The sequence below is a fragment of the Campylobacter concisus genome (assembly GCF_003048575.1).
Taxonomy (GTDB): Bacteria; Campylobacterota; Campylobacteria; order Campylobacterales; family Campylobacteraceae; genus Campylobacter_A; species Campylobacter_A concisus_U.
The window spans coordinates 1-57,671 of the sequence record NZ_PIRZ01000005.1 but is presented as its reverse complement, the minus strand read 5'-3'; the positions used below and the strand labels follow the sequence as shown (position 1 = coordinate 57,671).

General features: G+C 38.7%; 59 protein-coding genes (1 of these 59 running past the window's edge). 40 read left to right on the top strand and 19 right to left on the bottom strand.

Features of this window, described 5'->3' with window-relative positions:
* Together hisD and CVS84_RS06955 are read left to right on the top strand one after the other, a co-directional pair.
* Positions 1–1,259, top strand: partial view of a histidinol dehydrogenase gene (hisD, locus tag CVS84_RS06960; RefSeq protein ID WP_107691693.1) — the 3' portion only. It extends 34 nt beyond the left edge of the window; only the last 1,259 of its 1,293 coding nucleotides appear in the window; the start codon falls outside the window, past its left edge; its stop codon occupies positions 1,257–1,259.
* Positions 1,260–1,343: 84 nt separating this feature from the next.
* Positions 1,344–2,099, top strand: a complete 756-nt coding sequence (locus tag CVS84_RS06955; protein ID WP_199906118.1) for a flagellin — start codon at positions 1,344–1,346, stop codon at positions 2,097–2,099.
* A gap of 242 nt (positions 2,100–2,341) precedes the next feature.
* Here CVS84_RS06955 and rpoD read toward each other — a convergent pair whose 3' ends face one another.
* A complete protein-coding gene (gene rpoD, locus CVS84_RS06950; protein ID WP_103604792.1) occupies positions 2,342–4,198 on the bottom strand; it encodes an RNA polymerase sigma factor RpoD in 1,857 nt (618 codons plus the stop codon).
* Between the two features lie 149 nt (positions 4,199–4,347).
* Between rpoD and CVS84_RS06945 the strand changes: the two genes are divergently transcribed.
* Both CVS84_RS06945 and flgG read left to right on the top strand, forming a co-directional pair.
* Positions 4,348–5,157, top strand: a complete 810-nt coding sequence (locus CVS84_RS06945; protein WP_107691692.1) for a flagellar hook-basal body protein — start codon at positions 4,348–4,350, stop codon at positions 5,155–5,157.
* 15 nt (positions 5,158–5,172) lie between these two features.
* Positions 5,173–5,961 (top strand): flagellar basal-body rod protein FlgG, encoded by a 789-nt coding sequence (gene flgG / locus CVS84_RS06940; protein WP_021091447.1) that lies wholly within the window; start codon positions 5,173–5,175, stop codon positions 5,959–5,961.
* Positions 5,962–6,246: 285 nt separating this feature from the next.
* Here the strand turns inward: flgG and CVS84_RS06930 are convergent, their stop codons facing one another.
* Positions 6,247–6,645 (bottom strand): tetratricopeptide repeat protein, encoded by a 399-nt coding sequence (locus tag CVS84_RS06930; RefSeq protein ID WP_107691691.1) that lies wholly within the window; start codon positions 6,643–6,645, stop codon positions 6,247–6,249.
* A 173-nt stretch (positions 6,646–6,818) separates the two neighbouring features.
* Between CVS84_RS06930 and CVS84_RS06925 the strand changes: the two genes are divergently transcribed.
* The 8 genes from CVS84_RS06925 to CVS84_RS06890 all read left to right on the top strand — a co-directional run bounded on the left by CVS84_RS06925 (position 6,819) and on the right by CVS84_RS06890 (position 12,924).
* Positions 6,819–7,613, top strand: a complete 795-nt coding sequence (locus CVS84_RS06925; protein WP_107691690.1) for an MBL fold metallo-hydrolase — start codon at positions 6,819–6,821, stop codon at positions 7,611–7,613.
* Positions 7,614–7,706: 93 nt separating this feature from the next.
* Positions 7,707–8,369 (top strand): AzlC family ABC transporter permease, encoded by a 663-nt coding sequence (locus CVS84_RS06920; RefSeq protein ID WP_107691689.1) that lies wholly within the window; start codon positions 7,707–7,709, stop codon positions 8,367–8,369.
* Positions 8,366–8,701, top strand: coding sequence for a branched-chain amino acid transporter permease (locus CVS84_RS06915; RefSeq protein WP_107691688.1), 336 nt, complete (start codon positions 8,366–8,368; stop codon positions 8,699–8,701). Before CVS84_RS06920 ends, CVS84_RS06915 begins: the two co-directional genes overlap by 4 nt.
* An 85-nt stretch (positions 8,702–8,786) precedes the next feature.
* On the top strand, positions 8,787–9,833 hold the full coding sequence (locus tag CVS84_RS06910; RefSeq protein WP_107691687.1) for a type II asparaginase: 1,047 nt from the start codon (positions 8,787–8,789) through the stop codon (positions 9,831–9,833).
* A gap of 108 nt (positions 9,834–9,941) precedes the next feature.
* Complete coding sequence (locus CVS84_RS06905) at positions 9,942–10,541, top strand: LysE family translocator (RefSeq protein WP_107691686.1); 600 nt, start codon at positions 9,942–9,944, stop codon at positions 10,539–10,541.
* A gap of 74 nt (positions 10,542–10,615) precedes the next feature.
* Positions 10,616–10,975: a DsrE/DsrF/TusD sulfur relay family protein gene (locus CVS84_RS06900; RefSeq protein WP_107691685.1), complete on the top strand. Its 360-nt coding sequence runs from the start codon at positions 10,616–10,618 to the stop codon at positions 10,973–10,975.
* 19 nt (positions 10,976–10,994) lie between these two features.
* A complete protein-coding gene (locus CVS84_RS06895; protein ID WP_107691684.1) occupies positions 10,995–11,891 on the top strand; it encodes a DUF4299 family protein in 897 nt (298 codons plus the stop codon).
* Positions 11,892–12,072: 181 nt separating this feature from the next.
* Complete coding sequence (locus CVS84_RS06890; RefSeq protein WP_107691683.1) at positions 12,073–12,924, top strand: hypothetical protein; 852 nt, start codon at positions 12,073–12,075, stop codon at positions 12,922–12,924.
* A 20-nt stretch (positions 12,925–12,944) separates the two neighbouring features.
* Here CVS84_RS06890 and CVS84_RS06885 read toward each other — a convergent pair whose 3' ends face one another.
* The gene (locus tag CVS84_RS06885; protein WP_107691682.1) at positions 12,945–13,904 is read right to left on the bottom strand and encodes an SLAC1 anion channel family protein; all 960 of its coding nucleotides are present in this window, start codon (positions 13,902–13,904) and stop codon (positions 12,945–12,947) included.
* A gap of 83 nt (positions 13,905–13,987) precedes the next feature.
* Between CVS84_RS06885 and CVS84_RS06880 the strand changes: the two genes are divergently transcribed.
* From CVS84_RS06880 to glyS, 12 genes are all read left to right on the top strand, one after another.
* The gene (locus tag CVS84_RS06880) at positions 13,988–14,632 is read left to right on the top strand and encodes a Crp/Fnr family transcriptional regulator (protein WP_107691681.1); all 645 of its coding nucleotides are present in this window, start codon (positions 13,988–13,990) and stop codon (positions 14,630–14,632) included.
* 84 nt (positions 14,633–14,716) lie between these two features.
* Positions 14,717–16,054, top strand: a complete 1,338-nt coding sequence (locus tag CVS84_RS06875; RefSeq protein ID WP_107691680.1) for an NAD(P)/FAD-dependent oxidoreductase — start codon at positions 14,717–14,719, stop codon at positions 16,052–16,054.
* Between the two features lie 10 nt (positions 16,055–16,064).
* Positions 16,065–16,226 (top strand): DUF2892 domain-containing protein, encoded by a 162-nt coding sequence (locus CVS84_RS06870; RefSeq protein WP_021091464.1) that lies wholly within the window; start codon positions 16,065–16,067, stop codon positions 16,224–16,226.
* A 4-nt stretch (positions 16,227–16,230) separates the two neighbouring features.
* Positions 16,231–16,413 carry a DUF2892 domain-containing protein gene (locus tag CVS84_RS06865; protein WP_107691679.1) on the top strand — a complete coding sequence of 61 codons (183 nt, stop codon included), beginning with the start codon at positions 16,231–16,233 and terminating at the stop codon, positions 16,411–16,413.
* Positions 16,414–16,536: 123 nt separating this feature from the next.
* A complete protein-coding gene (locus CVS84_RS06860; protein WP_107691751.1) occupies positions 16,537–17,016 on the top strand; it encodes a 3-isopropylmalate dehydratase small subunit in 480 nt (159 codons plus the stop codon).
* Positions 17,017–17,019: 3 nt separating this feature from the next.
* Positions 17,020–18,087: a 3-isopropylmalate dehydrogenase gene (gene leuB / locus CVS84_RS06855; protein ID WP_107691678.1), complete on the top strand. Its 1,068-nt coding sequence runs from the start codon at positions 17,020–17,022 to the stop codon at positions 18,085–18,087.
* The gene (locus CVS84_RS06850) at positions 18,084–18,329 is read left to right on the top strand and encodes a hypothetical protein (protein WP_087586446.1); all 246 of its coding nucleotides are present in this window, start codon (positions 18,084–18,086) and stop codon (positions 18,327–18,329) included. The genes leuB and CVS84_RS06850 overlap by 4 nt, the downstream gene beginning before the upstream one ends.
* Entirely contained in the window at positions 18,326–18,742 is a 417-nt protein-coding gene (locus tag CVS84_RS06845) for a CiaD-like domain-containing protein (RefSeq protein ID WP_107691677.1), read from the top strand. Before CVS84_RS06850 ends, CVS84_RS06845 begins: the two co-directional genes overlap by 4 nt.
* Positions 18,702–19,889, top strand: a complete 1,188-nt coding sequence (locus CVS84_RS06840) for a CCA tRNA nucleotidyltransferase (RefSeq protein ID WP_107691676.1) — start codon at positions 18,702–18,704, stop codon at positions 19,887–19,889. The genes CVS84_RS06845 and CVS84_RS06840 overlap by 41 nt, the downstream gene beginning before the upstream one ends.
* 74 nt (positions 19,890–19,963) lie before the next feature.
* Positions 19,964–20,443, top strand: coding sequence for a tRNA (cytidine(34)-2'-O)-methyltransferase (locus tag CVS84_RS06835; RefSeq protein ID WP_107691675.1), 480 nt, complete (start codon positions 19,964–19,966; stop codon positions 20,441–20,443).
* Positions 20,440–21,843, top strand: a complete 1,404-nt coding sequence (locus CVS84_RS06830; RefSeq protein WP_107691674.1) for an endonuclease/exonuclease/phosphatase family protein — start codon at positions 20,440–20,442, stop codon at positions 21,841–21,843. The genes CVS84_RS06835 and CVS84_RS06830 overlap by 4 nt, the downstream gene beginning before the upstream one ends.
* Positions 21,844–21,995: 152 nt before the next feature.
* On the top strand, positions 21,996–24,014 hold the full coding sequence (glyS, locus tag CVS84_RS06825; protein WP_107691673.1) for a glycine--tRNA ligase subunit beta: 2,019 nt from the start codon (positions 21,996–21,998) through the stop codon (positions 24,012–24,014).
* A 47-nt stretch (positions 24,015–24,061) separates the two neighbouring features.
* Here glyS and CVS84_RS06820 read toward each other — a convergent pair whose 3' ends face one another.
* From CVS84_RS06820 to alaS, 6 genes are all read right to left on the bottom strand, one after another.
* The gene (locus CVS84_RS06820) at positions 24,062–25,633 is read right to left on the bottom strand and encodes a phosphoethanolamine transferase (protein WP_107691672.1); all 1,572 of its coding nucleotides are present in this window, start codon (positions 25,631–25,633) and stop codon (positions 24,062–24,064) included.
* Between the two features lie 75 nt (positions 25,634–25,708).
* Positions 25,709–25,996, bottom strand: coding sequence for a ComEA family DNA-binding protein (locus CVS84_RS06815; RefSeq protein WP_107691671.1), 288 nt, complete (start codon positions 25,994–25,996; stop codon positions 25,709–25,711).
* Between the two features lie 9 nt (positions 25,997–26,005).
* Positions 26,006–27,934 (bottom strand): transglycosylase domain-containing protein, encoded by a 1,929-nt coding sequence (locus CVS84_RS06810; RefSeq protein WP_107691670.1) that lies wholly within the window; start codon positions 27,932–27,934, stop codon positions 26,006–26,008.
* On the bottom strand, positions 27,931–28,473 hold the full coding sequence (maf, locus tag CVS84_RS06805; RefSeq protein WP_107691669.1) for a septum formation inhibitor Maf: 543 nt from the start codon (positions 28,471–28,473) through the stop codon (positions 27,931–27,933). Before maf ends, CVS84_RS06810 begins: the two co-directional genes overlap by 4 nt.
* Complete coding sequence (locus CVS84_RS06800) at positions 28,470–28,970, bottom strand: 3-isopropylmalate dehydratase (RefSeq protein WP_107691668.1); 501 nt, start codon at positions 28,968–28,970, stop codon at positions 28,470–28,472. The genes maf and CVS84_RS06800 overlap by 4 nt, the downstream gene beginning before the upstream one ends.
* Positions 28,967–31,525, bottom strand: coding sequence for an alanine--tRNA ligase (gene alaS, locus CVS84_RS06795; RefSeq protein WP_107691667.1), 2,559 nt, complete (start codon positions 31,523–31,525; stop codon positions 28,967–28,969). The genes CVS84_RS06800 and alaS overlap by 4 nt, the downstream gene beginning before the upstream one ends.
* 167 nt (positions 31,526–31,692) lie before the next feature.
* On the opposite strand from alaS, the gene CVS84_RS06790 reads away from it, so the two are divergent.
* Genes CVS84_RS06790 through CVS84_RS06780 form a run of 3 tightly spaced genes read left to right on the top strand, consistent with a single transcriptional unit; the run spans position 31,693 to position 34,026 of the window.
* Positions 31,693–32,562 (top strand): Gfo/Idh/MocA family protein, encoded by an 870-nt coding sequence (locus CVS84_RS06790; RefSeq protein ID WP_084042049.1) that lies wholly within the window; start codon positions 31,693–31,695, stop codon positions 32,560–32,562.
* Complete coding sequence (hemH, locus tag CVS84_RS06785) at positions 32,562–33,515, top strand: ferrochelatase (protein WP_107691666.1); 954 nt, start codon at positions 32,562–32,564, stop codon at positions 33,513–33,515. Before CVS84_RS06790 ends, hemH begins: the two co-directional genes overlap by 1 nt.
* A gap of 49 nt (positions 33,516–33,564) precedes the next feature.
* Entirely contained in the window at positions 33,565–34,026 is a 462-nt protein-coding gene (locus CVS84_RS06780; protein ID WP_054196859.1) for a hypothetical protein, read from the top strand.
* Between the two features lie 53 nt (positions 34,027–34,079).
* On the opposite strand, the gene CVS84_RS06775 is transcribed toward CVS84_RS06780, so the two are convergent.
* Genes CVS84_RS06775 through CVS84_RS06760 form a run of 4 tightly spaced genes read right to left on the bottom strand, consistent with a single transcriptional unit; the run spans position 34,080 to position 37,720 of the window.
* The gene (locus CVS84_RS06775) at positions 34,080–34,547 is read right to left on the bottom strand and encodes a phosphatidylglycerophosphatase A (protein ID WP_103623901.1); all 468 of its coding nucleotides are present in this window, start codon (positions 34,545–34,547) and stop codon (positions 34,080–34,082) included.
* A gap of 8 nt (positions 34,548–34,555) precedes the next feature.
* On the bottom strand, positions 34,556–35,737 hold the full coding sequence (locus tag CVS84_RS06770; RefSeq protein WP_107691665.1) for a sulfate adenylyltransferase: 1,182 nt from the start codon (positions 35,735–35,737) through the stop codon (positions 34,556–34,558).
* Positions 35,715–36,605, bottom strand: coding sequence for a response regulator (locus CVS84_RS06765; RefSeq protein WP_072594670.1), 891 nt, complete (start codon positions 36,603–36,605; stop codon positions 35,715–35,717). The genes CVS84_RS06770 and CVS84_RS06765 overlap by 23 nt, the downstream gene beginning before the upstream one ends.
* Positions 36,602–37,720: a bifunctional 2-C-methyl-D-erythritol 4-phosphate cytidylyltransferase/2-C-methyl-D-erythritol 2,4-cyclodiphosphate synthase gene (locus tag CVS84_RS06760; RefSeq protein ID WP_107691664.1), complete on the bottom strand. Its 1,119-nt coding sequence runs from the start codon at positions 37,718–37,720 to the stop codon at positions 36,602–36,604. Before CVS84_RS06760 ends, CVS84_RS06765 begins: the two co-directional genes overlap by 4 nt.
* Before the next feature lie 150 nt (positions 37,721–37,870).
* Between CVS84_RS06760 and thiC the strand changes: the two genes are divergently transcribed.
* The 6 genes from thiC (at position 37,871) to CVS84_RS06730 (ending at position 43,439) form a co-directional block, all read left to right on the top strand.
* Entirely contained in the window at positions 37,871–39,169 is a 1,299-nt protein-coding gene (thiC, locus tag CVS84_RS06755) for a phosphomethylpyrimidine synthase ThiC (RefSeq protein WP_107691663.1), read from the top strand.
* Positions 39,163–40,263, top strand: coding sequence for an Mrp/NBP35 family ATP-binding protein (locus CVS84_RS06750; protein ID WP_087577746.1), 1,101 nt, complete (start codon positions 39,163–39,165; stop codon positions 40,261–40,263). The genes thiC and CVS84_RS06750 overlap by 7 nt, the downstream gene beginning before the upstream one ends.
* A gap of 138 nt (positions 40,264–40,401) precedes the next feature.
* On the top strand, positions 40,402–40,668 hold the full coding sequence (locus CVS84_RS06745) for an ACT domain-containing protein (protein WP_107691662.1): 267 nt from the start codon (positions 40,402–40,404) through the stop codon (positions 40,666–40,668).
* A 9-nt stretch (positions 40,669–40,677) separates the two neighbouring features.
* Complete coding sequence (locus tag CVS84_RS06740) at positions 40,678–42,015, top strand: PFL family protein (RefSeq protein WP_107691661.1); 1,338 nt, start codon at positions 40,678–40,680, stop codon at positions 42,013–42,015.
* 109 nt (positions 42,016–42,124) lie between these two features.
* Positions 42,125–42,814 carry a cytochrome-c oxidase gene (locus CVS84_RS06735; RefSeq protein WP_107691660.1) on the top strand — a complete coding sequence of 230 codons (690 nt, stop codon included), beginning with the start codon at positions 42,125–42,127 and terminating at the stop codon, positions 42,812–42,814.
* 172 nt (positions 42,815–42,986) lie between these two features.
* Positions 42,987–43,439, top strand: coding sequence for a hypothetical protein (locus CVS84_RS06730; protein WP_107691659.1), 453 nt, complete (start codon positions 42,987–42,989; stop codon positions 43,437–43,439).
* A gap of 84 nt (positions 43,440–43,523) precedes the next feature.
* Here the strand turns inward: CVS84_RS06730 and CVS84_RS06725 are convergent, their stop codons facing one another.
* Complete coding sequence (locus tag CVS84_RS06725) at positions 43,524–44,126, bottom strand: YagU family protein (protein ID WP_107691658.1); 603 nt, start codon at positions 44,124–44,126, stop codon at positions 43,524–43,526.
* A gap of 163 nt (positions 44,127–44,289) precedes the next feature.
* Here CVS84_RS06725 and CVS84_RS06720 point away from each other — a divergent pair, with 163 nt between their 5' ends.
* Both CVS84_RS06720 and CVS84_RS06715 read left to right on the top strand, forming a co-directional pair.
* Positions 44,290–45,489 (top strand): 2,3,4,5-tetrahydropyridine-2,6-carboxylate N-succinyltransferase, encoded by a 1,200-nt coding sequence (locus tag CVS84_RS06720; protein WP_107691657.1) that lies wholly within the window; start codon positions 44,290–44,292, stop codon positions 45,487–45,489.
* Between the two features lie 11 nt (positions 45,490–45,500).
* Entirely contained in the window at positions 45,501–45,995 is a 495-nt protein-coding gene (locus CVS84_RS06715) for a hypothetical protein (RefSeq protein ID WP_103618462.1), read from the top strand.
* A gap of 148 nt (positions 45,996–46,143) precedes the next feature.
* Here CVS84_RS06715 and CVS84_RS06710 read toward each other — a convergent pair whose 3' ends face one another.
* From CVS84_RS06710 to CVS84_RS06690, 5 genes are all read right to left on the bottom strand, one after another.
* Entirely contained in the window at positions 46,144–46,647 is a 504-nt protein-coding gene (locus CVS84_RS06710) for a Fic family protein (protein WP_107691656.1), read from the bottom strand.
* A 381-nt stretch (positions 46,648–47,028) separates the two neighbouring features.
* The gene (locus CVS84_RS06705; RefSeq protein WP_103604822.1) at positions 47,029–47,442 is read right to left on the bottom strand and encodes a gamma-glutamyl phosphate reductase; all 414 of its coding nucleotides are present in this window, start codon (positions 47,440–47,442) and stop codon (positions 47,029–47,031) included.
* Between the two features lies 1 nt (position 47,443).
* Positions 47,444–48,232 carry a peptidoglycan-binding protein gene (locus CVS84_RS06700; RefSeq protein WP_103604823.1) on the bottom strand — a complete coding sequence of 263 codons (789 nt, stop codon included), beginning with the start codon at positions 48,230–48,232 and terminating at the stop codon, positions 47,444–47,446.
* A gap of 147 nt (positions 48,233–48,379) precedes the next feature.
* Positions 48,380–50,191, bottom strand: a complete 1,812-nt coding sequence (gene glmS, locus CVS84_RS06695) for a glutamine--fructose-6-phosphate transaminase (isomerizing) (protein ID WP_107691655.1) — start codon at positions 50,189–50,191, stop codon at positions 48,380–48,382.
* 3 nt (positions 50,192–50,194) lie between these two features.
* Entirely contained in the window at positions 50,195–52,690 is a 2,496-nt protein-coding gene (locus CVS84_RS06690) for an HD domain-containing protein (RefSeq protein ID WP_107691654.1), read from the bottom strand.
* A 110-nt stretch (positions 52,691–52,800) separates the two neighbouring features.
* Here CVS84_RS06690 and mqnE point away from each other — a divergent pair, with 110 nt between their 5' ends.
* From mqnE to CVS84_RS06665, 5 genes are read left to right on the top strand one after another with little or no spacing between them, the layout of a single operon-like run.
* On the top strand, positions 52,801–53,865 hold the full coding sequence (gene mqnE, locus CVS84_RS06685) for an aminofutalosine synthase MqnE (protein ID WP_107691653.1): 1,065 nt from the start codon (positions 52,801–52,803) through the stop codon (positions 53,863–53,865).
* A gap of 11 nt (positions 53,866–53,876) precedes the next feature.
* Positions 53,877–55,169, top strand: coding sequence for an NCS2 family permease (locus CVS84_RS06680; RefSeq protein WP_107691652.1), 1,293 nt, complete (start codon positions 53,877–53,879; stop codon positions 55,167–55,169).
* A gap of 12 nt (positions 55,170–55,181) precedes the next feature.
* The gene (locus tag CVS84_RS06675) at positions 55,182–55,622 is read left to right on the top strand and encodes a phosphoribosyltransferase (RefSeq protein ID WP_054196841.1); all 441 of its coding nucleotides are present in this window, start codon (positions 55,182–55,184) and stop codon (positions 55,620–55,622) included.
* Between the two features lie 9 nt (positions 55,623–55,631).
* Positions 55,632–56,849: an ArnT family glycosyltransferase gene (locus CVS84_RS06670; protein WP_107691651.1), complete on the top strand. Its 1,218-nt coding sequence runs from the start codon at positions 55,632–55,634 to the stop codon at positions 56,847–56,849.
* Positions 56,850–57,551 (top strand): Tfp pilus assembly protein FimT/FimU, encoded by a 702-nt coding sequence (locus CVS84_RS06665; protein ID WP_107691650.1) that lies wholly within the window; start codon positions 56,850–56,852, stop codon positions 57,549–57,551.
* The last annotated feature ends 120 nt before the right edge of the window (positions 57,552–57,671 follow it).

The window sequence follows — 57,671 nt, the reverse complement described above, 5'->3', positions numbered from 1 at the left end:
AGAGTAAATTTTCGCAGCTTGTTAGACGAAGTGATAATGACATAAGTGCTGTAATGCCAGTGGTTGCTAGCGTAATAGACGAGATAAGAAAAGATGGCGATAGTGCACTTTTTGCCCAGATAACAAAATTTGATAAATTTAACGTCACAGGCAAAAACGACATAATAATTGACGTAAAAGAGATGGAAGCGGCCTACAACTCTCTAGATAACGCCCTAAGAGTAGCTTTAAATTTAGCCCACGATAGGATAAAAAGCTATCATGAGCGCACAAAGCCAAGTGACTGGACCTACAAAGATGAGCACGACATATTACTTGGGGCAAAATACACAGCGGTTGATCGTGCAGGCCTTTATATCCCAGGTGGCAAAGCGGCTTATCCTAGCTCGCTTCTTATGAATGCGATCCCAGCGATCGTAGCCGGCGTAAAAGAGATCGTAGTTTGCACCCCAGCACCAAATGGCAAGGTAAATACCTTGCTTCTTGCTGCAATGCACCTATGCGGCATCAAAACAGCCTTTAAAATAGGCGGTGCAAGTGCGATCGCAGCGATGGCATATGGAACTACAACGGTGCCAAAAGTTGATGTCATCACAGGACCTGGTAATATCTACGTGGCGACTGCCAAAAAGCTAGTTTATGGTGACGTAAATATCGATATGATTGCTGGTCCAAGTGAGATAGGAGTGATCGCTGATGATAGCGCTGATCCTCGCCATATAGCTATCGATATGCTCTCTCAAGCCGAGCACGACGAGATAGCAAGTGCCTTTTTGATAACACCAGTAGAGGCTTTTGCAAGAGCGGTACAAAGACACATCGAAGATGAGCTAAAGACGCTAAAACGTGAGCCAATCGCAAGTGCAAGCATAAGAAATAAAGCTGCAATAATAGTGGCAAAAGATTTAAAAGAGTGTTTTGTCCTCATGAATGAGCTTGCTGTTGAGCATCTAGAGATCGCTACAAACGATGCTTTAAGTTATATTGATGATGTGACTCATGCGGGCGCTATGTTTTTTGGACACTTTACGCCTGAAGCGATGGGGGATTATATCGCTGGACCAAATCACACATTGCCAACTGGCGGAAGCGCGAGATTTTACTCACCGCTTGGAGTTGAAAATTTCATGAAGAGAAGCTCTATCATTTCAGTGAGTAGAAAAGGTATCATGCATCTTGGCAAATCATGTATGCAGCTAGCCGAAGCCGAAGGGCTAACTGCTCATAAAAGATCAGTTGCAGTGAGACTAGAAGAGTAAAGAAAAATAGATTTTATAAAGATTTTGCAACTTTTTATAGAATTTATAGTAGAATCAATAGCGAATTATAAAAAAGGAGTTGTTATGAAGTTAGGAACTTATACTGCAAACCAGGCTTCAGGAAACTATTATTTAGATCAAGCAAAAAATAGCGAGAAGAAGGCACTAAATGCTATCTCTGCAAACAGTGAGATCAAAGCATCAGGTGCAAATTTGCAAATCGCAGAGAGTTTGCTTTCACAAACAAATGTCTTGAACGAAGGTTTAGTAAATGCAAACGATATGATTGGAATGCTTCAGATCGCTGACTCAACACTTTTAAATTTAAGTAAAAGTACAGATAAAATAGGTGAACTTTCAAGCAAACTCACAAATCCTACTCTCTCAGCAAATGAACAAAAAGGCATAAAGGGCGAAATCAACGCACTAAGAAATGCTATGAATGATAGCGTGAAAGAAGCTAAATTTAATGGCAAAAACGTATTTGATGCTGAGCTTGGATTTTTTACAGGCGAGAGTACAAAAAATATAAATTTGGGCACAAATGCTCTTTTAAATGTAAAAGATGACGGCTCAAATACAGGTGAAATTTTAAAAAATATAAATTCGCTTCGTTCAGAGATCGGATCAACACAAAATGCTGTATTTAGGGGCATAAACGCTCTAGCAGCAAGAAGTGTGGCAAATGCTAATAGTATAGAGAATCTTGATAGTAGCGATATAGCAAAGAGCTTGGAAGAAAATTTACAAGCAAATTTAAAGCTACATGCTGCATCTTTGGCTAAAGCTCACGATACTACGAGTTTGGTCGCAAAACTAGATAAACTTCTAGCTGAATAAATTTTTACCGGTCTTGCACCGGTAAATTCTTTTTATCTAACTTTATTCTTTAAAAAATATTAAGTTTTTTTGTGTTTCTATTTTTAAGTTGGTTTAATGGCTAAATAAAATTTAGATCTAGTCTTTCAATAATGAAATTAATGTAGTTTTGCTAGTAAAATTTATTGCTAAAAATTATCAAATTTAAATTTTATAAAGCTAAAGAGAAAGTCTTAAGGAAAATATCCAAAAGAAAAGGGCTTTTAGCCCTCAATGTAGTTTTTAAGTTTTCTACCGACTTTTGGGTGTTTTAGTTTTTTGATAGCTGAGCTTTCTATCTGGCGGACGCGCTCACGAGTGACATTTAGGGCCTTGCCGATCTCTTCAAGTGTGCGGTCGCTCTCATCTTCAAGCAAGCCAAATCTCATCGAAATAACCGCTTTTTCACGCTCATTTAGCTGTGAAAGTACGTCATCTATCTGCTCTCTAAGGTCACTTTTTAAAATTTGATCAATTGGAGAAAGTGAGCTTTTATCCTCTACAAAATCCCCAAATTTACCGTCTTCTTCGTTTGCGATCGGAGCTTCGAGACTGATCGGCTCTTTTGTGATCTTGATGACTTGCTTTACCTTATCAACGCTTAGCCCAACCTCTTTTGCGATAACGCTTACATCAGGCTCTTTTCCCTCTTCTTGGAGGTATTTGCGGTTTATTTTGTTGATACGATTTATCGTTTCTATCATATGGATAGGTATTCTAATCGTCCTTGCCTGATCGGCGATCGCACGCGAAATAGCCTGGCGGATCCACCATGTGGCGTAGGTTGAAAATTTATAACCTTTTCTGTATTCAAATTTATCAACCGCCTTCATAAGGCCGATGTTGCCCTCTTGGATGAGATCTAAAAATGGCAAGCCTCTATTTGTATAGCGTTTCGCGATACTTACAACTAGACGAAGATTTGACTTAGCCATTCTGGCTTTTGCCTCGTCAGAAATTTTCTTTCCACGTTTGATCTGCTCTAAAATTTCTTTTAGCCTTGTTGGCTCAAGATCAAAGCCTTGCTTGCTCGCCTCTTTTGTAGTAAATAGCTTTTTGATCTCGACATAAGTTGAGACCATTGTAGCTTCTGGCACGCGAGCTGCGATCTCTTCTTTACTAAGCTTGATGATATCTTTTAGTATGCTTTTGTGATTTTTCTTAAGCTCATCGCTAAACATTGGCAAGCGATACTCCAAACGTTTTAGCTCTCTGTCAAATTCGTCGTCGCTTTTTAGTGCTGTTTCCATTGATTTTACGATTTCGCTAATTAGCTTACTTGTTGGACCAAGGTCCATCAGCTTCTCTTTTAAAATTTTCTTTTTAAATGCAAGAGTCATCTTTGAAGCTGTGTCATCGCTTTCAACTTTATCTTGTTTGTTTGCAGTCTTTAGCCACTCTTTTTTGGCTTTTTCGAGGGCCTTAAAGCTCTCTATAACTTTTTCAGCGCGTTTATCGTTTTTGGCTGATTTTTTAGGAGCTTCGTTCTCTTCGTTTTCTTCATCTTCCTCGTCTATATCGTCTTCGCTATCTTCATTCTCTTCGTTTTCACTCTCGTCCTCAAAGCTCTTAAAAAGCTCTTTTACACGGCGTTCTCTGTTGATAAGCGGCTCTTTATAGTCAAGTATGAAGTCAATCAAAAATGGCACAGAACAAAATGCATCGATAATGATATCTTCGCCAAGCTCGATCCTTTTGCTGATCTCTACCTCTTCATCTTTTGTAAGAAGTGCGATCTGACCCATCTCTCTTAGATACATCCTTACTGGACTATCAGATCTTGACCACTCTAAAAGGTCACTTTCGCCTGAAAGATCGAGATCTTCGTCGATATCTTGATCACTTTTTTGAGCATTTTCTTGGCGTTTTTTAGCATCGGCTAAATTTCTAAGCTTTGCAGCCTCAGCAGATGTGATGAGCTGGACTTTATTCGTTTTTGCTAGTTGTTCTATCTTTTTTACTATCGTAGCAGTCGGAGCTTTGTCTAATAATTTTACTAATTTTTCGTATGTCAAAAAGCCTTTTGCATTTTCAGCGAAAAGCTCTTCTATCTGAGAAAAAGAGTCTTTTGCGGCGCTCATAAATTTCCTTTCGAATCGTCTAATTGTGATTTAAGTGTTGTTTAAAAGAAAGTGGATTATACCCAAATTTTGTAAATGTGTATAAAAACAAAGTTGGAACGATGATTGCTTAGTAATTCTAAACAATCAAATTTTGACTAGGAAATTGTATGCAAAATGGTTATTATCAAGCCACAGCTGGCATGGTAACGCAGTTTAACAGATTAAATGTTATCTCAAATAATCTTGCAAATGTAAATACGATCGGCTATAAGAGAAATGATGTAGTCATTGGTGATTTTGCGAGAATTTTTAAAGAGACGCAAGATGAGCTTCCGCTTAAAAATCATACAAAAGATGGAGCCAAATTTTTAAATAGAACGCTTGATCGCGTACCACAAGTTAGCGAAGAGTATACTGACTTTAGTGCTGGTGGCTTTAAATACAGCTCAAACACGCTTGATTTTGCGATAAAAAGAGACGACGCATTTTTCTTAGTTGATACCCCAAATGGTGTAAAACTTAGCAAAAACGGTTCTTTTAGCCTTGATGGCGATGGTTATATCGTCACAAAGGAGGGCTATAAGGTTTTACCAAGTGGCTATGAGGCACAAAATCCTGGACAAAGAGGCATTCAAGTACCACAAGGCGAGGTACTAACTGCTGATAAAAATGGAAATTTATACTCAAATAATAATCAATTTTCTAAATTTTACATCGCTCAGCCAAGAGAGATAAGATATCTTAAAAAGGTCGGCGACAACCTCTTTGAAACTAGAAATTTTAACGACATAAATGAGCTTGATGAAGCTGATAGCGTAATGCAAGGATATGCTCAGATGTCAAATGTAAACCCAGTTTTAGAAATGGTTGGTCTAATAGAAACCCAGCGCTTAGTTGATATGTATCAAAAGGTTATGACAAGCCACATGAGCGACCTTAACCAAGATGCTGTTCAAAAACTAGCCCTAAAAGCTTAATAAAAGGATAAAACTATGATGAGATCACTTTACACTGCGGCCACTGGCATGATAGCTCAGCAGACGCAGATAGACGTAACCTCACACAACATCGCAAACGTAAATACTTATGGATACAAGAAAAATAGGGCTGAATTTGCTGATCTTATGTATCAAGTCATGGAGTATGCAGGTACGGCTACAAGCCAGACTACCACAAGCCCAACAGGCATCGAAGTAGGCCTTGGCGTGCGTCCAACTGCGATAAATAAAATTTTCTCTCAGGGCTATTTCAAAGAGACTAGCAACAACCTAGATATGGTCATAGCTGGCAATGGATTTTTTCAGATTCAGCTACCAGATGGCACTACTGCTTATACTAGAAATGGTGCTTTTAAGCTTGATGCAAACGGGACGATTGTAAATAGCGACGGCTATCAGTTGATCCCTCAGATCACAGTCCCTGCAAATGCGACGCAAATTTCTATCGGCACAGATGGCACCGTATCAGTGCTCCAAGCAGGTGAGAGAGAGATGGCTCAGATAGGTCAGATCGAGCTAGCAAATTTCATAAACCCAGCTGGCCTTCACTCGATGGGCGACAACAACTATCTAGAAACAAGCGCTAGTGGTAACGTGGTGGTAGGTGTAGCAGGACTTGACGGACTTGGTACGATCAGACAAGGGTTTGTTGAGATGAGTAACGTTCAGCTAGTTGAAGAGATGACTGATCTTATCACCGGACAGCGTGCGTACGAGGCGAACTCAAAGGCGATAACCACGAGTGACTCGATGCTTGAAATAGTAAATGGGCTTAAAAGGTAGGTAGTATGGATGTGACTCTGACTATCGTTGGGCTTATACTGGTTGCTTTTACGCTTGAGGTATTTTACTTTTCAAACAATACTTCAAAAGAGAAGGACTCAATAAAGCAGACGCATTAATTTGGTCTAAATTATAAATTTGGCAGTACTTATTGTTGCTTGATGAATTATAAATTTTTTAAAGCATCTTTGTAACTGCCTATAAAATTTCTCTTATCCTGCTATCACTTTGATGCATTTCATCTAAAATTTCTACTCTTAAGAGCAAGAATAAAAGCATTTTTGCTTAATTAAAATTTTTAAGCATACTGCATGCTTCTTCCAAATCAAGCTCGCAGGCTTTTTTGTAGTAGTTTTTTGCTCTATTTTTATCTTGCAACATACCAGTATCTCCAGTTTTATAAATGAGCGCAAGAGTATAGCAAGCAAATGCATTTTTTAGTTCGCAAGCCTTATTATAAAGCCTAAGTCCTTCTTCTTTCTCTTGCGCTGGAGTGTCTTTTTGTAGATATATATTTCCTAAAAAGAGACAACTGTGCGGATTGCCTAGCTCGCAGGACTTGTTCGTCATATCTGCCATTTTATCGCGCTCATTTTTGTCAAGGTAGATATATATATAAGATCGGTGCAGCTTTCTGTTCTTTGCTTTTAAAGCTAAATTTACCACCGATTTGGATATTTTCATCCGCCTTTTTTAAACATCCTTCAAACGCAGGTGGTTTTATGTGCGTTGCTGAAAAACTTGCAAACCATAAAACCAAAAGCATAAAATCTCAAAGTACTGAAATTTAATTCTTTTTAAATATCTTTTTAGCCTTTTTTGGTATTTTGAGCTAGTAAATTTTACAAGGAGAAATAATGAAAATAAACAAATTTCAACATATCAGAAACGCTACCGCAAAGATAAACTACGCGGGAGTGAGCTTTTTGCTTGACCCGTATCTTGCGCCAAAGGGCAAACATCCGGGCTTTGAGGGGACGCTAAACTCACACCTTAGAAATCCTTTGATAGAACTTCCTATGGATGTAAAAGAGGTGTATAAGGGCGTCGATGCGATCATCGTTACGCACACGCATCCTGATCACTGGGATGAGGTCGCGGCCGAAATTTTACCTAAAGATATCGTTATCTTTGCTCAGCATAACGATGATGCGGCGCTAATCAAAAAGCAAGGCTTTAAAGACGTAAGAGTGCTAAACGAATCGGCCGAATTTAAAGGCGTGAAACTACATAAAGCGGGCGGCGCTCACGGCACGGTAGAGATGTATGAAAACAAGCAGCTTGGCGCTATTTTGGGCGATGCGATGGGCGTCGTGTTTGAGGCAAAGGGACACAAGACGCTTTATGTCATGGGCGATACGCTTTGGACTGTGGACGTAAGCAAGGCTCTAAACAAATTTAATCCTAGTGTAGTCGTGATGAATACGGGCGACGCTCGCGTGCTGGCATTTCCTGACAACGGTATCATAATGGGCAAAGCCGACGTAGCCCACGCCGCAAAAGAGCTTAATGGTGCGACTATCATCGCCGTACATATGGACGCCGTAAATCACACGAGCGTAAGCCGTAAGGATCTTCGTGAATTTGTTAAAAAAGAAGGCATAGAGAGCAAGATCACTATCCCAGATGACGGTGAAATCATCAAATTTTAATCTCAAATTTTACCCTGCAAGGCTAGAATTTCTAGCCTTTATCCTAAATTTTCAAATTTTTGCTAACATTTTGGCTTTTATTAAGGTAAAAATTTGACATTTAACTACGTTTTTAAACTATCCATTCCTATCTTTATGGGCTATTTCCCGCTTGGTGTCGCTTTTGGCGTGCTGGCAAAAAGCATGGGAGTGAGCGCATTTATTGCTGTGGCACTTAGCACGCTAGCATACGGCGGCGCAGCGCAGTTTATGATGCTCTCGCTCTTTAGCGTCGGCACTAGCTATGTTGAGGTCTTTATCGTGAGCTATCTTGTAAATTTGCGTCACACTTTTTATGGAATTTCACTGTTAAAAGAGTATAGCGGGATCAAATTTAGGCTTTTAAACATCGCTTTGCTAACAGATGAGACCTTTGCGATATTTAAAAATTTAGGGCTAAAAGAGGCTAGTGATCGAAGCTTTGTCTTTACCTGGCTAAATTTACTTGCTTGGTCTTACTGGGCGGCTGGCACGCTGCTTGGAGCAATACTTGGTGATCTTATAAAGGCCGATACAAAGGGGCTTGAGTTTAGTTTGACCTCGCTATTTATAGTGGTCGTCATCGAGATGTTTAAAAATGATAAAAACTACCGCGTGCTCTTTGCGGCGGCGCTTTTTGGCGTGCTTGGAGTGAGCCTGTTTCCAGCTAAATTTGTGCTTGTTGGCTCGATGGCGCTTTGTTTTATATTTTTGCTTTTGTTTAAGGATAAAATTTGATAAGTGTAAGCTCAAGCGAGATGGTGCTTTTTGTGGCGGTGCTTTTAAGTGCCTTGGCTACTTTTATAACGAGAGCGACGCCATTTTATGCATTAAGAAACTATAAGCCAAATCCTTATTTAGACGCTATCGAGAAGCATATGGGCATGATGATAATGGTCGTTTTGGTCTGCTACGGTCTAAAAGATACTAAATTTAGTGAGTTTCCATATGGCTTAAGCGAGATAGTGGCGGTTTTGACGGCTGTTTCGGTGCATTTGCGATATAAAAATGCCCTTCTTAGCATAGTTGTTTCAACCGGAATTTATATGCTTTTGATAAGAATTTTTTAAATAAATATAAAATTTGGAAGTTAATAATTTTTTTAAATAAATGGCATTATAATGACTTTGCAAATTTTAATGCAAAGGAGCTAAAATGCGTTTAATCTTTAAGGCGGTGTTACTCATGATTTTAGGTGCTACTTTAGCGGTTGCTAAGCCAACCATCTACATCCTAGCTACTGGTGGAACGATAGCAGGAAGTGGCTCAGGATCGCTTGATTCGAGCTATACTTCTGGAACTGTTACGGTCGATAAACTAATTGCAGCCGTGCCGGATATTAACAAGATAGCCACTATCAAAGGCGAGCAAATTTCAAATATCGGCTCACAGGATATGAACAACGAAGTTTGGCTAAAGCTTGCAAATAGAATCAACGAGCTTCTAAATAGCGGCAAAGCTGATGGTATCGTCGTTACTCACGGAACGGATACTATGGAGGAGACGGCGTACTTTCTAAATTTGGTCGTTAAAAGCGACAAGCCAGTCGTGCTTGTAGGTGCGATGAGAAATAGCGGCTCACTAAGCGCAGACGGTCCACTAAATTTATTTAACGCTGTAAACGTTGCTATAAGCAAAGATAGCGTAGGCAAGGGTGTTGTAGTCACTATGAATGACGAAATTCACGCGGCTCGTGAGGTAACCAAAACCAACACAACAGGCGTTGATACATTTAAATCACCAAACAGCGGTAAGATCGGCACAGTCTTTTATGGCAACGTAAAATACTATATGAATCCGATTAGAAAACACACAGCAAAATCAGCATTTGACCTAGAGGGCGTAAAAGAACTTCCAAGAGTCGATATCATCTACTCTCATGCAAATGACAATCCTGACTTTGTAAACATAGCTGTTAAAAACGGCGCAAAAGGTATCATCAGCGCTGGTCTTGGCAACGGCAACCCTTACTTTAGCGTGCTAGAGGCTCTTGGCGAGGCTTCAAAAGCTGGCGTAGTGGTAGTTCGCGACTCACGCGTAGGAAGCGGCGAAACAACCATGAACGGTGAGGTGGACGACGCAAAATACGGCTTTTTAACAAGCGATAATCTAAACGCGCAAAAAGCCAGAGTGCTTTTGATGCTTGCGCTTACAAAAACAAGCGACAAAGCCAAAATTCAAGAGTATTTCTTAACTCACTAAAAAAGAGGCGGCTTGGTCCGCCTTTTAAATTTAAGCTATAAATTTGATCGCGGGATCTGATTTATAGCTTAAATTTTTATATTTGTTAGCTAAATTTCAAGGCTTTTTATGGACTTCTTACTCTTTTTCGCCACGCTTGCTCCTATCTCGTTAATGCCAGGCATCAATATGACCTATGCGATGAGTATCGGTATGAGCTTTGGCTATAAGCACTCGCTTATTATGATGACCGGACAGCTTCTTTCGCTTGCTTTCGTGGCGTTTTGCTGTATGCTTGGCGTGGGTGCGGTGCTTCATCATTTTGGGTACGCATTTAAGGCGCTAAACATCATCGCAGGGCTTTATATGCTCTATCTTGGCGCAATGCTCTTTTTTGGCAAGGGTGAGCTTAGCGTAACAAACGTCTCAAATTTACCAAGTAAAAAGCAGATGTTTATAAACGGACTCATCGTTTGCGTTACAAATCCAAAGGCATGGATATTTTTCTCGGCTTTACTGCCTACATTTTTGGACAAAGACGATCCCTTTAGTCTCGCTCGTATGTGCTTGATCACGACAACGCTTCTTTTCATCGAGTTTTGCTCGCTAAATATCTACGCGCTTGGCGGAGCTATGCTAAAGAAATTTTTACAAACGCACCTAAGGCTACTTGAAATTTGCACCGCCATTATCGTTTGCGCGATCGGCGTACTTTTACTTTTTAGATAAATTTAGCCTCTTTTTATATAGCTTGGCTAAAATTTGCCCGGTTTGCACTACATTTTTGGCAAAAGGAGAAAAAGATGAAAAAATTTCTATTTATACTTACAAATCAACCATACAACGGTACCGACAATGCTTACAACGCATTAAGGCTAGCTAAAACGCTAAAAGAAAAAGGCGAAGAGGTTAGAATTTTTCTAATGAACGACGCGGTCGATCTTGCGCGAAATAGCACCAAAAAGCCGGAAAACTACGACGTAGATCTAGTAGCGATGTTAAAAGAGCTTTACGCTAACGGCGCTATGTTAAAGGTTTGCGGTAGCTGCCAAACGAGGTGCGGTTTGCATGCGGGAGAGCCTTATTTCGAGGCTGAGGTGAAAGGCAGCATGGATATCTTGTCCGAGTGGGTTAGGCAGTGCGATCAAGCGATGACGTTTTAGAGTAGGCGAAAGAGAATTTATGAGCGTAACATTTAAGGTAAAAAATAAAAAGAAGCTTTTTGGCGGATATGAAAAGGCGCTAAGCGAGCGTGAAATTTCAGAGTTTATAGAGGGATTTTTCTTTTTTAATAGCCAAAACGACGAGCCGAGCGAGCTTTCGCTAAACGAAAACGTGATGATCGCAGGAGTACGGCAAAAGAGCGCTCGCGGCTTTGAGCTAAGCTATGAAGACGGCAAATATATCGTTCGAGTCTGCACTCCAAGCGGCGTTGGCGACTGGCAGACGGCGATTTTGTTTCTTTCTAAAATTTCAGCCAAAACCGGCTCGAAAATAGAGTGCGACAATGAAGAAATTTACGATAGCGAGCAAATTTTAAAATTTGATTATGAAGCCGACATAATGTGGGGACTCGAAGCTCTAAAGGAGGCAAAAGAGAAAAATCAAACGCTTTATATCTCTGGCCTAGAGCGCGACGTGGCGTTTGATGCGGTTATGATAGATGAAATTTTTGCAAGCGCTAGCCCTGCGGCTAAATTCGATGAGATAATGAGACATGTGCAGTATCTTGACGCTTATAGCGCAAGAGAGAATTTATACGAAGATAAAGACGGCAAAGAAATTTTTGGCGCGTATACGCTTAGCGAAAATTTACCGACTATCTTGCCTTACGCTCCCTCTCCGTCGTGGCAGGCGCAAGAAGCACTTGGAGATCGCAATGTCTCGCGCTGGATACTTACGCTAGTAGTCGGCTTAGACGATAGGGACGCGCACGTGCTCGGCGAATGCGAATATGGCGCTTTTATGGCAAATCTGCCAAAAGAAAAATATCGCTTCATAGACGCCGCAAATATACTGGTTGAGCCGCTTAGCGAAGAAGAGATGAGAGAAATTTTAAAAAAGGCAAACGAAGCTTAAGTTAATAAACTGCCGAAATGAAAATTCGCCTCAGACTTGCTTAAAAATTTAAGTCAGTTTCAGGCGCGGATTTAAACTCGTAAAAGCTAGGATTTTACCGGTATTGCCGCCTTTTAGGCTAAATTAGACGAAATTTAGCCTAAACTAATCTAGGATTTGCGTGATTTGAAAAAGGATAAAAATGAAAATTTTAAAAGCTATTTTCGCGTCGGCATCGGCGGTTTGCTATCTAAACTCGGCCGTTTTACCCGAAAGCGACTGGAGCAAAAAGGATCTAAAAAGCGAGGTTAAAAGCATGACGGCTACGGAGTACGAATACTCTATAGACGGCTCCGGCACGCTAGAAAATACGCGCGTGAAGCTAACGGAGTTTAACGAGAACGGCTATATACTGCAAGAAACCGAGCATATAAACGGCGTGCCAAATAGTTCGGTTTTGTTTGAGTACGGCAAAGACGGGCTAGTGCGCAAAAAATATCAAGATAGCGCCGTTTATCTCTACGAATACGAATTTGACGGCGAAAATTTAGTCGCGACGGCTAAAGAGCAGCATGTGGGGGATAAATTTTACCCGCGCACGGAGAAAACTACTTACGGCAAGGACGGCAAAATGATCGCTCGGGCGGCGTATTCCGGCGGGACGCTAGTGACGGACGATAGCTACGTCTACGACGAAAATGGCGTTTTAACGCGGATAGAAAATAATATGGAGCCGCGGCACGGCATAGAGATAAGCTTCGAGCGCAAGCCAAACGGCGAATACGAAAAAATAACGCAAGCCCCGAGCTCAAAATGGGTTTATTACTACGCCGCAAACGGCGACGAGATGGAGTATACGTCGGTAAATTACTTCGGCTCCGAGGCAAAAATCTGGCAAATTCTGCAGTTTAAAGACATAAGCAGGGACGAGCGGGGAAATTTGACGCATAAAACCTCGGTCAAATTTAAGCCCGCGGACAAATACTACGAAAACGGCGACATAACGGAAATCGGCCTATATAAAAAGCTAGAAATCAGCTACGAATACTACTAAAGTGAATTTTTGAGCTAAGGCTATTTTTCCGAAAAAATTTCGCCGTTTATTATAGATTTAACCGTTAAAAATCCAACTATCAAAATCGAAGCGACTAGAGCCGTAAAAGCGCCGACGCCTAAAACTAAATAAAAATCGCTTTGCATAATTTCGTAAGCTTTTAAAAACGCTATGGAGCTAGCGGCCGTCGGAAAGGTAAAAGCCCACCACGATAGGGCGAATTTGAGTTCAATAAATCTTTTATACGAAAAAAGTATAAGCGCCGCGAAAAATACGTTTATATTAAGCAGTATCGCCGCAAAAGCGTCGAATCGCTCGGTTAATTTTACGTATCCCAAAAACGCCATAGCCGGCGGCGCTAGCGTAATGACTAGCGTCGGGACGAATTTGTCGGCTAGCTTATCGCAAAAAACTAACCTATAAAATATAACGGCGAATAAAATAATCCAGAAAAATAACCCCAAACTAAAATAATACCAGATCGCTTGAGATTTTTCGGCTATGATCGGGATTAGCAAGTTGCCCACTACGGGGATAAACCATGCCGGATTTAGCATCGCGATATCGAATTTTTCGTCGATCCAAAAAGAAATTACGTAAAGCGTAAAAATCGTTTGTAAGCCTAAAGCCGCGTAAAAAAGCGAGTAGTATAATCGCGGCGCGTCTTTGTAGGCTAGAGCTAAAAGAAAAAGCGAGATGATAAATCCGCCGAAAAAATTTACCTTTATGGGGTGCGAAAATTCGGCCTTTACCTCTTCTTTAAATTTTAAAAGCTTAAAGAAGTAAAACGCCGAAAGCAGGCAAAATACCGTGCAGTCTAGCGCTCTAAGCGCCGAGAATATCTCGCCGGGTAAATCAAATATCTCGCTTAATTTCTTATAAGCCGCGCAAAGCCCTCCAAGCCCCATAGTACCGGCAAAAAGCATAATCGGTAGCGATTTTATTTTGCTTTGCGAGTCGTTTTGCTTAACGTCGTGCATTGTTTTTCTTTTCGTATTAAATTTTTATGCAATATTACCTATAATAAGGTTAAATTTTTGTAACGAAGTCACGAAAGGGCAAAATGCTAAGCGAAGAGTTAAAAGAAATTTTGCGCGAGAGATTTACGAATAATTTCGATCTAGCAAGCGAGGATCTAAATGCGATCTTTGATAACGCGTATCTAAAAACCGTAAAAAAGGGCAATATATTTTACTCCGGAAACGATTGCTTCGGATTTATACTTATACTAAAAGGCGTTTTAAGGGCGTTTGTGTCGTCTAGCGCAAAGGAAATAACGATATTTAGGCTAACTAAAGACGAGAGTTGCGTGCTGTGCGATACGTGTTCTATAAATTCGTTAGAAAATAAAGTAAGCGTCGAAATCGAGCAAGATAGCGAGATTATCGTTATTCCGGCACGAATTTACAAGCCTCTTAAAGAAAAATATCCAAGCATTTTAAATTTTACTCTAAAAATCGTAGCCGATCGGTTTGCTAGAACCATAAACGTTATGGAGCAAGCTTTATTTTTGCCGCTTTCGGCGCGGATTATGAATTTTTTATCTCAAAGCATCGAAAATCTAAACGAAAATTTTATAAAAATAACTCACGAAGAGCTGGCGAATCATCTAGGAAGCGCTAGAGAAGCGGTATCTAGGGTGCTTAAAGAGCTTGAGAGAAGTGGGCAAATAACGCAAAGCCGCGGCGAAATAAGGCTAGTTTCTTAAAATTCTCGTTTTAAGGTAACTTTGTTACGGAGAGGACGGCCTTTTTTAGGTAGCATTTCATAAACTCGTTTGAAAGGAGAATTTATGAAAGGACTGCAAAGAAGAGACGCTTTAAAGCTAATGGGGGCCGCGGGACTAGCCGCGAGTATGAGCGGTTGCTCGGCAACGGGCGGCGAAAACGACGATATAAATTCTAAAATCGTCATAATGGGCGCGGGACTTAGCGGTATCGCGTTGGCGGCTAAACTTAGAAGAGATATGCCTAACGCCAAGGTAATTCTCGTGGATAAAGACGAGAAATTTTACTACCAGCCGGGCTTTACGCTAATCGCCGTCGGAATTTACGAAGCTAGCGACGTCGTTTACGAAAAAGCGGATTATATCCCGCAAGGAGCCGAGTGGATACGCAAAAACGTATCGGAAATAAAGCCCGAAGCCAATCTACTCGTCCTAGACGACGGGAGCGAACTGGGGTATGATTATCTAATCGTAGCAAGCGGCGTGGAATACGACTTTGAAGCCGTTAAGGGGCTAAGCTTAGAGGATATTAACGATACGAGCGGCAACATATCCTCCGTCTACACTCTACAAGGCGCCGTAAAGAGCAACGAGCTGATGAAAAAATTCTCTCAAAACGGCGGCGCGGCTGTATTTTGCGATCAAAAAACCCCGATGAAATGCAGCGGCGCAAATAAAAAAGTAACTTGCATGAGCGAAGATAGGCTGAGGTTGGCCGGCAACCGCGATAAAGGCAGCGTTAATCTTTACGTCGGCGGCGGCAAGCTTTTCGGCGATCCGACTTATGCCGCGGCGATGACTCAAATAATGATAAAAAGAAAGATAAAATTTAATCTTCGCCACCAAATCGTAGCCGTCGATAAAAGCTCAAGTACCGCTACTTTCGAGTTTTGGACGGCGTATAGGCAAAACGGCGAAGATAAAATCGCATCCGAGCTAATCGACGTAAAATACGACTGGCTTCACCTGCCGCCTAAGCAAAAAGGAAGCGAAATTTTAGCTCGCGCCGGCCTAACCAAAGAGGGCGACAAGCTAAATTTTCTAGCCGTCGATAAATACAGCCTGCAAAGTACAAAATTTAAAAATATATTCGGTATCGGCGATATTTGCGGATTTGCGTCCGGCAAAACGGGGGCTAGCGTTAGGAAAATGTATCCGATCTTAGCTAAAAATTTAGCCGATACGATAAAAGGACGAGAACCTAGCGAGAAATTTACCGGATATACGGCTTGCCCTTTTATCACCAAATACGGCAAGGCCATAATGGTAGAGTTCGACTGGGAGGGGACGGCTCCGACGTTGGAGTGCTTCGGCGCTACTAGAGAGAGCTACATGAGTTGGCTGGTTAAAATTTACGGATTTAAACCTATGGTTATGAACGGAATGCTAAAAGCTTTAGCTTAAAGGAGATAAAATGAGCGTTTTAGATAAAACTATACGTTTGATTATAGCGGCGATTTGGTTTTTTATTTTCGGATTTATTTGCGACTGCTGGTTGTGGACGGTCGGGCTAATTCCGCTTTTAACGGGATATTACGGCTACTGCCCGCTTTATAAAATTTTTAAAAAAAGGTAAAAATATGGTAAGCGTAAAAAGTAGAATTATTAGGGTCGTACTGGGGTTAATTTTTATGGTAGCGGTTTGGTATTTTTACGAGAGCTACTGGGCGTTAATCGGGTTAATCCCGATTATCGTCGGCGTTACGGGTTTTTGCCCGGCGTGTAAATTCCTAGGCAGGTGTTCTTTAAATTTAAAAAAATAAAAGGGGCGTTTAACGCCCTTTGCCTTGCCCTTTAGCCGTTTGGGCCGCAAATTTTATTCGCCGTTTGATGAATTATTTAGCTACTTTTGGCTAAAATCTCGAAAATTTAAAAAAGGCGAAACTATGAATAAAGTTTGGAAATTCGGCGACAATATCGATACCGATATAATTATCGCCGCCAGATACTTAAATACTTCCGACGAAAATATCTTAGCAAAACATATAATGGAGGACGCCGATCCTAATTTTAGCGCCAAGATAGATAAGGGCGACATTATCGTAGCGGGCGAAAATTTCGGCTGCGGTAGCTCTCGCGAGCACGCTCCTATCGCGCTTAAAGCTGCCGGCATTGGTGCGGTGATAGCTAAAAGCTATGCGAGAATTTTTTATAGAAATAGCTTTAATACGGGACTTTTGATACTTGAAATCAAAGAAACGGACGAAATAAACGAGGGCGACGAACTAAAAATAGACGTAGATAACGGCGCGGTCGTAAATCTAACCAGCGGCAAAGAGTATAAATTTAGCCCTATACCGCCGTTTATGCAAGAGCTTCTAAACGCCGGCGGACTTATAGAATACGCAAAAGTAAAGTTGGATTAAATAATGAGAGAATATAAAATTTGTGTTATAAAAGGCGATGGCATCGGCCCTGAGATCATAGATGAGGCGATAAAAATTTTAGATGTTGTTAGCGCTGAGTTTGGGATAAAATTTGAGTACGACTACAAGCTTATGGGTGGTGCAGCTTATGATGTATTTGGCGTGCCTTTGCCAGATGAGACGCTTAGTTCTGCTCTAAGCTCAGATGCTGTGCTTTTTGGAGCGATCGGCGGCGAGAAATGGGATAGCCTGCCAAGACATCTAAGGCCAGAGAGTGGGCTTTTAAAGATTAGAAAAGAGCTTGAAGCTTATGCGAATTTACGCCCAGCCATTGTTTTTGATGAGCTAGTGGATGCTAGCACGCTAAAGCCAGAGGTTTTAAGAGGCGTTGATTTTGTCGTGATTCGTGAGCTAACAGGCGGACTTTATTTTGGGCAGCCACGTGAAAAAGGCGAAGATAGAGCGTTTAATACGATGATTTATTCTAAAATGGAGATAGAGCGCATCGCAAAGATCGCTTTTGAAACAGCAATGCTTCGCAAGAAAAAGGTCTGCATGGTCGATAAGGCAAATGTGCTTGAGACAAGTCAGCTTTGGCGTGAGGTGACTAGCGAAGTGGCTAAAAATTACCCTGAAGTAGAGCTTAGCTTTATGTATGTGGATAATGCGGCGATGCAGTTAGTAAGAGCGCCAGCAAATTTTGACGTCATACTTACTGAAAATTTATTCGGCGACATCTTAAGTGATGAGGCTAGCATGGTTTGTGGCTCGATAGGACTTTTGCCAAGCGCTAGCATGGGCGGCAAAGTGGGAATTTATGAGCCAATACACGGCTCAGCTCCAGACATCGCAGGGCAGGGCATAGCAAATCCAATCGCAACAATTTTAAGTGCAGCTATGATGCTAAGATACGCACTTAGCGAAAATGACGCCGCAGATGCGATAGAAAATGCTGTTAAAGAGGCGCTTGAAAAAGGCTATAGAACAAAAGATATCGCTGCTTTTAACGCAGTTGAAATTTGCTCAACTAGCGAGATAGGCGATGTTATCGCAGGATTTATCAAAAAATGAAAAACACAATCACTGAAGCACTAATCTACGAAGCTCAGGGGCTAAAAGATGATGCACTTGAAATTTATAAAAATATCTTAAAGCAAGATCCGTCAAACAAAGATGCCCTTGGCGCGATAAATCGCCTGAGCGGACTTCGCAAAGAGCGAGCGATAAAAAACGAGCAGATGAAAGAGTTTTTTATAGCGATGAAAAGTGATGAAGAGATAAATGAATTTAAAAGGTGGTTGATAAGATTATGAAACTTGATGATATTGCTAGAATGGCAATCAGTGAGGTTAGTGCTGAGCTTGAAAAAATAGAAGCATTGCAAAGTAAAAAGCAAGAAGAGCTTGAGCGAGAGAATTTAAAAAAAGAGCTTTTGGCAATAGAAACAGAAAAAGAGATAGCGGAAAATGAGCCAAATCTTGAACTAAATTTAGAAGCTTCAAAAGAGTTTGAGCCAAAAGTTGAGATAGAAATTTCTCCAAAAAGCAGAGAGATAAGCGAAGAGGAAATTTTTTTAGCAAACCTTGCTGAACGCATAGAAGTGCTTTTTGAAGGGCTTAAACAAACTAGTGAACAAAATCTTGCTTCAAGGCTTGAGCTAACGACAAAATTTTTAGAATTTACCCTTGCAAATATCGAAAATAGACTCCAAAATCTCTCAAAATAAGCCATTAGACGGCTTAAAAAATGAGATAAAAATCAAAAATGAAATTTATAAAAATAGCGAGCTAGACTTTTTTAGATCGCTATTTGCTCCATTTACTTCACGTGTCTATCTAGTTGGTGGCTGCGTGAGAGATGCGTTCTTGGGGCGAGAAATTTATGATTACGACATCGAAGTTTATGACATTGAGCCTACTAAATTTAATGAGCTAATGGCTAGCATAGGCGCTAGCGGAGTTGGCAAAAGCTACTTTATCTACAAATACAAAAACTACGACATTGGGCTTCCAAGAAGCGAGAGCAAGACTGGAAATTCACACAAGGACTTTGCAGTAAGCTATATTAACGATCCAAAAATTGCGAGCCTTAGGCGAGATTTTACGATAAATGCCATGATGATGAATATCTTTAATGGAGAAATTTTAGACTTTTACGGCGGGAAGCAAGATTTAGCAAAAAAGACATTAAGGCACATTGATAGTGAAAAATTTAAAGAGGATCCACTAAGGGTGCTTAGAGGAGTGCAGTTTAGCGCGAGGCTTGATTTTAGCATAGTTAGTGAGACGCTAGCTCTTATGAAAAGCCTTAGTTTGGAGCATCTAAGTAGAGATAGGATAAATACTGAGCTTATTAAATTCTTTCGCGCAAAGCATCTTGAAAAAGGAGCTTGCTATCTTTTTGAGCTTGGACTTTTTAAAGAAATTTTTGGCGTACAAATTTATAAAGATGATGAGTTTTTGGCTGAGCTAAAAAGTGCTAGAAATTTCGTGGATGATGAGAGATTATTTTTATATCTATTTTTTGGAAAATTTGAGTCCAATGCAAAAGAAATTTTAGAGAAAATACGCCTGCCAAAGAGCTATTTTTCTATCTTAAAAGAGTCTTATTTTAAGCATATGCCAAGCGATAAAGAGCTAATGCAAATTGCCCTAAATATGCCCATAAAATCATGGCTTGGAGCTTATAATAAAGAGCGAATAGAGCGTGCAAAGAAGCTTGGAATTTATGAGCTAAAATTTGACGCGAAAGTCGATGTGACAGAAATTTTATCAGCTGGTTTTAAAAACGAAGAGATCGCAAAAGAGATAAAACGTAGGCAAGAGCTTGAAATTTCAAAATATCTAAGCGAGCGTAAGCTCAGAAAAGATTAGTCTTTAAAACTCTTAAAAGCCCATTTTGGCTAAAATAGGCTAGTTTATAACACTTTTTAAGGCAAAGAAAGCTTATGTTTAACATAGTCCTGGTTCATCCTCAGATACCGCAAAATACTGGAGCTATCGGTAGAATGTGCGTTAATGCAAATTTAAAGCTGCATATCGTTAAGCCCACTGTGTTTGATCTGAGTGAAAAGGCTGTTAGACGAGCAGGGCTTGACTACTGGAAAAATTTAAATCCAAAAATTTGGGATAGTTTGGAAGAATTTTTAGAAGCAAACTTAAACCACAAGGATAGATTTTTCTTCGCTACCACAAAGACAAATAGGCTTTACTGCGAGGCCGAGTTTAAACCGGGAGATTTTATATTTTTTGGTGGAGAGAGTACTGGGCTGCCAAGAGAATTTATGGATATAAATTTTAAAAACGCCATAACCATACCAATGGGAAAAGAGGGCAGAAGCTTAAATTTAGCTATGAGTGCTGGTATTATCGCTTATGAGGCGATCAGGCAAAATATCACTGAATTTGACTTTAGGAGTGAGATTTGAGAGTAGTTTTTGCTTTGCTTTTTACCATTTTGGTGGCATTTGCGAGTGAAATTAGCATTGCAACTTATAATGTGCAAAATTTATTTGATTGCAAAGATGATGGTAGCGAGTATCTTGATTTTAAAGTAGGCGTATCAAAGTGGGACTGCGAGGCGGCTGATTCAAAACTACAAAGAACAAGACAAGTTATAAATGCACTAAATACAGACATTATCGCACTTCAAGAGATCGAAAATGAGCAGGTTTTAAAAGCTCTGGTAAGTGATAGCGAGTATAAATTCGTTAGTTTTACAAAGGAGAAAAATTCGCCTGTTGGGCTTGGGCTTATTTCAAAGTTGCAGCCAAGTGGCAGTGAAGTTTTTAAAGTTTCAAACGTAAAGACGAGAAATATTTTAAAGGTTATTTTTGAGACGGAAGGCAAGAAATTTAGCGTATTTGTAAACCACTTTCCAACTTATAAAAATGGCATAAATATGCAAAAAAAGGCCGAAAAAACGTTAAGAACGGCTCTGGGTAAAGAGAAAAATGCAATTATTTTGGGTGATTTTAACTCGCCCTTTGGACAAAAATCCATCCTAAATGACATCATTGCAACGAGAAATTTTTATGATCTTTATAAAGAGCTTGAACCAAAAGATAGATATTCTCACGCAGTGCATGGCAAAAAAAGAGCGATCGATCATGTTTTGCTTTCACCTAGCTTTATGGAAAATGGCGATCTAAGCTATGTTAGTGGTAGTTTTGAAGTCTTTAAACCAAGCTTTGCAGTCGATGAAAAAGGCTTTGCAAAGAGTGACCTTTATTCGGATCACTTTGCATTAAAGTTTAAAATTTCAACTGATCCAAGTCCAGTGAAAAAAGGCTTTGTGAGTAAAATTTTTAAAAAAGATGAAAATAAAGCCAATAAAAAAACAAGCGAGCAAAACTATAAGACGGCTGATGTAGATACACTTTTTGATCATCCAGGGGCAGTACCAGTCGTGATTGAAAAAGCGGTTGTTATCTTAAAAGATAAGCATGGCTTTATTATCTCGAAAAATCACCGCGGAATTTATGTCTATGATTCTAAAAATAGCGTTATTGTAGGCGAAGAGCTAGATATTTTAGTAAGGCGAATGAAAATTTATAAAGATGCGCTTGAAGTCAGCTCTTATGAGATTATAAATGAGCATGGCACAAAAGATATTAGCGAAAATTTACTAGATGCATCGCAACTAAGTGAAGCTAGAAGTGGCGATGTCTTTGCTGAAATTTCGGGCAGGCTTGAGAGAGGCTATCTGCATACACCATACGGTAAGATCAGGGTTTATAGTAAGAAAAAGCTAAAAGATGGCGAGTATAGTTTTGAAAATGCGAGAGTTAAAATTTACAAGAGAGAAAACCAAATCGTTGTGGAGTAGAGAGTGCAAATTTTAGATATTTTTATGATTACGGCGTTTGTTTTATTTCTTATTTTTATGATAAGAGGCGTCATTTTGCAGTCACAAGAGAAGGAGAGGGCAAGAAAAATGGTAAGAGAAAAAAGAGAAAATTTTAATAAAAAGAGTGAAATATGAAAGAGTTATTACTAGAGATCGGAGTTGAAGAACTTCCAGCGATACCCTTTTTAAGGGAGCTACCAAATATCAATGCTAAATGGCAGGCTGTGCTTGAAAAATATAATCTTGTAAGTCCTTTTAAATTTTATTATACGCCGCGTCGTTTGGTCTTTTTTCATGAGAAATTTCCACGATCTCAGCCTGACAGCGTGGTTAGCTTTATCGGTGCGCCAAAGCAAGTGGCACTAAAAGACGGAGCTTTTACAAAGGCAGCACTTAGCTTTGCAAATAAATGCGGTATAGATGAAAGTGAGCTTAAATTTAAAGAGATAGACGGCAAAGAGGTGCTTTACTATGAAAAAGAGGTAAATGGTGAGCCGGTTGCCAAGATAATGGGCGACATGGTCGAAGAGTTTTTAAAGAGTCTTAACTTTGGCAAGTCTATGCGCTGGGGTAACGGCGAGTTTGAGTTTATCCGTCCGATAAGATCGTTTTTGTGTTTACTTGGCGATGAGGTCATAAAATTTAATAAATTTGGCGTAGAGAGCGGTGATTCAACCTATCCACATAGAAGTATCAGCTATGACAAGATAAAAATTTCAAATATAAAAGAGTATTTTGAAGGCTCAAAGAGCCGTGGTATCGTGCTTGAAGCAGGCGAGAGAGAAAAAATAATCCTTGATGAGTTTGAAAAAATTAGCCAAAAAAGCGGGCTAAAGATCGAAATCGATAAAGACTTGTTAGCTGAAGTCGTGGCGATCACTGAGTATCCGACAGCACTTCTTGGCTCGTTTGAAGAGGAATTTTTGGAGGTGCCAAGTGAGGTCATTATCACTTCTATGAAAGAAAATCAGCGCTACTTCCCAGTCTTTAAAGATGGCAAGCTAGCAAACGGCTTTGTAGTCGTAAGTAACGCCATCACAAAAGATTACTCGCTCATCATTAAGGGCAACGAAAAGGTGCTAAGAGCAAGGCTAAGTGATGCGATGTTCTTTTGGCAAAGCGACCTAGCGCACGAATTTGGCCCAGAAAAACTAAAAAATATAACTTACCTAAAAGAGCTTGGAAGTATCTACGAAAAAGAGCTTAGAGAGCTACAAGTGGCTAAAAAGCTTGCTAGCAACTATGACGAGCTACTCGAAAAAGAAGCTGGCGAGTATGGAGCCAAGCTTGAGCGAGCCGTGATGTTAAGTAAGGCTGATCTTACAACTCAGATGGTTTATGAATTTACCGAGCTTCAAGGTATCATGGGCGCTTACTATGCAAAGGCAAAAAACGAGGATGAAGACGTCGTTTTAGCTATAAAAGAACAGTATTTGCCAGACGGCGAAGAGGCGCAGTGCCCAAGTAAGGTGTTTAGCTCGGTTGTAGCGCTTTCAAATAAGCTTGATACGCTAATGGGGCTCTTTAGTATCGGCAAAATCCCAAGCGGCACCAAAGATCCATACGCTCTAAGACGTGCGGCTAATGGGGTGATAAAGATCGTTTTGGCGCATGATTTGAAATTTAATGTAAAAGAAATTTTAGAAAATATCGCAAAAGACTACAAGAAATTTGATGTTGGAGTGCTTATAAATTTCATCCTTGATAGGCTCTATACCTTCTTTGATGCAAATGCTTCTATCGTAAAAGCGTGCATAAAAAGCGGCGAAAAGGATATCTTGGAGCTAACAAAGATGATAGAGGCACTTGCTAAAATTTCTAGCAAGCCAAATTTTAGAGAGAACTTCTCGACATTTAAACGCCTTGCAAACATCATAAAAGATGATAAATTTAGCAAGGTGAACGAGAACCTCTTTGAGATAGATGCTGAAAAAGCCCTAAATGATGCGTTTAAAGCGGTTGATAAGAGCCTAGCATACGAGCCAAGGCTAAAGGCGCTATTTGCTCTAAAACCGCAGATAGATGAGTTTTTTGACAAAGTTATGATAAATGTTGAAAATGAGAAAGTACGAAACAATCGCGTCGCAATAATCGGTCAAATTTATAGTGAGATACTAAAAGTAGCTGATATAAAAGAGATCAGCTTTTAAATTTGCGCCAGCTTCAGGCTTTGTTGCCTAGGCTGGCTTTAAATTTACTACCTAAAAATATCAAATTCTGACTCGTAAGCCTTAGTTTTAACACCAAAATATCTAAGAACTGAGCTAAATATAAAATCATGAGAAAGACTCTCATCTCTCTTACTTCTTAGCCTTTTTAAAAGCTCACTATCGCTTGAAAAGACGATGGCTGGGATGTGTTTTTGCTCATCTGGAGCGATGGAGTAAGGTAGACCATGTAAATATATATCATTTTCGCCTAGACTCTCTCCATGATCTGAAAAAAAGAACATGGCAACTTCAAATTTATCTTTTCTTGCTTCAAGAGCGTTTATCAGCTCGCTTTGTAGGTAGTCCTCATATAAAATGGTGTTGTCATAGGTATTTGCTATCTCATCTGGGGTGCATTTATTTAGCTCGGCGGTGTCGCACGTTGGGGTAAATTCTTTAAATTTGCTTGGGTAGCCTTTGTAATAGATAGGGCCGTGTGAGCCTTGAAGATGTAGCACGATAAAGGTGGTGGAATTTGCATCTTTGATGACTTTTTTGGCCTCATCAAATATCACTTCGTCAAAGCCTTCTGCTCTATGATCTGAAGTATGGTTTTGATCAAGATTGTCACAAATACCCTTGCAGCCGCCGCTATTGTTATCAAAAAAGTATGTTTTTATGCCAAGCTTATTGATGATATCAACTAAATTTTCACGAGCTTTAGCTTCACGGTTACTAAAATTTTCTCGCTTTAAGTCTGAAAATAAGCAAGGCACACTAGTCTCTGTGGCTGTTCCACATGAGTAGAAATTTGTAAAACTTACCACATCTTTTTGTTTAGTAAATTTATTCGTATCGTTTTTGGCGTAGCCATTTAGTGAGTAGTTTCTGCTCCTTTGTGTCTCGCCAACTATCAAAACTAAAATTTTCTTTTTATCATTAGCTAGTACCGCATCATCTGCTACATAAGTAAAAGGTAGTGGTTTTTGTATGATCGATTTTACTAGCTTTGCAGCCGAGTAGATGGGATAGTATGGGAGCAATGCGGTCCTTAAATTCGAATGCTCTCTAAAAAATGGTATAAAAATTTTAGACGTTAATGAAAATATGATAGCTATCGCAACTATAGAAAATGAGATAATTTTTACTCTTAATTTAAGCTCATTTTTGAAATTACCATAGTTAATTTTTACAAATACTACATATACGCAAGGTAATAAGGTTGTAAAAAATATCCAAAAAACTAAACCTGTGCTAAAGTAACTAAAAGCTTCTTTGGTATCGGTGTGTAGGACATTTAATAACATATCTTTATCTATAATAACACCATATGCTTGCATAAAGTAAGCAGATATGCCACTTGCTAAAATCAAAATAATTGCAACTGGCTTTAGCAAAAAAGGCACAAATAAGATACAAAAAATACTAGCGAAAACTAAGATAAAGACAATTGCAAATATAAGAAAAAAGAATATAGAAAAAGAGAATTGATTATTTTGTAGAAAGCCTGAAAGAACGCCTTTGTATAAAAATATATAATTTATAAAAAATATGTAAGCAGTAAATAAAATCAGAAACTTTAAAAAACTGATACTTTTAAATTTATTAATATTTAGCACTTTTCAGCCTTTATAAAAAGCTATAATAATAGGACTCAAGTGTAAATGGCTAGAAATTTCAAATAAAAAATAAGATTATTTTTTCTTGCCTTTGGAGTTTTTTGCTTCAGATTTTTTGACTTTCGCATTATCTTTTATGCTAAGTTTTTCTTTAACTTTTTGCATATCGTTAAAGCCAATACCTTGGACTTTTTCAAGCTCATCGATGCTTTTAAATTTATGGGCTTTTCTGTATTTTATAATGTTTAACGCTTGACCCTTACTTAGCCCAAGTTCCATTAACTCGTTTTTGCTGGCTGTATTTAGATTAGCACCATATGCAATACTTGCGACTACTAAACAAAGTAAAATTTTAATCCTCATCTTATCTTCCTAGAATAATAATCCATCATTTTCTTGATCTTGTATGATGTCATTTGCCGGTATATTTTGAGGTAGTGGCGAGTCGTTTGTGTAGTATTCGTCACTGCCTCCATAATAGCCTTTATAAACACCATCTGGCTGCTCAAATGCACGTCTTAAAGTAGGATAAAGCTTAATGTAACCTTCCATAAATTTCTTAAACACAGGTGCGGCTGTTCTACCACCACCCTCAATCTTTTTCATAGGACTGTTGTCGTCATTTCCGTACCATATTATCGCTTCGATATCGGGAGAGTAGCCACAAAACCAAGCATCGATGTTATTGTTTGTTGTGCCAGTTTTACCTGCTATTTGGATACCGTTTATTTTAGCATTGCGTCCAGTGCCGTTATTTACGACATTTTGAAGCAAGGTAGTCATCAAAAATGCCTGCTCAGGTTTTAGTACTTGCTTTCTTTGTGGTTCATAGTCCATCGAAGCCCCAAAGCTATTTTCTATATGCTTAATAAGTGTTGGCTCAACCATCTCGCCCTCATTTGGGAACATCGAGTAAAATTTTGCAAAGTCAAGTGGCGAAATCCCAAAACTTCCAAGTGCGATAGATAAATTTTCTGGGATATCGTTAAAGCCCATATCTGTAAGCTGTTTTCTAACTGAGCTAAGACCAAGGTCGTTTAGCAAATTTATGGTTGCGAGGTTACGCGACTGGGTTATTGCTGATTTTATAGTGATGTAGCCTTGAAAGCCACCACTATAATTCTTTGGTGTCCACTCTTTGCCATTTCCCATGTCAAATGTCCTGGCGATATCAGCCACTTGAGAAACAACTGAGTATCCGCTATCAAGTGCTATTTGATAGATAAATGGCTTAAAACTAGATCCTGGCTGGCGCTTGCTTTGAGTGGCGCGGTTATAGCTGCTTTTTGCGTAGTCAATACCGCCAATCAGTGCCAAAATTTGACCACTTTGTGGATGAGTGACTACTATAGCTCCATTTAGGATTTCTGCATTTGCTTTTTTATCGCGTTTTAAAATTTCATTGTAGCCATATACTAGAGCTTCTTGAGCGATCTTTTGAACATTTAGATCAACTGTGCTTTGTATCTTATAACCACCAGTTTTTATATCGTCAAATTTCTTTGAGGCCTCTTTTATTATCTCATCGACTACGTAAGGAGCTTTATTTCTTGTGAGTGTATCGTCAAAGACCGCTGGCTCTTCAAGCACGCCCTTGCGGTACTCATCCTCGTTTAGCCAGCCGATGCTATACATTCTCTCAAGTACTCTATTTGCACGGCTAAGTGATAGGTCAAGGTGCTTTGTAGGATCATAAGTGCTTGGAGCCTTTGGCAAGCCAACTAGCATGGCAACCTCTTTTATGCTTAGCTCATTTAGCTCTTTTCTAAAATATCCCTCAGCTGCTGTTTTTATGCCGTAGTAACCATGTCCAAAATAGACGTGATTTAGGTATCTTTCGATGATATCTTCTTTGCTAAGCTCGCTTTCAAGCTTCATGGCAAGCACGATTTCTTTTATCTTTCTTGTAAATTTCTTCTCACGGCTTAGAGCCAAATTTTTAATGAGCTGTTGTGTTAGTGTTGAAGCACCCTCGACCAGCTTTCTAGCTTTAATATCTTTTATGGCAGCTCTTGCCATAGCTTCTACGTTTATGCCGCCGTGCTCAAAGTAGCTCGTATCCTCGATAGCCACGAGTGCTTCGATGACACGCGGCGGGATGTCGTTATATTTTACATAAATTCTATTTTCTTCAAAGATATTTGCAATGAGTTCGTTGTTTCTATCAAAAATTTGCGTTGTAAGCTTTGGTTTATAATCAATAATAGCGTAAGCATCAAATCTAACTTGCGAATAAAAATATAAAAATGCTCCGCCAAGTGAAATGGCAACTATAAAGATAAATGCCAGGATATATTTCATAAAAATGCCTTTAATATTTTTAAATTTAGCCCCATGGCTGTGCTGGTCTCACCGTGCTGGGAGATGATATATTTTTTATTAAAATTTTCTATCGTCATGGCTCCAGCCTTGCCTTGCCACTCATTATTTTTTATGTATTCATTAAGGTCATGCTCGTCAAATTTTTTAAATTTATACATAGTTTTACTTACGTTTATAAGCTCAAATTCACCTAAAAATATCATCGCCGTATAGACGCTGCATTCGTTGCCACTTTGTAAATTTAGCATGGCAATCGCTTCTTTTTCATCCTTTGCTTTACCTAAAATTTTATCTCCACACGCTACACAGCTATCTGCAAAGAGTAAATTTTTAAGAGCTATATTTTCTTTTAAAAATTGCTCTTTTTTGGCTTTTACGACGTTTTGGACATAAATTTCAGGCTTTACTTTTTTTTCTATCTTGCTCTCGTCAAACTGGAAAGAAATTTGAGTGAAATTTATGCCAGCATCTTTTAATAAATTTGCCCTTGTTGGCGAGCTTGAAGCGAGTGTTATCATAAAAATACCTTATAGCTTATGCCAAGATAAATAGCTGCTAGGGAAGCTAATAAATTTAGCGGTGTGAAGTAATAAATTATAACGATCAAACTCTCATTTAGCTCGATCATTTCATGCGATCTTAGTGCTTTTAAGGCCTTTTTGTATCTATAAAATATATAACTTAAATTTAATAACAAAAATAGTTCTATTGCACATTTTGTTGCTACCATTGCACTTGCCATAGGATTTGTCAAATCTGCATCATAAAATCCAAAAATTATAACCACACTTGTCGCTATCACGCAAAGGATTAGTATGAAAATCGCAATGCCAAAGCGTCTTATAATGTGAAGTAAGATGTGGTAGCGTTCTTTGTCTTCAAATTTATTTTTTATAAAGTAGCTTCCAACAAGCACAAGACCGGCTTGTAGCCCCACAAAAAGAGCTACAAAGCATACATGCAAAAATAGTACTACTTGGTCAAATTTTATAAAAGCTATATCGTAATGACTCATTTTTCTAAGGCTTGCCTTGCGTACTCAAGTGAGTCTTTTATCGCATCTTCTATCATCGATGCATCTTTGCCACCGGCTGTTGCAAAGTCATCTTTGCCACCGCCATTGCCACCTAGGATTTGCGCTGCAAATTTTACCCAAGCACCAGCTTTTAAAGGAGCATTTTTGACTCCAGCTGCAAGAGAAATTTTGCCACTCTCATCGGCTTGGATTAGCAAAATAGCAGCACTTTCATGCTCATTTTTAAACTCATCTATCAAGGTTTTTATATCTCCACCATCTACGCTTGTGACGCAAAGCTTGGTTTTATTTATATCTAAATAGACTAGCTCATGAGAATTTTTAGCATTTTTTAGTTTGTCTTTTAAAACTCTTAGTTCATTTTTTAGCTTTTTGACCGCATTTAGTGGCTCAGTGCTCTTTAACTCATCTTTTAACTCATCAAGCTCAGCTCTAAATGATCTTGCTAAATTTAGCGCAGCCCTTGAGCAAACAGCCTCTATACGCCTAACGCCAGCACTTACGCCGCTCTCTTTTGTGATGAAAAACGATCCGATCTCGTCTATATTTTTTACATGTGTGCCACCGCAAAGCTCTTTGCTGACGTCGCCAAAGCTCACAACTCTTACTTTGTCGGCATATTTTTCGTTAAATAGCGCGATAGCTCCGCTTTTTTTAGCCTCTTCAAGCCCCATAACCTGCGTTTTTGCATTTGCACCGTCTAAGATCCACTCATTTACAAGGTTTTCGACCTTTGAAATTTCTTCGCTAGTAAGTGCTTTTGGATGAGAGAAGTCAAACCTTAGCCTATCTGCTTCTACACTTGAGCCAGCTTGAGCGATATGCGTGCCAAGCACGTTTCTAAGGGCTGCATGAAGCAAGTGTGTAGCACTGTGGTGACGTGCGATCTGGGCTCTATCACTGCCAACTTCAAGCTCTACTTCATCGCCAACTTTTAGCGCTGCATTAGTTTTTACTAAAGATAAATTTAGTCCATGAAATTTCTCAGTATCAAGTACATTTGCTTTGCCTACTATCTTACCGCTATCGCCACACTGACCACCGCTTTGAGCATAAAATGGAGTGACATCAAACATCGCCCAGCCCTCTTTGCCAGCATTTAGGCTATCAACGTTTTTAAATTCTTCATCAAGTAGGGCTAGAATTTTACTTTTACTTTTAAGCTCTTCGTAGCCTATAAATTTATTCTCGCCAAATTTCTCAAGTAGCTCTTTAAAATCGCCCTTTGCACTCTTATCGCCACTACCTTTCCAAGCAGCTTTTGCACGTGCTTTTTGCTCGCTCATAAGCTCATCAAACCTTGCCTCATCGACTTTTAAGCCTTTTTCTCTAAGCATATCAGCTGTTAGATCAAGTGGGAAGCCAAATGTGTCATAAAGCTTAAATGCAGCCTCTCCGCTAAAAATTTCTTTTGTATTTTTAAGCTCGCTCTCAAATAGCTCTAAACCGCTTGCAATAGTCGCTAAAAATCTCTCTTCTTCAAGCTTTATCTGCTCTTTTACAGCCGCTTTTTTCTCATTTAAATAGGTGTAGTGCTCGCCCATAAGCTCGCAAACTTTATCGACAAGCTCATACATAAATGGCTCTTTTATGCCTAGCAAGTATCCATGGCGGATCGCACGGCGTAAGATACGGCGAAGCACGTAGCCACGGCCTTCTTTGTCAAATGTCGTACCCTGAGCTAGCAAAAATGTAACCGAGCGGATGTGATCGCTTATGACGCGGTAGCTAGCGCCACTTTCATAGATGTATGGTTTGCCACAAAGCTTTGCTACTTCGCTAATTAGTGGCATAAAAAGTGTGCTGTCGTAGTTGCTAAATTTACCTTGCAAGATAGCAGTAACGCGCTCAAGTCCCATACCAGTATCGATGCTTGGCTTTGGTAATGGGCTTAGTTTGCCATCGGCGCTTCTTTCATACTGCATGAAAACAAGGTTCCAGATCTCTAAAAATCTATCACCGTCGCCGCCCATGTAGTCCTCAGGTGTGTTAAAGTGTTCAGCGCCTTGATCGTAAAAAATTTCACTGCAAGGACCGCATGGTCCAGTATCGCCCATCTGCCAGAAGTTATCGTGGTCACCAAAGCGGTAAATTCTCTCTTTTGCGATGTGAGTGCTCCAAATTTCAAATGCTTCATCGTCGCTTTCATGAACGGTTACATAAAGTTTGTCTTTTGGTAGTTTTAGTACTTCTGTTACAAATTCCCAAGCGTAAGCGATCGCCTCTTTTTTGAAGTATTCGCCAAAGCTAAAATTTCCTAGCATCTCAAAAAATGTGTGATGGCGCGCTGTGTAGCCGACGTTGTCAAGGTCGTTGTGCTTACCACCAGCTCTTATGCAGGTCTGACAGCTAGTGCGAATAGGTGGTGTTGGGCGTGGCACTTCGCCTGTGAAAATGCTCTTAAACGGCACCATACCAGCATTTGTAAAAAGTAGTGTTGCATCGTTTGGCACGAGTGGCGCTGAAGCTACGACTTCGTGACCTTTTGATTTAAAAAAATCAAGATATGCCTTTCTTATATCTAAATTTTGCATTTTTATCCTCGTTAGTTTTAAATTTTGCTCGATTTTAGCTAAAAATCGTTTGTAAATTTATAAAAAAATACAAAATTAATTTTTGCTTAATATATTTTATAAATTTATTTGTTTAAAAGCGATTTGCAATTAAAATAGCCTAAAAATTTATAACTAAAAGGTCTTTAGTGAAACTCAAAATTGGCATTGTTGGATACAATCTGGTTGGCAAGCGGCACTATATGGAGCTGAGGCGTTCTGACAAATTTGAAGTTTGTGGAGTTTTTGATAAAGAAAATAGAGATGATGCTTGCAGAGCTCCGTTTTTTGATGAGTTTAAAAAATTTATAGAAGTAGCCCAGCCACAAGCTGTCGTACTTTGTTTGCCTCAACATGAGATCGTAGAGGCCTTTTGTCAGTGTGCAAAATATTGCCAAAATATCTTGATTTCAAGGCCAATATTTAAAAGTGTAAGCGAGCTAAAAGAGATAAAATATGCTTCAGTGGTAAATAAAGTAAGGGTTTGCACTGGCGTTGATGAGCGCTTTAACCCGACTATTGTTTCATTAAAAAAGGCACTTTTAAAAGAAGAAGAAATTTATAGCATTTCAATTGCGCATTTTAGACCACTTTGTGAAGGAAATATTATAAACGAACTTTCGCTTTGCGATATAGACCTTGCGAAAAATTTAGTAGATAGTGAAATTTGCAGCTTTTTTTATACTCAGGCAAATAAAACAAATACCAAAATATGCGACAATGTTGGAATAAACATTAAAATGAAAAATCAAATTTTGGTGAGTATTACTGATTCTTTTTGTGGATCTTTAGAGCGTTTTAAAATAGAAGTAAATGCCAAAGAAGGTGTTTATTTTGGTGATCTTATTGATTATAAGCTTCATAGAGTCAATGAAAATGGGCAGATGAATTTAAAAACCGATCCCATAAATAATGAGATAAAAGCTCAATACGATGCTTTTTATGATCTTTGTCAAAGCGGCGAAAGTAGCGAGCTTTCAAGCATTGATGATGCGATAAAAATCAAAGAGCTATTCTGATGAAAAAGGCACTTTTGCTTTTGAATATGGGTGGGGCAAATAGCCTTGCTGATGTAGAAATTTTTCTAAAAAATATGTTTAATGATCCTTATATTTTGGGTATAAAGAATAAATTTTTAAGAAAATTTGTAGCTTTTATGATCACAAAAGGTAGGCTAAAAACGGCTAGGCATAACTACGAACAAATAGGTGGCAAATCGCCTATTTGTGAGCTTACAGCTAAGCTTTGCGATAAAATTTCAAGCTTACAAAATGAGTTTGATGCAGTTGATTTTGCGATGAACTATACTTCACCATTTGCAAAAGATGTGCTTAAAAAATATGAAAATTTTGATGAGATAGTGCTTTTGCCACTTTATCCTCATCATTCACAAACTACGATAACTTCGAGTTTAGATGATTTTAAAAAAGCAAAAGATGAGTTAAAGGTAAAGGCTAAAATTTTGCTTTGTGGGCCATTTTATGATGATGAAATTTATAATAAAATCATAATCTCGCACATAAATGAAGCTATAAATAATATAGATATAAGCGATGTGGAGCTTATCTTTTCGGCTCATTCGTTACCTCAAAAAATTATCGATAAAGGTGATGTCTACGAAAAACATATAAATGAGCATGTGCAAATTCTAAGCAAAATGATAAAAGATAGTGGACTAAACTTCAAAGAGATAAATTTAGCCTATCAATCGCGTCTTGGGCCTGTAAAATGGTTAGAGCCTTCACTAAATGAAATTTTGGCAAAGTGCAAGAGTAAAAAGGCCCTTATCTATCCACTCTCTTTTTGTATTGATAACTCTGAGACTATTTTTGAGCTAGTTATTGAATATGCAAAGATCGCAAAAGAGCTAAATTTTAGCTTCTACAAGGTTGTTTGGTGTCCAAATTTTAGTAATGAGTTTGCTAGTTTTATCTTACAAAAAGCAAAAACAGCCAAAGAGATTAACTTTTAGGAATAAATCTTGCTTATAAAATATATCTCAATACAGTAAAAGGAGATATATGAAAGTACAAAATAACGACATAATCGATTATTTATTGCAATCAGGCTCAAGCAAAACTAAAGATAAAAAAAATAGTTTTGACGAAATTTTAAGCCTTGCTATGGATAAGATCGCAAGCGATGCAAAAATTTCAGATAAGATTGAACAGTTTAAAAAAAGGCTTACTGAAATCGGCGCAGTTGGTTTTATAAGCGAGCTAAATTCTAACAAAATAGAAGAAAAAATAGCCCAAAAGAAAAAGGAGCTAACTGAACTTCTAGGCATAGATGATCCCGCAAAAACACAGGATCAAAAAAATGAGCTGCTTAAGATAATGGATAAAATTTTAAGTGATTACCGCAAAGAGCTAAATGTAGCACTTGCTAATCAAGCTCTGCTAGAGAAGCAAAAAAATCTTAATAGTAAGAGTAGTAGCTCGGTTAATCTAAGTTCTGTTTTAAATGAGCTAGGACTTGCTTAAAATTTATATAAAAGATATTTAAGCCTATATAACTTTGCCAAAAATCTATATTTTTACGGCAAAGTTATGCCAAATTTTATAGCAGCCCCGTATATTATTGCGCTAATTATTCCAGCAAAAAAACCAGCTACCATATCATCGCCCATTACGCCAAGGCCACCTTTTACATTGCGGTCGATCCTACCTATTATCGAAGGCTTTTTGATATCAAGCACTCTAAAAAACACAAGCGAGAGTACGAGTTGAGAGATAGTAGCTCCGCTAATGGCAATAGCAAGCCAAACTCCAGCAACTTCGTCTATAACGATAAAACTTTCATCGTGAGAATTTACCTTTTTTTCAAAATCATCTATAACACTAATGCTTACCAAAAACAGCAAAATGCTAGCTAATAAAAGTGTGGTTGAAGATAAAAAATAAAGTACGAAATAAGCTACCACTGCACCAGCTATAGAGCCCCAAGTGCCAGGTGCTTTTGGCAAAAGTCCAAATCCAAAAAAAGTTAAAAATAGTTTTTGCATAAATTTCCTTAAGTCATCGATGATGTTTGATAAAGCTTCATAAGCTCTTCGTAAAAGTCGCGGTCAGTTTTGTTTTCAAGCAGTCCTGAATTTACAAAAAGGTCATCGCAAAGCTTTTGCACGTCTTTGAAGCGATTTGTAAAGAGTTTGCTTAAAACTAGTGCAGAAATTTCTGGCCTCACAAGAATGGCTGGTGGCATAATGCCGTTAAATAGCAGCTCCTTGATAACATCTGGATGATATTTGATCTGATGGTGTTGTCCGTGCGGGCAACTTTTGGTACTAACTAGCGTCTTGCATTTGTTGCAATAAACTAGCTCTGGCAGCACGATTACCTCTAAATTTAGGTCGTTTTTATAAATATCAAGAATCGTATGAGCTTCATTGTGATCAAAAAACATTCCAATCCCTGAGTGGTTTTGTCCGATGACTAGCTTATTTGCTCCAAATCTTGAAGCAGCGATGCACTCAAGTGTAGGATTTGCATGTGAGCTAAAAAGAGTCGTATTTTTTAGAGCAAAGACAAAGACCTTTTTTATCGGCAAATAATTTTGTATAAAATAGCCTAGCACTTGCTTTCTAATCTCGTAATCAACGTGCTTTTCTTCTCTTGTTCGTATTAAAAAAATGATTACTAAATCAGCCTTGTCAATAGTCATTCTAACAAGGCGCTCGTGAGCTCTATTAAATGGATCAGCCGTTAAAAAGACAGCCGTTATCTTTTTAGCGCCATCTTCTTTTATTAGATCGTTTAGTGCATTTTTGCTTATTTGCATACTTTTATCATAAAGCTCAAATTCGCCACTAATGCCGTATTTACCTAAATTTAGCTCTTTATCATTGCTAGCTTCGTTTGCTAAAAATATATTTTTAGCTCTCATGCTCTCGTCAAATTTAAAGACCTTAGCAACATTGATGTGCCCAACGATCTTACCATCAAGACTTAGATTTACCTTTTGTCCAGGAGCAAGCTTGCTAGTAATATTTTGATTTAGCTCGCCAAATGGAGCGAATCCAAAAGAATACGGCATCGGCTCGCCATTAAAATAGCCTTTCTTACTCACCTCTTTTATCTGTTCATCATCCATAAGCGAGTCGTAATCTGAGAGAATCTTATTTTTTATTAGCTCCAAAGCACCAAAAACTTCGGTATTTATAGAAATTTCACTATTTTTTCTTGCTGACGTCATATTTCTTTCTCTTTTCCCAAAGTGATTTTCTAGAAATTCCAAGCTTCTTGCTAAGTTCTGTATCAGGGAATTTATCTTGATAATTAACGATTATGTACTTTATATATTCATCGATTGTAACAATCTCGTCGATATTAAAATTTTTATCGCGTCCTGAAAGCTCCAGCTCGTCAAATGGTGCTTTTTGTGCAAAATCGCTAGTTGAGATTGCAACCTTTTTCTTTTTGCAAATTTCTAAAATTTTCTCTTTTTCTTCTTGTTTTAGCTCCTCTAAATTTGTCATATAGATTAGCTCATCACCATTTTTGGCTAGTGCCTTTTCAAGCTCAGAGAAACAGGCTTTGCCTAAAAATAAAAATGGCAATTTGCAAGCTTTTACGTAGCTAAATATAAATTTATCGCTGTATCCGCTTTTACTTGATTTTAAAAGCAGTGGAAATTTTATCTTTTTTGCTTCAAAGCTAGAAATTTCGTACTCTTTTAAAGCGTAATTTACGTAGCTTTCATAGTTTTTGATCTCGTTTTTGAAATTTCTAAATTCCTCAAAATGCTTTATCTTTCTAACTAGCTCTTCTATCATAAATGGCTTTTGGATGTAATCAACCGCACCTGCCTGAATCGGTTTTAGCACAGTGTCACTGTTGATATAAGCGATTAATAAAATGATGATAGAGCTTTTAAATTTTTCAATAACAGGGTAAAAATCCTGTCCTGGAAGTGTGGTAGAAAGTAACACTACATCAAAATTTTCAAACTTCAATGCTTCTTTTACGCTTTTAGCGATCTCGCAATCGTAGCCAAAGTCAGCTAGTTTACTAGCCATCGAGCCAGCTAGGTAAATTTCATTTTCTACTATTAAAATTTTCATATTTGCTTCCAGTTGTAAAATTTAAGGCTTGCACTTGCCATTACAGCGATCCCTTCGCATCTGCCTACAAAACCAAGCCCTTCAGTAGTCGTTGCCTTTACATTTATGCGGCTTTGGCTTAAATTTAGAGCTTTTGCTATGTTTGCCTCCATTTTTGACTTTAGTTTTGAAATTTTTGGTTTTTGTGCCATTATCGTGATATCAGCGTTTGTTAGCACAAAGCCCACACTTTGCACCCTTTTATAAGCTTCCTCAAGCAAGTAAATGGAGCTAATATCTTTAAATTTGGCATCCGTATCAGGAAAAAGCTCGCCTATGTCGCCAAGCCCAGCAGCTCCCAAGATAGCATCCGTTAGTGCATGAAGTGCTACGTCGCCGTCGCTGTGAGCCTTTAGTCCAAACTCATAGTCGATCTTCTCGCCACAAAGAATCAAAGGACGACCTTTTTCAAACTCATGCACATCAAAGCCGTTTCCAACAAAGACTTCATTTTCTGGCTCTTTTAAAGCAGAAATTTTGGCAAGATCCTCTTTGTAAGTGATCTTTCTTGCCATCTCATCGCCTAAAATTTGCCAAACGCTTGCGCCAATGGCTCTCATAGCTGAGCTATCATCTGTGTAAATTTCACCGCCGCTAAGAGCTTTTTTAAGAAGTGCTGTGCGAGAGAGTTGTGGTGTTTGGATAAGTTTTACCTTATCTCTATCAACCACATTTTCGCCAAGATAAGCGGTGTCTGCGATCTTTAGCGCTGGAGCTACACAATCAGCCTGAGACGCAGCTTCGATGATTTTGTGAAAAAGCTCGCTTGAGATACAAGGGCGAGCGATGTCGCTAACTAGGACAAATTCGCTATTTACTAATTCAAGCGCGTTTTTTAAGCTATCTTGTCTGGTTTCACCGCCATCAACAAATTTATAATTTGGAGCAAATTTTGACATATATTTGCACTCTTTGCTAACGACAATGATCTCTTTAAATGTGTAAAAGTTACTCAAATTTTTAGTGGCAAATAGCCAAAGTGGATCGCTTCCTATTCGAAGCCATTGCTTCTTTACTGGTAGCTCAAAACGGCTAGAATTTCCAGCTCCAAGCATTATAAGTGATATATCAAGCAAGGTAGCTCCTTTTAAAAATTGTTACAGAATTATACATCTCAAAACTTGAAAATTTCTTTTTAAAAAAAGAAATTTTTAGTCACCATTTAGTTAGTTTAAATCAAAAAAGGACTAAAATGGTGCTTTTATAAAATTTGTAAAAGGCATTATATGAGAGAAAAGACGCAGATGCATTATGCTAGGCGTGGTGAGATAACACAGGAGATGAGCTATGTGGCAAAGCGTGAGGGCATTAGTGAAAATTTACTGATGGATGAGGTGGCAAATGGTAGAATCATCATCCCAGCAAACGTAAATCACATAAATTTAAAACCAATGGGTATAGGCAGAAAGCTAAAGACAAAGGTTAATGCAAATATCGGCAATTCAAGCTTAAGCAGCGACATTTGTGCTGAGCTTAGAAAGCTTGAAATCTGCCTAGAATTTGGCGCTGATACGGTTATGGATCTAAGTACGGACGGCGATTTAGACGCTATTAGGAGTGCGATCATCGAGCATTCAAGCGTCCCGATAGGCACAGTGCCTATGTATGAAATTTTAAAAGAGGCAAAAGAGGTTACCAATATCACAAATGAGCTCATTTTAGAGATACTTGAAAAGCAAGCAAAGCAAGGAGTTAGTTACTTTACGATACACGCTGGATTTTTGCGTGAGTTTTTGCCACTTGTTAAAAAGCGTAAAATGGGCATAGTAAGCCGCGGTGGCAGTTTAAGTGCAAGCTATATGTCAAAGCTGAAGAGACAAAATCCTTTCTATGAAATTTTTGATGAAATTTTAGAAATTTGTGCAAGATATGACGTCTCACTCTCGCTTGGCGACGGCCTTCGTCCAGGATGTCTTTTTGATGCGACAGATGAGGCACAGCTTAGCGAGCTAAAAGTGCTTGGAGAGCTAACGCTTCGTGCATGGGAAAAAGATGTGCAAGTGATGATAGAAGGCCCTGGTCATGTGCCATTAAATCAAATTGAGTATAATATGAAAATCGAACAAGAGCTCTGCCATGACGCCCCATTTTACGTGCTTGGGCCGCTTGTCTCAGACATAGGTGCAGGATACGATCATATTACGTCAGCGATCGGTGGCACGATGGCAGCATATCACGGCGCTAGCATGCTTTGCTACGTGACGCAAAAAGAGCACCTTGGCTTGCCAAATGAAAATGACGTAAGAGAGGGCATCGTAGCTCACAAGATAGCAGCTCATGCCGCAGACGTCGCACTTGGCAAGGCAGGTGCCATAGAAAAAGACCATGCGATGAGTGATGCGAGATACGCATTTGACTGGAACAAGCAGTTTGAGCTAAGCTTTGATCCAAAAAAAGCAAGAGAGCTTCACGATGAGAGCTTGCCAGAAGATGCGTTTAAGAGCGCTCATTTTTGTTCGATGTGCGGACCAAAATTTTGTGCATATAAAATTTCAAAAGATCTAGAAAAAGGAGAAAAATGTTAAATAAAGAAGAGGTCTTAAATAGACTAAAAGGCGTCATATATCCTGGTTTTGAAAAAGATATAGTTAGCTTTGGCTTTGTAAAAAATGTAGAAATTGGCGATAAAATTTTAATCGAAGTCGAGATCGTCAGCTCAAGCCCAGAAGTGGCAAACGAGCTAAAAACGGACATCAAACGTGTCATGGGCTCAAATGAATATGTGCTAAATTTGATCCAGCCAAAGATACCTGAGGAAAAAAGTAACACTCAAAGTGGCAAAAATATCGCGCCTCAAGTCAAAAATTTCGTAATGGTAAGCTCTGGCAAAGGTGGCGTTGGTAAATCAACCACGACTCTAAATTTAGCCATCTCAATGGCAAAACTAGGCAAAAAGGTTGGAATTTTAGACGCTGACATCTATGGACCAAATATCCCAAGAATGCTTGGCGAAGTAAATACCCAGCCACAAGTCGTTGGGAATAAGCTAAAGCCGATACTTAGCCACGGAGTTGAGATGATGAGTATGGGCGTTTTGATGGAAGAGGGCATGAGCCTCATCTGGCGTGGTTCGATGATAATGAAAGCGATCGAGCAGCTGCTAAAAGACGTGCTTTGGAGCGAACTTGATGTCTTGTTTCTCGACATGCCTCCAGGAACGGGCGACGCGCAGCTAACTCTAGCTCAAAGCGTGCCAGTAACAGCAGGTGTCTGCGTCACAACGCCACAAGTGGTAGCGCTTGACGATAGCAAACGTGCGCTTGATATGTTTGAGAAGCTCCACATCCCAATCGCAGGTGTGATTGAAAATATGAGCGGTTTTATCTGCCCAGATAATGGCAAAGAGTATGACATCTTTGGCAAAGGCACAACTGAAGAGGTAGCAAAAGCTTACAACACGCAAATTTTGGCTGAAATCCCTATCGAACCAGCTGTTCGCGTGGGCGGCGATAATGGTAAGCCAGTTAGCTTTTACGAGCCAAACTCAGTCACAGCAAAACGCTACGAGAGTGCGGCTGCTAGACTTTGGGAAGTGATAGAAAATATAAATAGTGATGGTGGGGCCGATAACTCAGCGATCCAGCCAGTAAATGACGGCAAGAGTGCTTGCTCGAAGTAAAATTTACAAAAGATAAAATTTAGAGCAAATTTTAAAATTTGTTCGTTTAAAGTTGGCTACCAAAATTTAGCTTTGCTTAATGCTTGGTTTAAATTTTGGAGCCAAAATGCAATCATTTAAAATTTAATAGGAGAAAACATGAAAGCGATCGTAACCGTAGTCGGAAAAGATAGAGTTGGCATCGTTGCTGGCGTCTCAGTAAAGCTTAGCGAGCTAGGACTAAACATAGATGATATCTCACAGACTATTTTAGATGAGTTTTTTACGATGATGGCAGTGGTTTCAAGTGATGAAAATAAAGACTTTACGGCCTTAAGAGCAGAGCTTAACGAGCTTGGAGAGAGCCTAAAAGTAAAGATAAATATCCAAAGCTCCGCTATCTTTGATGCGATGCATACAATCTAAGGAAAAACAATGGACATCAAAAACGTAACCGAAACGATCTCGATGATCGAAGAGCAAAATTTTGACATCAGAACGATCACGATGGGCATTAGTTTGCTTGACTGCATCGATCCTGACATCAACAAAGCTTGCGACAAAATTTACGCAAAAATCACCACTAAAGCCAAAGACCTAGTCAAAGTGGGCAACGAAATTTCTGCTGAGCTAGGCATACCAATCGTCAATAAAAGAGTGAGTGTGACGCCTATCTCGATAATCGGCGCCGCAACGGACGCAAAAGACTACGTAATTATCGCAAAGACGCTTGATAGGGCGGCTATTGAGGTTGGTATTGATTTTATAGGTGGTTTTTCAGCTTTAGTTCAAAAGGGCTATCAAAAGGGCGATGAAATTTTGATAAATTCTATCCCACAAGCACTTTCTCAGACTTCAAAAGTATGTGCAAGTGTCAATGTCGGCTCAACGAAAACCGGCATAAATATGAGCGCGGTGCGTGATATGGGACGCATCATAAAAGAGACGGCGGCAGCATCTCGGATGGGTTGTGCTAAGCTTGTCGTTTTTGCAAACGCAGTCGAAGACAATCCTTTTATGGCTGGTGCATTTCATGGCGTGGGCGAGGCCGATGTGGTGATAAATGTGGGTGTTTCTGGTCCAGGAGTAGTAAAAAGAGCCCTTGAAAAGGTGCGTGGCGAGAGCTTTGACGTGGTGGCTGAGACCGTTAAAAAAACGGCGTTTAAGATCACGCGTATCGGCCAGCTAGTTGGCCAGATGGCGAGCGAGCGCCTTGGGGTTAAATTTGGTATCGTCGATCTCTCTCTTGCCCCAACACCTGCTGTGGGCGACTCGGTAGCTCGCGTGCTTGAGGAGATGGGGCTTGAGGCTGTTGGTGCGCACGGAACGACTGCGGCACTTGCTTTGCTAAATGACGCGGTTAAAAAAGGTGGCGTCATGGCGTGTAATCAAGTGGGTGGCTTAAGCGGTGCGTTTATCCCAGTTTCTGAGGATGAGGGTATGATAGCGGCGGTGCGTGCTGGCTCACTAAATTTAGAAAAACTTGAAGCAATGACCGCGATATGCTCTGTGGGACTTGATATGATCGCTATACCTGCTGACACGCCAAGTGAAAGCATAGCTGCGATGATCGCTGATGAGGCGGCTATCGGCGTTATAAATCAAAAAACAACAGCCGTTCGTATCATACCTCTAGGCCATGAGGGCGATATGATTGAGTTTGGCGGCCTTTTAGGAAGAGCACCTGTGATGAAGATAAACAAAGCCTCTAGTGCCGACTTCATCGCTCGTGGCGGACAAATTCCAGCTCCAATTCATAGTTTTAAAAACTAATCTTCGAAGTCCGCTTTAAATTTGCGGACTTTGCTACTCAAATTTATAGACAACATTTAAATATCTTTTAGTTAAAATAATTGTAGATTTCACACATCAAAGGATTTAAATGAAATTTTTAAAATTTTTGATGACACTTTGCTTTGGCATAGGTAGTGCAGCTGCAAACGACGGTAAGGTGAGGAGTATTGATATTTACGTGACGCCGTACTACTCGGCAAATGCTGGCAAAGTCGAGTATGTAAAGGTTTATGATAAGATCGATAGCTTACTCTTAAGTGGTAAAGTAGAAGACTTTAAAAAAGCAGAGAAGACTGTCCAAGACGCACCGCAAATGGTCTCTCCGATAACTCTTTTTGTCCTTTCAGCTCGCGCATACGATCTTGGGCTTCGCGATGACGCGGTATTTTGGTTTTATGCGGCAAAAAATCGCGCGATCTTGCTAAGAGGCGTTATAGACATGGAGGGCGAGAAATTTACTGACGTGGTGGCCGCGATAGGGGCGTTTATGAAGCTTGTTGGCGACGTGGTCAATCCTTATGCATTTTGCGATATCAAAAAGCAACAAGAGATCGCTGATAAAGCGCTTGGATGGACTAAGAAAAATGCCTATGAAGCGATGTTTTCTCCAGAATTTAGCTCACCTCACGAAGATAGAAAAGCAGCCCTTGCAAAAGGTATAGAAAAGCTAGAAAGTCGCAATAAAAAAGAGAAAGATTACTTTTTGGACAAAGACAATCTTGCTAAATTTAAAGCTATGCGCAAGCAAAATGGCACTGATGATAAATTTTGCTTTTAAGTAGTGAGTTAAATTTGCAAATTTGCTTTTAATTTAGCTTTCGCTTTATGTCAAAAAGGGCAAATTTGCAAGCTATCTCTATTTTAGATGATAAATTTTAGCTCACTACAAATCTGCTTAAATTTCGCTCTTTTTCGTAAGAGTAGCAAAACCACAAAAATGAGAATAAAAAATGACTTTGAAATTTGGCGAGCTTGAAAAAGTAGCAACGGATGAAGGTTTTATTTGGTACGCGGAGACAGAGCTAAAAAGCGAAATTTTTGGCCAAGTGCTCTTTTGTCTTATCTCGGCAAATGGGGCAGATGTGGATGATGAGACGATTTTGCTTGCGCAGCGTATCGCTCAGGATATCGACCGGCACATAAAAGATGCACTTACATTTTTACAAGATGAGCTTAAGCAAAAATGCCTTTTGAGCAAGGACGAGCTTAGAGCGCTTGATGTGCCAGTTTGCGATCTGCCGTTTGAGTCCCCACAGTGCACCTTTTATGCGCGTGATAAGCAGTGGCTGATGAGATTTGCCGATGGTGTGCTTGATATTTGTGAACCTTTTGGTATTGGGGTGATTTTTGAAGGTGAAAAGCCACTTCGTTTAGAAAATTTAGAGCTTAGCCAGGAGTGCTAATCGCGGATAAATTTTGCTTTTAAACGGTGAGATAAATTTGGTTGCTGTTTTAGGTTTTTAGCCCAAAACAGTAAAAATTTGCATTTATGCGTTGCAGCAGCAATAATCACTTGGATCTTTTTCTTTTGTGATCCTGGCTCTTAGGTCGTGGCGGATGATCTCTATCGACCAAAACCATATCATGTGGCCGACAAATTCAGATACATGCTCGTACCAAGGGAGTGTCCAAAGTGGTGGAGTAAGCCCTAAAATAGGCAATGTGATCACGTGAACAGCGATATTTACGATAATGCCAACTAGTAAGCCTTGCCATATTGTAATCTTTGGAAATTTCTCAGCCAAAACACAATAAGCAACCGCGAAAACGATCGAAAATAATATATGCGTCATCATTACGTAGTTAAACGCATGCCCTGCAAACTCGTAAATGGCGGCATTTGGATCGGCTACGCCCAAATAATCCCTTAAAAATACATAAGGCGGATTTAAGAAATTTCTAGAGCAATCGATCGCATCGGCTGCCCTAATGGTACTCTCTGGTCCGCAAGCAGCGTTAAACATATCCATCGGACTTCTTGGAGGAAGTGGAAATTCTGCTCCCCATTTGACAAAAGCTGAGACAATGCCAGCGACAAGGCCGATCAATGTAGCCAGAGCAAATCTAGGTTTTGTTACTAAATTTGACATTTAAACTCCTTCTTTAAATTTGCAAAATCTTATTGCAATTTACTGTATGATAAGATTAATCATTATTAAAAATATAAAAATATTTAAAAATTTTAATGGACTTAAAATCATAAAATTTTTAGCCATTTTTGGCTAGACTAAGAAAAAATTTAAAGGAGAATAGATGTCTAAAGAGTTTAAAGATGCAAATGAATTTAAGGAATTTTTTGAAGAATTTAGAAAAAAAGATGGCTACAAAGATCCGCTTGCTTTTGGTATCGCTAGGATCGATCGCGGACAAAAAAATACAGATAAAATTTTGCAAGCGACTTTTGCTGTTGTAAATTACAAAGAGAGCTTTTTAAGCGCAGCTGCTTATATCTATGCTTTACAAAAATGTGACGTTAAGGTTGATTTTAACGGCTCTGAATTTATAGCTGATCTTACGCCAAAAGTGGTAAAAAAGGCTAGTAAGCTCTTTAGCGTCTTTGAAAAAGAGATAAGCTCTCATAAAAATGTACAAAATTTACATGCCGTAAAAATGGCATTTGATGACGATCTTGAACTAAATGAGAATAAATTTAAGCTTGTGTTTTTGTTTGATGATGCAAAACCACTTAGCGTGGAGGCCGTATATCTTAAGCTTTACTTGATATCGCTTGGCAAAGTCGCACCTAGAACGATCGTACTTGATGGAGCTTTTGGTGTGTTGCCAAATGTTGCATGGACTAGCCAAAATACGCCAATTGAGCTTGAATGGCTAAGAGAAAATGAAATTTCTCTAAAGATGTTTGGCGAATATCCAGCGATCGTTAGCGTCGATAAATTCCCAAGATTTTTAAGCCACATCATTCCAGCGGATAATACGAGAATTTTAGACTCAGCTAAGGTTCGCATGGGTGCTGCCGTGTATCCTGGCACAGTCGTTATGCCAGGTGCTGCCTATATCAACTTTAACGCAGGTACAACTGGTGGCGTGATGGTTGAAGGCAGAGTCAGCAGCTCTGTCGTAGTTGGCGAGGGCAGTGACGTAGGCGGAGGGGCAAGTATACTTGGCGTGCTAAGTGGCACAAACGGCAACCCTGTAAGTATCGGCAAACACTGCTTGCTTGGCGCAAATTCAGTCACAGGCGTACCTCTTGGTGATAACTGCATCGTGGATGCTGGCATAGCGGTGCTTGAGGGCACAAAGGTCTATATATCAGCTAGCGAGCGCGAAAAGCTAGCTAAACTAAATCCAGAGTTTAAATTTGAAGCTGAAATTTACAAAGCGCTTGAGCTTGGCGGGCTAAACGGACTTCATTTTAGACAAAATAGCCAAACAGGTCAGATCACTGCAAGTGCGAGCAAAAGGGCGATCAAGCTAAATGAGGCACTTCATTAAAAGGAGCTAGCATGAAAGTTGGTATTTTGATGTTTGACAAGCTAAATCTACTAAGCTTTGCCAAAATTTATGATTTTTTACATAAATTTGAGGATTTTAATATCAAGACTTACGCACTAAAGCCTGAGGTTGTCGATGAATTTGGCGTCAGGCTTCATCCAGAAATTTATGCTGAGAGCCTTTATGGCGTGGATATCTTAGTCGTGCCAGATGGCGTTGGAGCACTTGGATTAAGATACGATGAGATATTTTTAAGCTGGGTTAAAAGCTCAGCGAGTGCGAAATTTAAGATAGGTTTTGACCTTGGCGTGCTTATCCTTGGTGGGGCTGGATTTTTAGAAGACAGAGAGGCTTGCATAAGGGGCGGATACAAAAACGCACTTAGTGACTACTGTGATGTTAATGATGCTAAGATGTGCGAAAGCAGGGGTGTCATAAGTGTTAGTGAATTTGATGATAGAATCAAAGAACAGCTGGCAACGATACTAGGTAAAGATAAATTTTAATGGCTTTGACTCTTAAATTACGATCGAAATTTTATATTTTTAGTAAGCTTATAGCTTGTTTATAGCGCTATTTACCGCTTGTAGGTGTGCTACATTATCCACTCTGTGAAATCAAAATTTAAATTATTTCCAAGCTTTGTTATCTGCTCTAAAATTTCATAATAATTTTTTCTATTTGCTTAAATAATGCTAGAGATAGAAAATGGCTTGATACCATCACCAGCCAAGCAGTAAGTAGTGTGCCAAAACCCCTTGCCATGCATCCGTTGCCGTCGTCATAAGGATGGATGATCACAAACCAAAGGTACGCTAAGGCGCTTTTTACATAGGCGTTTTCAGGGCTTTTATTGATAAAATTTAAAATTTTTCTCATCTCATCCTCTATGCGCTCTACTGGCAAGGCTTCGTAGTGAATTTGCACATTTTTTGAAGGACCTGAGACGACGCTCATCTCATCATCTCTAAATTTAGCTCTTTTTATCTTATAAGTTTTGCTTTGGATATATTCAAACAAGGCATTGTACCAGCCATGTAGCCACTCGAAGTTCATAGGGGCTTTGTTTAAATTTGCTTCAAGCATTAGCGAGACTATGTTGTCGCTATGTCTAGTTGCATGAGTGCCAGCCCACCAGTCAAAATTTTTGTCTAACATCTTTTTTATAAGTGAGTGAATACTTATACCATTGAGCCTTTCTCGATGAGTAGATGTTCTAATCTTCTAGAGCACTGATTTGCGCCTTTAAAAGATCGTTTTTGCAGATCTCACTTGTTTTAAATTTTCGTGATCTTGCTCTAGCTTATTTGTAAGGATATCTATTGTTTCTTTATAGAAAGAAAATTTTGTGCAATTAGGATACTATCATGTCAACTAGTTTTATATTATTTTTCTAAAAGTAAGAGTAGTATTTTATATTTTTTGCTCAATGTATGGAACTTATTTATAGCAGCAAAATTTGATATATATATTGCTTTTGATTTGTTATTTGTAAAAATCGTTTTTATTAGAATTAAGCCAAGGTTAAGGCTAGATAAGTTATCTACCTAACCTATAATCTCTTCTAGCATCCTTGTAACCACGCCTATAACCACGATCGAAGCCATCATCATAGTCGTCATCGTTATAGTAGTCTCCGCGGTAACCACGCTGAAATCTATCATATCTATTTTGATAGTATGGACGGTACTCAGGAGGATATGGCGCATAGTTTGGATTAACAGGATAGTAGCCATTTGTACGGCAGCTATCCTCATCGAATTTTTCCATTCCATTACGAAATTTATAGCTTTCTATTTTTTTATCAAAGCTATCAATACTTCTTATGTCGCCATAAAATTTAGCCATTTCTCTTTGATTTATAAGATTGCAAAGTCTAGCTTCAACTTTTTTTTCATAGCTCATAGCAAACAAAAAAGTTAATGAACAAAATAAAATGGCTATAAATTTCATATTAATCTCCTACTTTTAAACTTCCGCCTTTACCAAGACCGCCTTTTACATTTTGTGCTTTGTAGTCTTTTAGAGCAATAACTAATTGATTCATTGAATCAAGAAAAGCATTTACAAGTGTTTTTCCCTCAGGTGTTCTTGAATATACGCCAAGTCCCGCGCCAAGAGAAGCACCAGCGCCACCGCCCATACCAAAGAAATCAGTGCTAGAAGCTGAGCCAATGGCTGCTGCTAATTGAACACCTGAGCGATTCTCTATAAGAACCAATGTAGTTTGCGTCTCTTTTGTTGAAAAACCACCAGCTATAGCACCTGCTACACTACCAAAAAGTGCTTCAACAAGAGCGCCTGCTCCGCCTGTATCTTCGTTGCTAAAGAAAATTTCAGGGCGAATAGTATAATCAGCTGCTACCATTTTACCTTTACCAAAGCCAGAACCACCACGTAGTTCTCCTGATCTATCAAGTGCACGCTCTTGCATCATATTATCCATCATAGCGCCACGTTCAACTATAACAAAACAACCAGTTTGTTGCGCAAGAAGACGCAAAACCGGAATAGTTGATGTGAGCTTGTAGTTGTGTGTTAAATATGAATACCAATCAGAATTTTGGTCTTCATAAAACGCAAGTGTTCCAAGAGTGCTACTGCATTTTTCTATTTTTGTGTTAGCATTATTGTTATTGCTTCCAGCAGCACTGCCAGTTACACCGTTGCTATTGCCAGTTGCACAACCGCTTAAAAGTAAAACTCCAAGGCCTACGCTTAGTAAAGATGAACTTAACTTCATTTTTATCCTTAATATTTAAGTTGGTTTTTTAACATTATATATAAGCAAATATTATAAAAATATTAATATAAGATTTATGTTTAGTAGCATAATGCAAAACTACTTTTATAAAAATTTAAGTAGCCAGCAAGATGCCAGCCACACGAGTTATTCGACAGTTACGCTTTTTGCAAGATTTCTTGGCATATCGACGTTGTTGCCAAGTCTAACAGAAATTTCAAGTGCAAGTAGCTGAAGCACTAGCATCATCTCGAAAAATTCGCTCATATAGTGATCTTGAACGCTTGTTTTTACGTAGTCATCGCTTAGTTCAAACTCAAGTGGGCTTATCGCTAGGATGTACGCATCTCTTGCGGCAAGCTCTTCGACATTGCTCTTTGTCTTTTCGTATAACAAATTTTGAGGCATTAAAGCGATCGTAAATAGCTTCTCATCTGCAAGTGCGATAGGGCCGTGTTTCATTTCGCCTGATGGATAGCCCTCGGCATGAAGATATGAAATTTCTTTAAGTTTTAACGCACCTTCTAATGCTAGTGGATAGAAAATATCTCTACCGATAAAAAAGAAGCCATGACCGTGTAAATAATGCTTGCTTAGGCGGTGAAGCTTCTCTTGAAGAGAGTTATTGATATTTAAAATTTGTGGGATGTGAAGAAGCGTTTTGATCTCGTGATCAAGCTCTTTTTTGCTGATAGACTCTTTTGCTGCTGCCATTTGAAGCACAAGCATCCAAAGTACGATGATCTGCGTTGCAAAGGCCTTTGTACTTGCCACACCTTTTTCGATGCCAGCACGAGTTAGAAGTGTATTATCAGCTAGTCTAACAATAGATGAGTTATCGACGTTGCAAATCGCAAGCGTTCTAAGCCCAGCCTCTTTTGCTATCCTAAGTGCCTCAAGAGTATCGGCTGTCTCGCCACTTTGTGAGATGACGATGAAGAGCGAGTTTTTGTTTAGATAAGGCTTTCTATATCTAAATTCGCTTGCCACTTCGACCTTTGTTCTAACTTTAGCAAGCCTTTCAAAAAGATAGCTTGCAACAAGCGCAGCATGGTAGCTAGTCCCACACGCACAAAGCACGACATCATCGATACTTTTTAGGTATTCATCGTCTAAATTTTCAAGGGTGACTTTGTGATTTTTAACCCTGCCCATGATGGTTTCAGATACGACCGCACCTTGCTCGTAAATTTCTTTCTCCATGAAAAATGTATATCCCTCTTTTTGGGCATAGCTTTTATCTTTTGGAAGTGCATTGAATGTTATATTGGCTTTTTTACCATCTTTGAAGACCGCGATTTCGTCCAAGCTTACATAGCCATAGTTGTTATCATCTAAGTATGCTACTTCTGTTGCATTGCCAATTAAAGGTGCGTCAGATGAAGCAAAATATAGCTCTTTTTTATCGCTCTTTCCTATTGCCATAGGAGCGGCATCTTTTGCAAAAAATATCTTATTAGGCGCAGTTTTGGTGATAAGTAGCGTCGCGTATGCACCTCTTAGTTTTGCGATAGTTGCCTCATAAGCTTTAAATGGATCTTTTTTCTCTTTTAAAATTTCTTCAAAAAGATGCACGATCACTTCAGTATCAGTCTGGCTTACAAATTTTACGCCCTTTGCCTCAAGTTCATCTTTAAGCTCTTTGTAGTTTTCGATGATGCCGTTATGCACGACAAATGAGTGCTCACCAAGGTGTGGGTGAGCATTTATCTCGGTTGGTTTGCCGTGCGTCGCCCAGCGTGTGTGACCTATCGCCACGCCAAAGCCCTCTGATGTAAAGTCCTTTGTCTTTAGAGCCAAATTTTCAAGTTTGCCAACAGCTTTGAAAAAGTCAATCTTGCCATCACTCATCACAGCCATACCAGCGCTGTCGTATCCGCGATACTCAAGCTCTTTTAGGCCGCTTAAAATGACCTCTTTTTTCTCTTTATCTCCGATGTATCCTACGATTCCACACATGTTTTACTCGCTTATTAATAAATTTAATATCTCTTCGCCTTTACTCTCAAGTCGCTCGTTTTTCTCGATCAAAAAGAGATTTCTTGTTCTATTTTTGACCGTTTGGATTCTAGCACTCGTGACTTGAAAATGAAGCCTGTCAAAAACACTCATCACATAAGCCATTAGCCCGCGCTGATCTTTTGCGTTGATGCTAAGTTTGGCGTAATCTTTTGAGTGATTTAGCTCGAAGTTTATCTCATCTTTGTTAATGTTTGGTTTCAAAGGCTCTTTTAAAGTCTCGCTATTTAGAGATATTAGAGCCAAGTTTTTAGTAATTTCAAGCTCCTCTTTTTTAACATTTTGGTTAAAATCAAGCCTGATATAAAATTTTTTCTCAAATAGCTCAAAAATTTCCATGTATGCTAGGTCGAATTTAGCAAATTCATAGAGCAGGGCGCTTAAATTTAGGCTCTTTTTTGTATAAATCTGAATGCTTAAATTTTTAGAGTTATTTATAAAAATTTCTGTCGCATCTAAGCCATCTGCAACCTTGCTTAAATTTATGATCTCACTCGCACTATATTTTATAAAGACAAGATTTGATGTGATTTTAAAAATTTTCTCTTGCAAGCTTAGTTCAAGCGCCAAAAACTCGCTATTTCGTTTTATAGACTGCTCTTTTTTTACGCGCCTTGTCGCTTCATCAAGTAAATTTTCATCGCTAAATGCACTAAGAGAAATTTCATAAAGTTCCCTTAAAAGCTTTGCTGTGTAGGCATTATAGAGCCTCTCGTTTGTCGCATTTATCACGCAGTAGCTAAGGATGTAAAGTAGCTTTAAAACCTGCTTGTCGCCAAGCTTTGAGATAAAAGCAAAAATAACGCGTTGCGAATAAATATCTTCTCTGTTTGAGACGTTGCTCATTAGCGTGTGATATTTTATCAAGATGACGCCGATATTTACGGCTTTTTGGCTTAAATTTAGCTTGTTTGCGTAGGCTCTAAAGATATTTGCGCCGATATTTGCGTGATCTTTGCCAAGCCCCTTACCAACGTCGTGCATTAAAGTCACGATCTTTAGCATCGTCTTGCCCTCCAAGCAAAGTTCGGTATAGAGATTTTTTATAAATTTATCTTTTATGTTTTCGAGAAATTTTACACTTAAAATGCTATGCTCATCGACCGTAAATTCGTGATAGCCGTCGTACTGAGCTAGCTGACTGATGTGTTCCATTGGTTTTATTAAAATTTGTATCATTTGCGCATCAAGCAATGACTTTAAAATGGCATAGGAATTTTTTCTTAAAAATATCTTCTTAAACTCGCTGATAGCGCGCTCCAAGCCACTTTTTGTGATAATGGCTCGCTTGATGTAAAAGATCGCGCTTATATCAAATTTATAATCCACATCTTTTAGCTCTAAAAGCTCAGCTATTAGATTTTCAATGAGAGCTGGCTTTTTATGAAGCGGCACGTAGATAACGCCATTTATCTCGTAAAAGCCATTTTTTAGCCTTGCAAATTTTCTCTGATCAAAATTTAGCTCACTTTTAAAAAATGGCCTACAAAGAGAAGCGACGATAAACCTTGAATAAATGGCGACATTATTCATTGAGCTTAGCATCTTTTGGCTAATAACGCTTTCGTTATCTTGAAGCTTTTTAGACTTTGTTTGCATGAAATTTGTCGTGATCTCAACGCTTGAAGCACTAAAAGTATCAGAATTTTGCGTCAAATTTAAGGTGGTTAGTAGGCTTAGTAAAAAGTCTACATTTAGGTTAAAGCTAGCGATCTCTTTTTCATTCATCACTTTTAGGGCTTGTGATCTAACTGAAATGTCGCTATCTAGGCAGTTTAGTATGCAGTTTAGGTGATAAATTTCATCGATTCCCCCAAAGCCACTTTTTAAATTTGGCTCTTGGGCTAAGTAGCTGATGCTAGAAAATGGCAAAAATACCTTTAAATGGTAGTTTAAAAAGGCTTTTTTATCAAATTCTTTTAATTTTACGATCTCGCTTTTTACTAGGCGGTATAGACTTTTTGAACCACAGATATATCGTACTTGCGATATTTCGCTTTTAAATTTGAGATCGTCTTTGTAATTTGTAAAAATTTCATCTATTTCAACGCTTTTTATATAAAAATTTATTCCAGAGCTACTTAAAATTTCGCTAAATTCTTTTAAGAAATTCTTTATGTTGTAGCCTTTTAAATTTTTATAAACTAGTAAAATTTCAAGCTCACTATTTGCGCTAAGTAGTGTTTGAGCGTATTTTCCAGTAGCTAAAACACTAAAAGCAAAGCTGTCATTTTGCGGAATAAAATCATCAAAAAAATCTCGCATAGTTTCATTTAAATAAGATTTTATAAAATCATCATATTCTTTGGCTAAAAAATTTGCAAAATTTCTACCCTGATTTTTTTGAAAATGTTTTGGTAAATTTGCCTTAAAATCAAGAAATTTCTCTTTGATCTTTGAACAATTATCGCTATTTTTGGTACTTTTATCAGCCAGCATTTAATGTTTCCATTGTTAAAAATATCTTGGCAAATGTTACATAATTTTTGCAAAAACAAAGCTTTATTTGCTTATAATGAAGCCTTAAGTTCAGCTTTAGGACGATATAAATAATGAATCTATTACAAAAACTAGAAAGTGGCGAGAGATTAAGCAAGCAAGAGGCTTTTTCGCTTTATGAGCTTGATCTTTTTACCTTGGCTAAATTTGCCGATAAAAAACGCAGAAAGCTGCACGGCAACAAGGTCTTTTTCAATGTAAATCGCCATATCAATCCAACAAATATCTGCGCTGATATCTGTAAATTTTGCGCATTTTCAGCTCACAGAAAAAATCCAAATCCATACTTAATGAGCCACGAAGAGATTTTAAAGATCGTTGATGAGAGCGTGAGTCACGGCGTAAAGGAGATACACATCGTATCAGCTCATAACGCGAAAAGTGGCTGGCAGTGGTATTTAGAGATTTTTAAAAAGATAAAGGCAGCTCATCCAGAGCTTCATGTAAAGGCGATGACGGCAGCTGAGATCGACTTTTTGTCAAGACACTACGGCTTAAGCTATGATGAGGTGATAGAGAAGATGCTCGAATACGGCGTCGATAGCATGCCAGGCGGCGGGGCTGAAATTTTTGATGAAGAGGTCAGGGCTAAAATTTGCAAAGGCAAAGTAAGTAGCGAAAACTGGCTAAAAATTCACAAAATGTGGCATGATAAAGGCAGACAAAGCAATGCAACGATGCTTTTTGGTCATATAGAAAGCCGTGATAATAGGATCGATCATATGCTAAGGATTAGAGACTTGCAAGATGAAACTGGCGGATTTAACGCGTTTATCCCGCTTGTCTATCAAAGAGAAAACAACTACTTAAAAGATGTGAAATTTCTAGGATCAGCTGAAATTTTAAAGACTCTGGCGATCTCACGTCTTGTGCTTGATAATGTCCCACATATCAAAGCTTACTGGGCCACTTCGACGCTAAATTTAGCGATGATCGCTCAGGAATTTGGCGCTGATGATCTTGATGGCACGATAGAAAAAGAGAGCATCCAAAGTGCAGCTGGTGCAAATAGCGCAAACGGCGTTACACTAAAGACATTTTGTGATCTTATTAAAACATCTGGTTTTACGCCGATTGAGCGTGATAGTTTATATAACGAACTTAAAATTTACTAAAGGAGCTTGGGGTGAAATTTTTTGACTTAGCACAAAACAAAACGAGTGTGAAGCAGGAATTTGGAGCGGGACTTACGACGTTTTTGGCGATGATGTATATCGTGCCGGTAAATGCGATCATTATGAGCAAAACTGGCATGCCTTATGAGGCACTCATCACTGCAACTGCGCTAATTACGATCTTTTCTACGATATTAAATGGTCTTTGGGCGAACACACCAGTTGCGATGAGCGTTGGTATGGGGCTTAACGCTTATTTTACATTTGGTCTTTGTATCGGTATGAAAGTACCTTGGCAAACGGCTCTTGGCGTTGTTTTTCTAAGCGGCGTGATATTTGTCGTGCTTTCGTTTACAAATTTTAGGATGTGGATAATAAGATCGATCCCACTTGACCTACGAAGAGCGATAAGTGCTGGTATAGGCACGTTTATCAGCTTTGTCGCGTTTCAGCAAATGGGCTTTATCGTAAATAGCGACGCAGTTTTGGTTGGTATAGGAAATTTCAAAGATCCAAACGTACTTCTTGGCGTTTTGGGACTATTTTTAGTTATTTGCTTTTGGGCGTGGAAGATAAAGGGCGCGTTTATCCTAGCTGTGCTTGCTACTTCAGTAATAGCTTGGGTGCTTGATATCGCTCCTCATCCAACAGAAATTTTCTCAACTCCAGCCTCTATCTCTCCGATATTTTTAGAGCTTGACATAAAAGGCGCGCTTAGTCTAGCCTTGCTGCCAGTTGTTATCACATTTTTTGTGACCGATCTTTTTGACTCGATAGGCACACTAGCTGGTGTAGGAACGAGGGCTGGAATTTTTGATGAAAACAAAAAAGATGGCGTCATAAAACTTGAAAAAACTCTTGAAGCTGACGCTATTGCTACGGCAGCTGGCTCACTTGTAGGCGTAAGTACGACCACATCGTTTGTAGAGAGTGCTAGCGGTGTAGAAGAGGGCGGTAGAACTGGTCTAACGGCTGTATTTTGCGGACTTTTATTTATACTTACATTATTTATGTTGCCACTTTTTAAAGCGATCCCTGGCAATGCCATCTATCCGATCCTTGTAATGGTTGGCGTGCTTATGTTTGCCGAGCTTGCTAGTATAAATTTCAAAGATCCAGCCATTGCGGTTGCGACATTTTTCATAGTTGTGCTCATCCCGCTTACTTATTCGATCACAAACGGCCTTGCATTTGGCTTTATGTCATACGTCATAGTTAAGCTCATAAAGAGAGAATTTAGCGATATAAATTTAGGCGTAGTCGTGCTAGCGCTCATTAGTTTTATCGTATTTTTAGTGCATTGATAAGGAAGAAAGATGATATTTTATAGCTATGATGAATTTGCTGTTGATACTAAAAAGATGGCAAAGCAGATAAAAGACGAGTTTGACCCAGAGGTGATACTAGCTGTGGCAAGAGGCGGTCTAACGCTTGGCCACTCGCTAGCTGTTGCACTTAATAATAGAAATTTATTTACCTTAAATTCTATCCATTATGAAGATACAAATAAGCTTGATACGATTAATATCTTTAACGTGCCAGATCTTAGCAAATACACTAAAATTTTGCTCGTCGATGATATCATCGATAGTGGCGAGAGCATGGTCGAGATAAAAAGAGAGCTACTTAAGCGTTATCCAAATTTAGATATAAAAATAGCGACCGTCTTTTATAAAGAGAAGGCTCTGCTTTTGCCAGAATTTAAGGTAAAAGAGGCTCACGACTGGATTGAGTTTTTTTGGGATATACATATTTAAGGAAAATTTTTGCTAGATAAATTTAGAGAATTTGTTGGACATCACGTCGCCTTTAGCGTATTTTTAATATGTTTGATTGATTGTATATTTTTACTTTATACGGCAAATTCTCTTAGTATAAGTTACAGTGAAGCTGAAATTTTTTTTAACAAACAAAATTTTCTTAGCCATGTTTTAAACTTAAGTGTTCAAATTTTTGGTCAAACAGATCTTGCTTTAAGATCCGTGATGATCGCTTTTCATGTAATAAGTGTCGTTTTAATGTATAAGATAAGCAAATTTTACATTAAATTGGAGTTTGACAGACTTATTGCGGTATTGCTTTTTATCTTACTTCCTGGCACGATAGCTTCAGCTCTTATCGTCAATAATGCTGGGCTTTGCGTTATGCTGGCGCTCCTATGTATATACTTTTTTCATGTTAAAAATAAAATTTTATTTGTAGCATTTTTTGGTCTTTCTTTTTTTATAGATGGTGATTTTTTGATATTTTACGTAGGATTTTTTATATTTTCACTTTATAAAAGAAAGCCGCCACTTGCTTGGCTAAGTGCTATTTTATTTTTGCTTACGCTTTACTTTTTTGGTTTTGATACAAATGGTAGGCCAAGTGGGCACTTTATCGATACTTTTGGTATCTTTGCCGCTGTTTTTTCGCCGTTTATTTTTATCTTTTTTGTCTATACAATTTATAGAATTTGGGTAAAAGAGAAAAAAGATCTTTTATGGTTTATTGTGATTTGCTCATTTTGCTTTTGTATGATAGTCTCAGTGCGCCAAAGACTGGAGCTTGAGCAGTTTTTGCCATTTTGCGTGATCGCAACGCCACTTATGGTAAGAGTATTTTTTAATTCGTATCGTGTAAGATTGCCAAAATTTAGAAAAGGCTATAAAATTTGCACGACCTTGGTGATGCTTTTTCTAGCCCTAAACTGGTCGATGATCGTATTTAATCAAATTTTTTACCTATTTTTAGACAACCCAACAAAGCATTTTGTATATAAATTTGATGTTGTAAAAGAGCTTGCTGCTAAATTAAAAGAAGCGGAAATCAAGGATTTATACACAGATAATAAAAAGCTTGCATTAAGACTTAAATTTTATGGTATAGATGTAAGAGATGAATCTAAAAATTTATTAGTAAGCGCCGATCTAGATGAAAAATCAAAATTTTGCATAGAAAAAATGGGAAAAGTAATTGCAAATTTTGACGTAAGAGGCAGGTAAATGCATAAAAACAAGGGTTTTACTGTTATAGAGCTTATCTTCGTAATCATTGCCGTAGGCATACTTGCAGCAATGATCATACCAAGGCTAGAAATAAACGGAGCTAGGGAGGCAGCTACACAGATGCTAACGCATATAAGGTACGCCCAGCACCTTGCCATGCAAGATGATAAATTTGTTTATTCAGAAAATGAAAAATTTTGGTTTAAAATGAGATGGGGGATAGCTATTAATGACACTAGTTTGCAAGAGTGCTCTGTAGATGAGCCTGGAGTTAAATCTTGGAAATATAGTATTTTTTATGATAAAAGAGGTAGTGGTAATAAATTTAGTGGCAACTTAAATTCCAAAGAAGAGGTTGCCATCGATACACAAAAATCAAACAAATTCTTAAGTGCGGGCTGGAGAGGCATTCCTCAATCTTATTGCAATAAAATTAATATAGATTTAAATATTGAAAAAAAATATGGCATAAAATCGGTTAAATTTGTCGGTAGTTGCGGAAAAGGCAAAACACAAACCATTGATTTTGACGAATTAGGTAGGCCTATGAGAGTGGTAAGTGTTACTAACAATAAAGGAGCAAAAAGACCTTATTCAAGACTATTAAAAGGTGATTGCAAGATAGTTTTAACAGATAAAAATAATAATGTGGCCTCTATAAATATAGAAAAAAGAAGTGGATACGCATATATAAACTAAACCCTTAAACCTATAATAAAAATACATACTTTAAAATTTTTAAGCGCCTAACAATTTTTTCTAAAATTCCCTAAATATTTCAACTATCTTTAAGTATTGCTCGTATATAATTCCAGCTCA

Coding starts and splice junctions, on each gene's coding strand:
- CVS84_RS06955 (WP_199906118.1), top strand. CDS start 1,344: ATGAAGTTAGGAACTTATACTGCAAACCAGGCTTCAGGAAACTATTAT.
- rpoD (WP_103604792.1), bottom strand. CDS start 4,198: ATGAGCGCCGCAAAAGACTCTTTTTCTCAGATAGAAGAGCTTTTCGCT.
- CVS84_RS06945 (WP_107691692.1), top strand. CDS start 4,348: ATGCAAAATGGTTATTATCAAGCCACAGCTGGCATGGTAACGCAGTTT.
- flgG (WP_021091447.1), top strand. CDS start 5,173: ATGATGAGATCACTTTACACTGCGGCCACTGGCATGATAGCTCAGCAG.
- CVS84_RS06930 (WP_107691691.1), bottom strand. CDS start 6,645: ATGAAAATATCCAAATCGGTGGTAAATTTAGCTTTAAAAGCAAAGAAC.
- CVS84_RS06925 (WP_107691690.1), top strand. CDS start 6,819: ATGAAAATAAACAAATTTCAACATATCAGAAACGCTACCGCAAAGATA.
- CVS84_RS06910 (WP_107691687.1), top strand. CDS start 8,787: ATGCGTTTAATCTTTAAGGCGGTGTTACTCATGATTTTAGGTGCTACT.
- CVS84_RS06905 (WP_107691686.1), top strand. CDS start 9,942: ATGGACTTCTTACTCTTTTTCGCCACGCTTGCTCCTATCTCGTTAATG.
- CVS84_RS06900 (WP_107691685.1), top strand. CDS start 10,616: ATGAAAAAATTTCTATTTATACTTACAAATCAACCATACAACGGTACC.
- CVS84_RS06895 (WP_107691684.1), top strand. CDS start 10,995: ATGAGCGTAACATTTAAGGTAAAAAATAAAAAGAAGCTTTTTGGCGGA.
- CVS84_RS06890 (WP_107691683.1), top strand. CDS start 12,073: ATGAAAATTTTAAAAGCTATTTTCGCGTCGGCATCGGCGGTTTGCTAT.
- CVS84_RS06885 (WP_107691682.1), bottom strand. CDS start 13,904: ATGCACGACGTTAAGCAAAACGACTCGCAAAGCAAAATAAAATCGCTA.
- CVS84_RS06880 (WP_107691681.1), top strand. CDS start 13,988: ATGCTAAGCGAAGAGTTAAAAGAAATTTTGCGCGAGAGATTTACGAAT.
- CVS84_RS06875 (WP_107691680.1), top strand. CDS start 14,717: ATGAAAGGACTGCAAAGAAGAGACGCTTTAAAGCTAATGGGGGCCGCG.
- CVS84_RS06870 (WP_021091464.1), top strand. CDS start 16,065: ATGAGCGTTTTAGATAAAACTATACGTTTGATTATAGCGGCGATTTGG.
- CVS84_RS06865 (WP_107691679.1), top strand. CDS start 16,231: ATGGTAAGCGTAAAAAGTAGAATTATTAGGGTCGTACTGGGGTTAATT.
- CVS84_RS06860 (WP_107691751.1), top strand. CDS start 16,537: ATGAATAAAGTTTGGAAATTCGGCGACAATATCGATACCGATATAATT.
- leuB (WP_107691678.1), top strand. CDS start 17,020: ATGAGAGAATATAAAATTTGTGTTATAAAAGGCGATGGCATCGGCCCT.
- CVS84_RS06850 (WP_087586446.1), top strand. CDS start 18,084: ATGAAAAACACAATCACTGAAGCACTAATCTACGAAGCTCAGGGGCTA.
- CVS84_RS06845 (WP_107691677.1), top strand. CDS start 18,326: ATGAAACTTGATGATATTGCTAGAATGGCAATCAGTGAGGTTAGTGCT.
- CVS84_RS06835 (WP_107691675.1), top strand. CDS start 19,964: ATGTTTAACATAGTCCTGGTTCATCCTCAGATACCGCAAAATACTGGA.
- glyS (WP_107691673.1), top strand. CDS start 21,996: ATGAAAGAGTTATTACTAGAGATCGGAGTTGAAGAACTTCCAGCGATA.
- CVS84_RS06815 (WP_107691671.1), bottom strand. CDS start 25,996: ATGAGGATTAAAATTTTACTTTGTTTAGTAGTCGCAAGTATTGCATAT.
- CVS84_RS06810 (WP_107691670.1), bottom strand. CDS start 27,934: ATGAAATATATCCTGGCATTTATCTTTATAGTTGCCATTTCACTTGGC.
- maf (WP_107691669.1), bottom strand. CDS start 28,473: ATGATAACACTCGCTTCAAGCTCGCCAACAAGGGCAAATTTATTAAAA.
- CVS84_RS06800 (WP_107691668.1), bottom strand. CDS start 28,970: ATGAGTCATTACGATATAGCTTTTATAAAATTTGACCAAGTAGTACTA.
- alaS (WP_107691667.1), bottom strand. CDS start 31,525: ATGCAAAATTTAGATATAAGAAAGGCATATCTTGATTTTTTTAAATCA.
- hemH (WP_107691666.1), top strand. CDS start 32,562: ATGAAAAAGGCACTTTTGCTTTTGAATATGGGTGGGGCAAATAGCCTT.
- CVS84_RS06780 (WP_054196859.1), top strand. CDS start 33,565: ATGAAAGTACAAAATAACGACATAATCGATTATTTATTGCAATCAGGC.
- CVS84_RS06775 (WP_103623901.1), bottom strand. CDS start 34,547: ATGCAAAAACTATTTTTAACTTTTTTTGGATTTGGACTTTTGCCAAAA.
- CVS84_RS06770 (WP_107691665.1), bottom strand. CDS start 35,737: ATGACGTCAGCAAGAAAAAATAGTGAAATTTCTATAAATACCGAAGTT.
- CVS84_RS06765 (WP_072594670.1), bottom strand. CDS start 36,605: ATGAAAATTTTAATAGTAGAAAATGAAATTTACCTAGCTGGCTCGATG.
- thiC (WP_107691663.1), top strand. CDS start 37,871: ATGAGAGAAAAGACGCAGATGCATTATGCTAGGCGTGGTGAGATAACA.
- CVS84_RS06750 (WP_087577746.1), top strand. CDS start 39,163: ATGTTAAATAAAGAAGAGGTCTTAAATAGACTAAAAGGCGTCATATAT.
- CVS84_RS06745 (WP_107691662.1), top strand. CDS start 40,402: ATGAAAGCGATCGTAACCGTAGTCGGAAAAGATAGAGTTGGCATCGTT.
- CVS84_RS06740 (WP_107691661.1), top strand. CDS start 40,678: ATGGACATCAAAAACGTAACCGAAACGATCTCGATGATCGAAGAGCAA.
- CVS84_RS06735 (WP_107691660.1), top strand. CDS start 42,125: ATGAAATTTTTAAAATTTTTGATGACACTTTGCTTTGGCATAGGTAGT.
- CVS84_RS06730 (WP_107691659.1), top strand. CDS start 42,987: ATGACTTTGAAATTTGGCGAGCTTGAAAAAGTAGCAACGGATGAAGGT.
- CVS84_RS06725 (WP_107691658.1), bottom strand. CDS start 44,126: ATGTCAAATTTAGTAACAAAACCTAGATTTGCTCTGGCTACATTGATC.
- CVS84_RS06720 (WP_107691657.1), top strand. CDS start 44,290: ATGTCTAAAGAGTTTAAAGATGCAAATGAATTTAAGGAATTTTTTGAA.
- CVS84_RS06715 (WP_103618462.1), top strand. CDS start 45,501: ATGAAAGTTGGTATTTTGATGTTTGACAAGCTAAATCTACTAAGCTTT.
- CVS84_RS06710 (WP_107691656.1), bottom strand. CDS start 46,647: ATGTTAGACAAAAATTTTGACTGGTGGGCTGGCACTCATGCAACTAGA.
- CVS84_RS06705 (WP_103604822.1), bottom strand. CDS start 47,442: ATGAAATTTATAGCCATTTTATTTTGTTCATTAACTTTTTTGTTTGCT.
- CVS84_RS06700 (WP_103604823.1), bottom strand. CDS start 48,232: ATGAAGTTAAGTTCATCTTTACTAAGCGTAGGCCTTGGAGTTTTACTT.
- glmS (WP_107691655.1), bottom strand. CDS start 50,191: ATGTGTGGAATCGTAGGATACATCGGAGATAAAGAGAAAAAAGAGGTC.
- CVS84_RS06690 (WP_107691654.1), bottom strand. CDS start 52,690: ATGCTGGCTGATAAAAGTACCAAAAATAGCGATAATTGTTCAAAGATC.
- CVS84_RS06675 (WP_054196841.1), top strand. CDS start 55,182: ATGATATTTTATAGCTATGATGAATTTGCTGTTGATACTAAAAAGATG.
- CVS84_RS06665 (WP_107691650.1), top strand. CDS start 56,850: ATGCATAAAAACAAGGGTTTTACTGTTATAGAGCTTATCTTCGTAATC.